This is a genomic window from Pseudomonas sp. NFX15, from assembly GCF_049132105.1.
Lineage (GTDB): Bacteria > Pseudomonadota > Gammaproteobacteria > Pseudomonadales > Pseudomonadaceae > Aquipseudomonas.
Genome location: NZ_JAFMPV010000002.1, coordinates 1 through 57,671, shown reverse-complemented (window position 1 = coordinate 57,671; position 57,671 = coordinate 1). Strand labels below are relative to the sequence as shown.

The 57,671-nt window shown below is 60.6% G+C and carries 49 protein-coding genes and 3 pseudogenes (1 of these 52 running past the window's edge); 25 read left to right on the top strand and 27 right to left on the bottom strand.

Going from position 1 to position 57,671, the window contains the following annotated elements; genetic code table 11:
- Both J1D76_RS02375 and J1D76_RS02370 read right to left on the bottom strand, forming a co-directional pair.
- Positions 1-55 (bottom strand): annotated as a pseudogene (locus J1D76_RS02375) (PAS domain-containing protein); its annotated part reaches 719 nt to the left of the window's first position; the annotation flags it as partial.
- Positions 56-470: 415 nt separating this feature from the next.
- The gene (locus J1D76_RS02370; protein ID WP_421136851.1) at positions 471-1,343 is read right to left on the bottom strand and encodes a LysR family transcriptional regulator; all 873 of its coding nucleotides are present in this window, start codon (positions 1,341-1,343) and stop codon (positions 471-473) included.
- Between the two features lie 99 nt (positions 1,344-1,442).
- Here J1D76_RS02370 and gstA point away from each other — a divergent pair, with 99 nt between their 5' ends.
- Complete coding sequence (gene gstA / locus J1D76_RS02365; RefSeq protein WP_421136850.1) at positions 1,443-2,045, top strand: glutathione transferase GstA; 603 nt, start codon at positions 1,443-1,445, stop codon at positions 2,043-2,045.
- Here gstA and J1D76_RS02360 read toward each other — a convergent pair.
- Positions 2,032-2,139, bottom strand: a pseudogene (locus J1D76_RS02360) (phosphate ABC transporter substrate-binding protein); the annotation flags it as partial. The gene gstA and the pseudogene J1D76_RS02360 sit on opposite strands and share 14 nt — an antisense overlap.
- Positions 2,140-2,278: 139 nt before the next feature.
- A complete protein-coding gene (locus J1D76_RS02355) occupies positions 2,279-3,220 on the bottom strand; it encodes a fatty acid desaturase (protein ID WP_421136849.1) in 942 nt (313 codons plus the stop codon).
- Between the two features lie 329 nt (positions 3,221-3,549).
- Between J1D76_RS02355 and J1D76_RS02350 the strand changes: the two genes are divergently transcribed.
- Complete coding sequence (locus tag J1D76_RS02350) at positions 3,550-3,963, top strand: GNAT family N-acetyltransferase (RefSeq protein ID WP_421136848.1); 414 nt, start codon at positions 3,550-3,552, stop codon at positions 3,961-3,963.
- Positions 3,964-4,080: 117 nt separating this feature from the next.
- On the opposite strand, the gene def is transcribed toward J1D76_RS02350, so the two are convergent.
- From def to J1D76_RS02335, 3 genes are all read right to left on the bottom strand, one after another.
- On the bottom strand, positions 4,081-4,620 hold the full coding sequence (gene def / locus J1D76_RS02345; RefSeq protein ID WP_421136847.1) for a peptide deformylase: 540 nt from the start codon (positions 4,618-4,620) through the stop codon (positions 4,081-4,083).
- 2 nt (positions 4,621-4,622) lie between these two features.
- Positions 4,623-5,579 carry a YihY/virulence factor BrkB family protein gene (locus J1D76_RS02340; RefSeq protein ID WP_421136846.1) on the bottom strand — a complete coding sequence of 319 codons (957 nt, stop codon included), beginning with the start codon at positions 5,577-5,579 and terminating at the stop codon, positions 4,623-4,625.
- Between the two features lie 176 nt (positions 5,580-5,755).
- The gene (locus J1D76_RS02335) at positions 5,756-5,947 is read right to left on the bottom strand and encodes a CsbD family protein (RefSeq protein ID WP_421136845.1); all 192 of its coding nucleotides are present in this window, start codon (positions 5,945-5,947) and stop codon (positions 5,756-5,758) included.
- 203 nt (positions 5,948-6,150) lie between these two features.
- Between J1D76_RS02335 and J1D76_RS02330 the strand changes: the two genes are divergently transcribed.
- Complete coding sequence (locus tag J1D76_RS02330) at positions 6,151-6,528, top strand: hypothetical protein (RefSeq protein WP_421136844.1); 378 nt, start codon at positions 6,151-6,153, stop codon at positions 6,526-6,528.
- A 212-nt stretch (positions 6,529-6,740) separates the two neighbouring features.
- On the opposite strand, the gene fadD1 is transcribed toward J1D76_RS02330, so the two are convergent.
- Both fadD1 and fadD2 read right to left on the bottom strand, forming a co-directional pair.
- Entirely contained in the window at positions 6,741-8,441 is a 1,701-nt protein-coding gene (gene fadD1, locus J1D76_RS02325) for a long-chain-fatty-acid--CoA ligase FadD1 (RefSeq protein WP_421136843.1), read from the bottom strand.
- 390 nt (positions 8,442-8,831) lie between these two features.
- A complete protein-coding gene (gene fadD2, locus J1D76_RS02320; RefSeq protein ID WP_421136842.1) occupies positions 8,832-10,520 on the bottom strand; it encodes a long-chain-fatty-acid--CoA ligase FadD2 in 1,689 nt (562 codons plus the stop codon).
- Positions 10,521-10,759: 239 nt separating this feature from the next.
- On the opposite strand from fadD2, the gene J1D76_RS02315 reads away from it, so the two are divergent.
- Positions 10,760-11,704 (top strand): lysophospholipase, encoded by a 945-nt coding sequence (locus J1D76_RS02315; protein WP_421136841.1) that lies wholly within the window; start codon positions 10,760-10,762, stop codon positions 11,702-11,704.
- A 42-nt stretch (positions 11,705-11,746) separates the two neighbouring features.
- Entirely contained in the window at positions 11,747-12,217 is a 471-nt protein-coding gene (locus tag J1D76_RS02310; RefSeq protein ID WP_421136840.1) for a MaoC family dehydratase, read from the top strand.
- Between the two features lie 123 nt (positions 12,218-12,340).
- Here the strand turns inward: J1D76_RS02310 and J1D76_RS02305 are convergent, their stop codons facing one another.
- Complete coding sequence (locus J1D76_RS02305) at positions 12,341-12,808, bottom strand: ferritin-like domain-containing protein (protein ID WP_421136839.1); 468 nt, start codon at positions 12,806-12,808, stop codon at positions 12,341-12,343.
- 204 nt (positions 12,809-13,012) lie between these two features.
- Here J1D76_RS02305 and J1D76_RS02300 point away from each other — a divergent pair, with 204 nt between their 5' ends.
- Positions 13,013-13,249, top strand: a complete 237-nt coding sequence (locus J1D76_RS02300) for a DUF3820 family protein (protein WP_421136838.1) — start codon at positions 13,013-13,015, stop codon at positions 13,247-13,249.
- 18 nt (positions 13,250-13,267) lie between these two features.
- A complete protein-coding gene (locus J1D76_RS02295; RefSeq protein WP_421136837.1) occupies positions 13,268-14,449 on the top strand; it encodes an aminotransferase class V-fold PLP-dependent enzyme in 1,182 nt (393 codons plus the stop codon).
- A 2-nt stretch (positions 14,450-14,451) separates the two neighbouring features.
- Here the strand turns inward: J1D76_RS02295 and J1D76_RS02290 are convergent, their stop codons facing one another.
- The 4 genes from J1D76_RS02290 to zwf all read right to left on the bottom strand — a co-directional run bounded on the left by J1D76_RS02290 (position 14,452) and on the right by zwf (position 18,255).
- Positions 14,452-15,177 carry an intradiol ring-cleavage dioxygenase gene (locus J1D76_RS02290; protein WP_421136836.1) on the bottom strand — a complete coding sequence of 242 codons (726 nt, stop codon included), beginning with the start codon at positions 15,175-15,177 and terminating at the stop codon, positions 14,452-14,454.
- A 225-nt stretch (positions 15,178-15,402) separates the two neighbouring features.
- Positions 15,403-16,068, bottom strand: a complete 666-nt coding sequence (locus J1D76_RS02285; RefSeq protein ID WP_421136835.1) for a bifunctional 4-hydroxy-2-oxoglutarate aldolase/2-dehydro-3-deoxy-phosphogluconate aldolase — start codon at positions 16,066-16,068, stop codon at positions 15,403-15,405.
- 17 nt (positions 16,069-16,085) lie between these two features.
- Complete coding sequence (gene pgl / locus J1D76_RS02280; protein ID WP_421136834.1) at positions 16,086-16,799, bottom strand: 6-phosphogluconolactonase; 714 nt, start codon at positions 16,797-16,799, stop codon at positions 16,086-16,088.
- Entirely contained in the window at positions 16,786-18,255 is a 1,470-nt protein-coding gene (gene zwf / locus J1D76_RS02275) for a glucose-6-phosphate dehydrogenase (RefSeq protein WP_421136833.1), read from the bottom strand. Before zwf ends, pgl begins: the two co-directional genes overlap by 14 nt.
- 228 nt (positions 18,256-18,483) lie before the next feature.
- Between zwf and J1D76_RS02270 the strand changes: the two genes are divergently transcribed.
- Complete coding sequence (locus J1D76_RS02270) at positions 18,484-19,344, top strand: MurR/RpiR family transcriptional regulator (RefSeq protein ID WP_173668879.1); 861 nt, start codon at positions 18,484-18,486, stop codon at positions 19,342-19,344.
- 117 nt (positions 19,345-19,461) lie between these two features.
- Here the strand turns inward: J1D76_RS02270 and J1D76_RS02265 are convergent, their stop codons facing one another.
- The 11 genes from J1D76_RS02265 to edd form a co-directional block, all read right to left on the bottom strand.
- Positions 19,462-20,316, bottom strand: a complete 855-nt coding sequence (locus J1D76_RS02265) for a D-hexose-6-phosphate mutarotase (protein ID WP_421136832.1) — start codon at positions 20,314-20,316, stop codon at positions 19,462-19,464.
- A gap of 429 nt (positions 20,317-20,745) precedes the next feature.
- The gene (locus tag J1D76_RS02260) at positions 20,746-22,092 is read right to left on the bottom strand and encodes a carbohydrate porin (protein WP_421136831.1); all 1,347 of its coding nucleotides are present in this window, start codon (positions 22,090-22,092) and stop codon (positions 20,746-20,748) included.
- Positions 22,093-22,280: 188 nt separating this feature from the next.
- The gene (locus J1D76_RS02255; protein ID WP_421136830.1) at positions 22,281-23,441 is read right to left on the bottom strand and encodes an ABC transporter ATP-binding protein; all 1,161 of its coding nucleotides are present in this window, start codon (positions 23,439-23,441) and stop codon (positions 22,281-22,283) included.
- Positions 23,442-23,443: 2 nt separating this feature from the next.
- Positions 23,444-24,289 carry a carbohydrate ABC transporter permease gene (locus tag J1D76_RS02250; RefSeq protein WP_421136829.1) on the bottom strand — a complete coding sequence of 282 codons (846 nt, stop codon included), beginning with the start codon at positions 24,287-24,289 and terminating at the stop codon, positions 23,444-23,446.
- Complete coding sequence (locus J1D76_RS02245; RefSeq protein WP_421136828.1) at positions 24,282-25,190, bottom strand: carbohydrate ABC transporter permease; 909 nt, start codon at positions 25,188-25,190, stop codon at positions 24,282-24,284. Before J1D76_RS02245 ends, J1D76_RS02250 begins: the two co-directional genes overlap by 8 nt.
- A 137-nt stretch (positions 25,191-25,327) precedes the next feature.
- Positions 25,328-26,629, bottom strand: coding sequence for an ABC transporter substrate-binding protein (locus J1D76_RS02240; protein ID WP_421136827.1), 1,302 nt, complete (start codon positions 26,627-26,629; stop codon positions 25,328-25,330).
- Between the two features lie 118 nt (positions 26,630-26,747).
- Positions 26,748-28,007: an AGE family epimerase/isomerase gene (locus tag J1D76_RS02235; protein ID WP_421136826.1), complete on the bottom strand. Its 1,260-nt coding sequence runs from the start codon at positions 28,005-28,007 to the stop codon at positions 26,748-26,750.
- Positions 28,008-28,139: 132 nt separating this feature from the next.
- The gene (locus tag J1D76_RS02230; protein ID WP_421136825.1) at positions 28,140-29,609 is read right to left on the bottom strand and encodes an ATP-binding protein; all 1,470 of its coding nucleotides are present in this window, start codon (positions 29,607-29,609) and stop codon (positions 28,140-28,142) included.
- Entirely contained in the window at positions 29,599-30,330 is a 732-nt protein-coding gene (locus J1D76_RS02225; protein WP_421136824.1) for a response regulator, read from the bottom strand. Before J1D76_RS02225 ends, J1D76_RS02230 begins: the two co-directional genes overlap by 11 nt.
- Before the next feature lie 176 nt (positions 30,331-30,506).
- Positions 30,507-31,457: a glucokinase gene (locus J1D76_RS02220; protein ID WP_421136823.1), complete on the bottom strand. Its 951-nt coding sequence runs from the start codon at positions 31,455-31,457 to the stop codon at positions 30,507-30,509.
- Entirely contained in the window at positions 31,454-33,280 is a 1,827-nt protein-coding gene (gene edd, locus J1D76_RS02215; RefSeq protein ID WP_421136822.1) for a phosphogluconate dehydratase, read from the bottom strand. The genes J1D76_RS02220 and edd overlap by 4 nt, the downstream gene beginning before the upstream one ends.
- 220 nt (positions 33,281-33,500) lie before the next feature.
- Here edd and gap point away from each other — a divergent pair, with 220 nt between their 5' ends.
- The 9 genes and pseudogenes from gap to J1D76_RS02170 all read left to right on the top strand — a co-directional run bounded on the left by gap (position 33,501) and on the right by J1D76_RS02170 (position 44,095).
- Positions 33,501-34,502 carry a type I glyceraldehyde-3-phosphate dehydrogenase gene (gene gap, locus J1D76_RS02210; RefSeq protein WP_421136821.1) on the top strand — a complete coding sequence of 334 codons (1,002 nt, stop codon included), beginning with the start codon at positions 33,501-33,503 and terminating at the stop codon, positions 34,500-34,502.
- 171 nt (positions 34,503-34,673) lie between these two features.
- On the top strand, positions 34,674-35,192 hold the full coding sequence (locus tag J1D76_RS02205) for an RNA polymerase sigma factor (protein WP_421136820.1): 519 nt from the start codon (positions 34,674-34,676) through the stop codon (positions 35,190-35,192).
- 119 nt (positions 35,193-35,311) lie between these two features.
- The gene (locus J1D76_RS02200; protein ID WP_421136819.1) at positions 35,312-36,277 is read left to right on the top strand and encodes a FecR family protein; all 966 of its coding nucleotides are present in this window, start codon (positions 35,312-35,314) and stop codon (positions 36,275-36,277) included.
- A 122-nt stretch (positions 36,278-36,399) separates the two neighbouring features.
- The gene (locus J1D76_RS02195) at positions 36,400-38,964 is read left to right on the top strand and encodes a TonB-dependent receptor (RefSeq protein ID WP_421136818.1); all 2,565 of its coding nucleotides are present in this window, start codon (positions 36,400-36,402) and stop codon (positions 38,962-38,964) included.
- A 112-nt stretch (positions 38,965-39,076) separates the two neighbouring features.
- The gene (locus tag J1D76_RS02190) at positions 39,077-39,685 is read left to right on the top strand and encodes a biliverdin-producing heme oxygenase (protein ID WP_421136817.1); all 609 of its coding nucleotides are present in this window, start codon (positions 39,077-39,079) and stop codon (positions 39,683-39,685) included.
- Between the two features lie 161 nt (positions 39,686-39,846).
- The gene (locus tag J1D76_RS02185) at positions 39,847-40,236 is read left to right on the top strand and encodes a YbaN family protein (RefSeq protein WP_421136816.1); all 390 of its coding nucleotides are present in this window, start codon (positions 39,847-39,849) and stop codon (positions 40,234-40,236) included.
- 200 nt (positions 40,237-40,436) lie between these two features.
- Positions 40,437-41,669, top strand: a pseudogene (locus tag J1D76_RS02180) (chemotaxis protein); the annotation flags it as partial.
- Positions 41,670-41,819: 150 nt separating this feature from the next.
- The gene (locus J1D76_RS02175; RefSeq protein ID WP_371918577.1) at positions 41,820-42,575 is read left to right on the top strand and encodes a methyl-accepting chemotaxis protein; all 756 of its coding nucleotides are present in this window, start codon (positions 41,820-41,822) and stop codon (positions 42,573-42,575) included.
- A 170-nt stretch (positions 42,576-42,745) separates the two neighbouring features.
- A complete protein-coding gene (locus J1D76_RS02170) occupies positions 42,746-44,095 on the top strand; it encodes a CoA transferase (protein WP_421136815.1) in 1,350 nt (449 codons plus the stop codon).
- A gap of 113 nt (positions 44,096-44,208) precedes the next feature.
- On the opposite strand, the gene J1D76_RS02165 is transcribed toward J1D76_RS02170, so the two are convergent.
- Both J1D76_RS02165 and arcD (J1D76_RS02160) read right to left on the bottom strand, forming a co-directional pair.
- Positions 44,209-45,072 (bottom strand): DNA-3-methyladenine glycosylase family protein, encoded by an 864-nt coding sequence (locus tag J1D76_RS02165; RefSeq protein WP_421136814.1) that lies wholly within the window; start codon positions 45,070-45,072, stop codon positions 44,209-44,211.
- Positions 45,069-46,496 (bottom strand): arginine-ornithine antiporter, encoded by a 1,428-nt coding sequence (gene arcD / locus J1D76_RS02160; RefSeq protein WP_421136813.1) that lies wholly within the window; start codon positions 46,494-46,496, stop codon positions 45,069-45,071. The genes J1D76_RS02165 and arcD (J1D76_RS02160) overlap by 4 nt, the downstream gene beginning before the upstream one ends.
- 436 nt (positions 46,497-46,932) lie before the next feature.
- Between arcD (J1D76_RS02160) and arcD (J1D76_RS02155) the strand changes: the two genes are divergently transcribed.
- The 8 genes from arcD (J1D76_RS02155) to gcvP all read left to right on the top strand — a co-directional run bounded on the left by arcD (J1D76_RS02155) (position 46,933) and on the right by gcvP (position 57,548).
- Positions 46,933-48,360: an arginine-ornithine antiporter gene (arcD, locus tag J1D76_RS02155; RefSeq protein ID WP_421136812.1), complete on the top strand. Its 1,428-nt coding sequence runs from the start codon at positions 46,933-46,935 to the stop codon at positions 48,358-48,360.
- Positions 48,361-48,393: 33 nt separating this feature from the next.
- Positions 48,394-49,650 (top strand): arginine deiminase, encoded by a 1,257-nt coding sequence (gene arcA, locus J1D76_RS02150; RefSeq protein WP_421136811.1) that lies wholly within the window; start codon positions 48,394-48,396, stop codon positions 49,648-49,650.
- 69 nt (positions 49,651-49,719) lie between these two features.
- Positions 49,720-50,730 (top strand): ornithine carbamoyltransferase, encoded by a 1,011-nt coding sequence (locus J1D76_RS02145; RefSeq protein ID WP_421136810.1) that lies wholly within the window; start codon positions 49,720-49,722, stop codon positions 50,728-50,730.
- Positions 50,731-50,881: 151 nt separating this feature from the next.
- Positions 50,882-51,811, top strand: coding sequence for a carbamate kinase (gene arcC, locus J1D76_RS02140; RefSeq protein WP_421136809.1), 930 nt, complete (start codon positions 50,882-50,884; stop codon positions 51,809-51,811).
- A gap of 12 nt (positions 51,812-51,823) precedes the next feature.
- Complete coding sequence (locus J1D76_RS02135; RefSeq protein ID WP_421136808.1) at positions 51,824-52,186, top strand: DUF5064 family protein; 363 nt, start codon at positions 51,824-51,826, stop codon at positions 52,184-52,186.
- 187 nt (positions 52,187-52,373) lie between these two features.
- Positions 52,374-53,882: a sigma-54-dependent transcriptional regulator gene (locus tag J1D76_RS02130; RefSeq protein ID WP_421136807.1), complete on the top strand. Its 1,509-nt coding sequence runs from the start codon at positions 52,374-52,376 to the stop codon at positions 53,880-53,882.
- A 418-nt stretch (positions 53,883-54,300) separates the two neighbouring features.
- Positions 54,301-54,684: a glycine cleavage system protein GcvH gene (gcvH, locus tag J1D76_RS02125; RefSeq protein ID WP_421136806.1), complete on the top strand. Its 384-nt coding sequence runs from the start codon at positions 54,301-54,303 to the stop codon at positions 54,682-54,684.
- 11 nt (positions 54,685-54,695) lie between these two features.
- On the top strand, positions 54,696-57,548 hold the full coding sequence (gene gcvP / locus J1D76_RS02120) for an aminomethyl-transferring glycine dehydrogenase (protein WP_421136805.1): 2,853 nt from the start codon (positions 54,696-54,698) through the stop codon (positions 57,546-57,548).
- Positions 57,549-57,671: the final 123 nt, after the last annotated feature.

The window sequence follows — 57,671 nt, the reverse complement described above, 5'->3', positions numbered from 1 at the left end:
CACAGCTGAATCGTTCGATTTCCAGCAGGTCAGCCTTGTGATGTAGGTTGAACATGGTTGTATCACCTTAAGCGCGGTTTTTTGATTGATGAAAGTTGCAGGTCTTTCAAATCCACCACTACGTTCCGTGGAACAGGCACACGCACGCCTCCAAAAAGGAGGACTTGTCAGGTGATAAATGATGATCAATCGGAGGGTCCCTATAACGGCACTCTCATCAAGACATCCTTCTCTTGATAGCCCGCACGCAGGCCAGCCCTAACAGATTCACAACAAATTCCATTTAGCGCAAAGCTCCTTGTCATCAAGTGTGGGTGCCTTCGATTGCGCACTCTTTCGCCAAGACATCGACCGCCTCATCACGGCCGACATGGTTAGTTACAACTGATCATAGACAGCAACCTTGGGCTTGCAAGGCCACTAGTCGGCCAGCATTGAGGACAAAAACGGTTCAGCAACTGGTTGGGGGGTTACCGTTCGCCGAGCATGTCCAGCAGCACCTGCACTGCCGCCGACGTTGGTTTGTTCGCCGCGACCACCAAGGCAAACTCGCGCTCGATCCTCGGCAACACCGGCACCACACGCAAACCCTGGCGATTACCCGGCAATGTCATTTCCGGCACCAGGCTCACGCCGATGTTTTCCCGCACCAGGGTGAACGCACTGCTCCATTCACGGACCTCGACGCGCACGTCCCGCAGTTGCAGGCCCGCATCGGCAGCCAGGCTTCGTGCATTGGTCGAACAACCGCCCGTGGCCAATACAAAGGGTTGCGCCGCCAACTCGGCGAGAGACACACCTTCTTCATGGGAGCGCCGCGCCAGCGGGTGGCCGCCGGGCAATACCGCCATCCACGCATCGCGTCCCAAAGGACTGGCCTTGCGCTCGGCAGACGGATTGAGCACCACGCCGACATCCACCAATCCCGCGCCGAGCAGGGTTTCCACTTCGTCATCGCTGACCTCCAGGGCGACCACCTCGATGCCGGGGTAGAGCCGGTTGAACTGACGCAGCAACGGCGGCAGAAAGGTCGCCAGTACCATGGGAAAACTGGCCAGGCGAATCGTCCCGCGTTGAATACCTTTTGCGGCCTCGATGGTGCTGCGAATGGCTTCCAGGGCACCGAGCATGGTCCGCGCCTGATCGATAACCGGCAGGCCGATGGCGGTCGGCAATGTCTGGCGGTTTTCCCGAGTGAACAATTGCACCCCGAGGCTTTCCTCGATCAGCGCCAAGGCCTGGCTGGCGCCTGACTGGGTCATGCCGACCCGTTCGGCGGCGCGGGTGATGTTGCCGGTGTCCGCCACGGCCACCACCATTCGCCAGTGCATCAGGTTCATCATGGCAGTAGCTTTCCTTATGGTAGCTTTCTGAAAGATTAATTTTACCGAGGGTGCCGAGCACTATGACACTGGCGTAAACCCACAACCAGAGCCCGCCCCATGAAGCTGTATTACGCCCCCCAAGCCTGCTCGCTCGCAGCGCATATCGTATTGCGCGAACTGGAACTGCCCTTCCAATTGATCCGTGTCGACAACATCACCAAAACCACCGCCGACGGCGACGACTTTCTCGCCATCAACCCCAAGGGTTACGTCGCTGCCTTGCAACTGGAGAACGGCGAGTTGCTGACCGAGGGGCCGGCGATCCTGCAATACCTGGCGGATCTGCAGCCACAAGCGAAACTGGCCGCAGCCCAGGGGACATTCGAGCGGGTACGGTTGCAGGAGTGCCTGAACTTCCTTTCGACGGAGATTCATGGCGGGCTTGGTTGGCTGTTCAACAGCCGATTCCCGGATGAAGTGAAAACGTTGATCAAGGAGAAGCTGTTCAAGCGTTTTGCGGTGTTGAACCAGACGTTGGAGCGACAAGATTTTTTGATGGCGGGCGGGTTCAGTGTTGCTGATGCGTACTTGTTTACGGTGTTGCGTTGGGCGAGGTTGTTTGAGATTGATTTGAATGGGTGGCCGGCGTTGGCAGGGTTTCAAGCGAGGGTGGATCAGCGGCCGGCGGTGAAGGCGGCGTTGGCCGCCGAATTGGCGTAAGACTGGAGATTATTCGCGCCAGCCAGCGTTCGTTGGCCTGGTGGATGGGTACTGGGGCGGTGTACATCAGCAGTTCGGCGATGCGTGGGGTCATCAAAATGTTCCTGCGTAACGTATTCCTTGTCGGAGCGGGCTTGCCCGCGAAAGGGTCCTGCCTGGCAACATTGATGCAGGATGTGCCAGCCTCTTCGCGGGCAAGCCCGCTCCTAGAGGGTTTGAAGGTTGTCTCTGCCTCAGTGAAACGGATGCCTCGGGCTGTCGATGGCTTTCACGCCATGTCGGCGCCACAACGGCCCATAACCTTGCACCAGAAACCCGCCGCTGCGTGCCAGCCATTGCTCGCGGCGGGCATGGTAGACGCGGGGCAAGTCGTACCAGGGCAGGCTCGGCAAATCATGGTGCACCAGATGAAAATTGAGGTTCAGGAACAACCAGCGCCACGGCCAGGCCGCTTCATTGAGTACGGTACGTTGCTCCGGCGCGGCGTGAGGCCGATGTTCATAGTAGGAGCGAACCATCGCAATCGACAGCGCCGGCACGCTGATCAAAAACAGGTAATGCCAAACCGGTAGCGCACTGAAATTCGACAAGAACCAAAGCATCAACCCGGTCATCAAGCCGTGACTCAACCACATCTGCCAGGCCTGCGGCTCGCCCGCTCTGAGGCGTTGCAGTTCATCATGGGCCAGTGCCAGCAAGGCCAGCGGTGCACCCAGGGCAAAGCGGCCGAGCACGGTTTTATTCAGCCAGTGCAGGCTCTGTTCGAACAGCGAACGGCCCTGCCAATGATCGGCACTCAGGTAACGACTTTCCGGGTCACGACCGGGAATGGTGAGGTCTTCGTCGCGGTGATGCTGCAAATGGCTGTCGCGATACAAGGTGTACGGATACCACACGGCAAACGGCGCATAACCCAGGATTTTGTTCAGGCGCACCCAGCGTGTGGGGTGACCGTGCAACAGTTCGTGCTGCACGGATAACCACAGCACCAGCAGTGGTATCAGTAACAGCGTGCTCCACCACACCCCCAATCGATGACTGTTCAAAACGATGCCAAACCAGCCGCCGTAGACACCGATCAGCAGCAGCCAGGTCGGCCATTCAGTGCGTGCGGTGAAACGTCGGCGCAGGGTGTCGATTTCTTCCCGGTGGGTGTCATCAAAGTAATGAGGCATGGCGTTGCTCAGATCGGGGACCAATCCCCTTCTGTGCAATGGCCTTGGGAAATCCTGCAGATTATTTTTACGACAATCGCTCCCACCTTGCGTGGGAGCGATCGATCAACACGGGCTCAGTGACCGAACACGTCGACCTTCTTGGCCTTCTTGTCCGCGCGTTTTTCAATGGCGGTTTTCGCCGGTTTCTTCTTCGCCGCTTTCTTTGAATCCATACCTTTGGACATGATGCGTACTCCACTCACAGGGATGTGAGATCAGGTATACACCTATCCCGGCGCGTACGTTCTTTTATAATCGCAGGCCTTGCCCATCGACAGCCCAAGACCATGACCGACACCCGATACACCCTGCTCGACGAACCGTTATGGCCGTTGATGAACAAGTTTTACCGCGCTCATCAGTCGTCGATGAAAGCCGTGCGCGACGCGCAACTGTGGGTCGCACGACGCGATGAAATCGTCGCCGCGCTGTGCTTGCGACCGGTGTCCGGCGGGCATTGGCTGACAGGATTGTTTGTCGACCCGGCGTGTCGCGGCCAGGGGATTGCCGCGGGGTTGATCGCTGTCGCGGTGAAGGACTGCGAGCTGCCGGTGTGGTTGTTCTGCCATCCGGACTTGCGCGGGTTTTATGAGCTTCACGGTTTTACGTTCGATCCGCCGATGCCGTACGCAATGGTTGAACGCTTGACTCGGTATGCGCGCAGCAAGCCGATGATTGCGATGGGGCTGGAAGCGAAATAACGACCCTGAAACTGTAGGAGCGAGCCTGCTCGCGATGGCGGCGCATCAGTCGCCAACAATGTTGACTGACAGGGCCTCATCGCGAGCAGGCTCGCTCCTACAGAGGACTGCGAGTGTTCATTCGTCGGCGTTGGGGTCGAGGTCCGGGAACATCACTTCGGTGAAGCCGAACTTGCTGAAGTCGGTAATGCGCGACGGGTACAGGCGGCCGATCAGGTGATCACATTCGTGCTGCACCACCCGCGCATGGAAGCCCGAGGCGATGCGCACAATCGGTTCGCCCTTGGGGTCGACGCCTTCGTAACGAATGTGCTGGTAACGCTGCACCGCGCCACGCAGGCCGGGCACCGACAAACAGCCTTCGAAGCCCTCTTCCAGGACCGGGCTCAGCTGTGTGATCAACGGGTTGATCAGGATCGTCTGCGGCACGGCCTCGGCGTCCGGGTAACGTTCGCTGTGCTCGAAACCGAAGATCACCAATTGCAGGTCGACGCCGATCTGCGGGGCAGCCAGGCCCACGCCACCGACACTTTCCATGGTCTGGAACATGTCATCGATCAGTTGCCATAGCTCAGGGCTGTCGAACATCTCGGCGGACACCGGCGGGGCAATGCGCAGCAGGCGCTCATCGCCCATTTTCAGAATGTCACGGATCATGATCAGGCTTCGTCAGAGGTCGGTTTGAGCGAATGATCGCGGCCCAGTCCCGACACGTGGTGTTTTTCGTCGTGGCCGGGACCGTGCTCACCGGGGACTTTCTCTCCCGGGTCCTTGCCTTCGTTGGACATGTGCTCGATCACTGCATTCATCTCGGCGCCGAGCAGCAGTACCGCAGCAGAAATATAGAAGTACAGCAACAGCACGATGATCGCGCCGATACTGCCATACATGGCGTTGTAGTTGGCGAACTCCTTGACGTACAAACCGAAGCCCAGCGAGGCGATGATCCATACCACCACCGCCAGCACCGAACCTGGCGTGATGAAGCGGAACTGCTGTTTGACGTCGGGCATGACGTAGTATATGCAGGCCACCGCCATCATCAGCAGGATCACGATCACCGGCCAGCGCGCAATGGTCCAAACGGTGACGATGAAATCTTCCAGGCCGACCTGCGAAGCAATCCAGCTCATCACTTGCGGGCCGAGCACCATCAGTGCAGCGGCGATCAACAGCATGCCGGCGATGCCGACGGTGTAGATGATCGACAGTGGGAAGCGTTTCCACACGGGCCGGCCCTCGACCACGTCGTAGGCGGCGTTCATCGCGCTCATCATCAGCCGCACGCCGGCCGAAGCGGTATACAGCGCAATCACGATACCCACCGAGAGCAGGCCACCCTTGGACTGCTGAAGCTGGTCGATCACCGGGTTGACCTGCTCCAACGCCTGGGGCGGCAATACCAGTTCCGATTGCAGGCGCAGCCAGGAGAAGAAGTCGGGCAAATGCAGGAAACCGATCAGGGCGATCAGGAACAGAATGAACGGAAACAGCGAAAACAGCATTTGATAGGCCAGCGCCGAGGCATAGGTCGACATCTCGTCTTCGACGAACTCGGTGACCGTGCGCATCATCACACGGTGCAGGGGCAGGCCTCTCATGTCCGGGAAAATCATTTGCGTCTCCATTCGCCGCATACGGATTTGGGTTGAAGTCGTGGCGACTCAGGGCTGTTTTCTTTGATCAAGGTAGCCCACTTGGCGACTTTGAAACAATTTCAGTGTGCAAGTTCAGGCTGACACAAAAACGGCCATCCGTGGATGGCCGTTTCTGACACTTATCAAAGGCCGGATCAAGCCTTGTCGATACCTTTCTTCAATGCATCCTTGGCCTTGCCGACGGCTTGCTGGGCCTCGCCTTTCTTTTCCTGCACCGCGCCTTCGGCGCGCATTTTGTCATCACCGGTGGCCTTGCCGACGCCTTGCTTGACGTTCCCGGCCGCTTCGTTAGCCATGCCTTTGACTTTATCGCCTGTGCTGCTCATGGTGTCTCTCCTGTGAACATTTTCAATCGATGGAAAAGTCGTTACACAAGGTTGACCGAGGGGGTTTGCAGGGAGTTTCATTTATTTTCAGGCCGACATTTCATCGTCCGGTGCAGGTTGCGCTTTATGTTTGCGGGCCAACCCCCGAGAATGCGCCACACGTTCAGGCCATGGCGCTGAAGATCCAACCCCGTAGGAATGTTATGAAACTCGATAAAAAGCAGGCCATTGCCCGCAGAAACCAGGAACTTGGCGGCGCTGTGCTTGGCATCAACAACTGCCACTTCGCCGAATTGAACCGTAATCGCAACATCTGGTGGTTCGACCTGCCGGTGACGCGCCTGGCCGTGGGTCAGTACGAGTGGATTCACCTGCTGATGCACACGCCGGCCACCGACGAATTGCTGCACCTGAAAGTGCCGACGGTGTTCCTGCGCGAGAAGCTCGAGGGCCTGGTGGTGCGCAACGAAGGCAAGCGCAAGGCGGCATTGAGCCTGGAACTGAGCGCTGACAAGGATTCCTTCCTGCAGGACATGCGCCCGGCGGGTACCAACGTTAATTTTGCGCCGTTTCGCCAGTAATACGCAGAACTCCTGGGGTGAGGGGGCTTGCCCCCGTTCGGCGGCGCAGGCATCGTAAATCAGATGCACATGGTACTTCAGGTATATCTCAGTGACTGGCTTTGGGTCCGCTGCGCAGCCCAACGGGGGCAAGCCCCCTCGCCACAAAAGCCGCCCTGACCACAAAGTCTGCGCCAACAAAAAGCCCCGCATCAGCGGGGCTTTTTGTTGGGTTACGCGACGGCTTTCTTCGCGTTGATCTTCTTCAACTCTTCATCGCGCAACTCACGGCGCAGGATCTTGCCGACATTGGTGGTCGGCAGCGCATCGCGGAACTCCACAGAGCGCGGGACCTTGTAGCCGGTGACGTTGGCGCGCATGTGCTCCATCACCTGTTCCTTGGTCAGGGTTACGCCCGGTTTGGCGACGATGAAAATCTTGATCGCCTCGCCCGACTTCTCATCCGGAATACCGATGGCCGCGCATTGCAGCACACCCGGCAGCGTGGCCAGCACGTCTTCGAGCTCGTTCGGGTACACGTTGAAGCCGGACACCAGGATCATGTCTTTCTTGCGATCGACAATGCGCAGGTAACCGTCTGCCTGGATCAGCGCGATGTCACCGGTTTTCAACCAGCCTTCGCTGTCGAGCATTTCATCGGTCGCTTCCTGACGCTGCCAGTAGCCCTTCATGACTTGCGGGCCTTTCACGCACAGTTCGCCGATTTCGCCCATCGGCTGCTCGACACCGGCGTCATCGATGACTTTGCACAGGGTCGACGGCACCGGAATGCCAATAGTGCCAATCTGGATGTTCTGGATCGGGTTGACCGTCGCCACCGGACTGGTTTCGGTCATGCCGTAGCCTTCGCAGATGGCGCAACCGGTGACCGCTTTCCAGCGTTCGGCGGCGGCCAGTTGCAGGGCCATGCCGCCCGACAGGGTGACCTTCAGCGCCGAGAAATCCAGCCTGCGGAAGCCTTCGTTGTTGCACAGGGCCACGAACAGCGTGTTCAGGCCGACGAAACCGCTGAACTTCCACTTCGACAGTTCCTTGACCATCGCCGGCAGGTCGCGCGGGTTGCTGATCAGGATGTTGTGGTTGCCGATCAGCATCATCGCCATGCAATGAAAGGTGAACGCATAGATGTGATACAGCGGCAGCGGCGTGATCAGGATTTCACAACCTTCATTGAGGTTGGAACCCATCAGTGCCTTGCACTGCAGCATGTTCGCCACCAGGTTGCGATGGGTCAGCATCGCGCCCTTGGCCACGCCGGTGGTGCCGCCGGTGTATTGCAGCACCGCGACATCGCCGCTGGCCGGGTTGGCTTCCGTCACCGGCTGGCCCAGGCCTTTGCTCAGCACGTCGTTGAACTTGACGGCTTTGGGCAAGTGATAGGCCGGCACCATCTTCTTCACGTACTTGATGACGCTGTTGACCAGCAGGCGCTTGAGCGGCGGCAGTAAGTCGGCAACTTCGGTGACGATCACGTGCTTGACGCCGGTTTTCGGCACCACGGTTTGCGCCAGATGCGCCATGTTGGCCAGGCAGACCAGGGCCTTGGCACCGGAGTCGTTGAATTGGTGTTCCATTTCCCGCGCGGTGTACAGCGGGTTGGTATTGACCACGATCAGCCCGGCGCGAATCGCCCCGAAGACGGCAACCGGGTACTGCAAGACGTTGGGCAGTTGCACGGCGATTCGATCGCCGGGCTGCAAGTCGGTATGCTGTTGCAGATAAGCGGCAAAGGCACCGGAGAGTTCATACAACTCACCGTAGGTGAGTGTCTTGCCCAGGTTGCTGAATGCCGGCTTGTTGGCGAAGCGTTGGCAGGATTGCTTCAACACTGCCTGAATATTCGGATACTCGTCTGGATTGATGTCGGCAGCAATCCCAGCTGGGTACTTATCCTTCCAAAAGTCTTCGATCATGGAAGCCCACTCCTCAGCAACGCGAATTCAGCACCGCATTTGATGCGATTATTATTGGTGTTTAGTCATTGGTGAATCTGGCTGACAGAAGGCCGAGAAGTCACAAAAGCGCGCCGAGAGTAGCAGCTTTGCCAAGGGTCGACTAGAGCCAAAAGCGGCCTCTACGGTCACATTTGTGACTCAAGACTGACAAGCGGTCATTTTAGAGCAAAAAACCTATAAAGCCCTGAAGCCCGCGAAAAACGGGGCCTAGATGAATATGTAGGAGCGAGCTTGCTCGCGAAAAACCAAAGACCGCCACTGGGCAGCTGGTTTGCGCGTTATCGTTCACGACCTTCGCGCGCAAGCTCGCTCCTACAGCGACCCGCGCAAAGCGCGGCCATTCACCAATCAAGCGATATCACGCAACTCCCGCCGCAGGATCTTGCCCACCGGTGTCATCGGCAGCGACTCACGCAGCACGATGTGCTTGGGGACTTTATAGGCCGTGAAGTTTTCTTTGCAGTAAGCCTTCAACTCTTCAAGGCTGACCCCGGCCTCACGGGCCACCACGAACAGCTTCACCGCCTCCCCCGATCGCTCGTCGGGCACACCGATGACGGCACAGTTGGCCACTTTTGGGTGCGCCATCATCACGTCTTCGATTTCGTTCGGGTACACGTTGAAGCCCGAGACGATGATCATGTCCTTCTTGCGATCGACGATACGCACAAAACCGTCCGGGTCGATCACCGCAATGTCCCCGGACTTGAACCAGCCCTCGGCATCCAGCACCTCGGCGGTGGCCTCGGGTTTGTGCCAGTAGCCCTTCATGATTTGCGGGCCCTTGATGCACAGTTCGCCGCGTTCCCCCAAGGGTTGTTCGACGCCGTCATCGTTGATGACCTTCAGCGAGGTGCCCGGCACCGGCAAGCCGACCGTGCCCAGCCGCGACTGGTCGCCGTACGGATTGGTGCAGGCCACCGGCGAGGTTTCGGTCAGGCCGTAGCCTTCGGTGATGCGACAACCGGTCAACTGTTCCCAACGCTCCGCGGTGGCCTTGACCAGTGCGGTGCCGCCGGAGTTGGTGAGTTTGAGGCTGGAGAAATCCAGGGTCTTGAAGTCCGGATGATCCATCAGCGCGACGAACAGCGTGTTGAGCCCCAACAGCGCCGAGAACCGCCAGTTCTTCAGCTCCTTGATGAAGCCGCCGATGTCACGCGGGTTGGTGATCAGCACGTTGTGATTGCCCGACACCATCATGCACATGCAATTCGCTGTGAACGCATAGATGTGGTACAGCGGCAGCGGCGCGACCATCACTTCCTGGCCCTCGCGCAACAACGGCTGGCCGTCACTGCCGAACTGTTCAAGGCAGGCACGTACCTGCTGCATATTCGCCACGAGGTTGCCGTGGGTCAGCATCGCACCCTTGGCCAGGCCGGTGGTGCCGCCGGTGTATTGCAGCACGGCAATGTCATCGAGGCCGACCTTCAGCGGCTTGATGCCCAGGCCACGGCCCATGCGCAAGGCGCTCCTGAAGGAGATGGCCTGGGGCAAGGCATAGTCGGGGACCATTTTCTTCACCTTGCTGACCAGGGTGTTGACCAGCCAGCCCTTGGCGGCCGGCATCAAGTCCCCCATCTTCGCTTCGATCAGGTACTGGATGTCGGTGTCGGGCAGCACTTCCTGGACTTTCTGCCCGAACATGTTCAGGTACACCAGCGCCCGGGCACCGGAGTCCTTGAACTGATGACGCATCTCCCGCGCGGTGTACAGCGGGTTGGTGTTGACCACGACCAGCCCGGCGCGCAAGGCGCCGAACACGGCAATCGGGTAATGCAGGACATTGGGCATCTGCACCGCGATGCGATCCCCCGGCACCAGGTCGGTGTGGGCTTGCAGATAACCGGCGAAAGCGGCGCTGTGGCGTTCCAGTTCGGCGTAGGTCAGGGTCACGCCCATGTTGCTGAACGCGGGGCGGTCAGCAAACTTCTTGCAGGAACGCTCGAACACCTCGATCACCGACTTGTAGGCCCCCATGTCGATATCCAGGGGCACGCCGGCCGGGCGTTTGTCATTCCAGAAATCAGGTTGCATTGTTCTTGTCCTCTTTACCTGAATCTATCCGGGGCCGATTTTCTGTCATTTCTCTTTGATCCCTCAAAGGCAGAAAGCGAAAAGCGGAGCTTTACGGACACTAGCAGCTATGGCGATTGAGGCAAATATGCGCAAACCCGTCATTGATCGTGTGAATCTTCCTGCCTCGGCGTGGGCTGATCCGTCGCGGGCAACCGGATGCGCTATACAATGCAACGACCCCGTGCAAAGGAACCGCCATGATCCATGACACTTTCTGGCTGACCACGAGCGACCACAGCCGCCTCTTCGTCAACCAGTGGCTTCCCGAGGGCAACCTCAAGGCGATGATTCTGCTGGCCCACGGCATGGCCGAACACAGCGGTCGTTATGCAGCGCTGGCGCAAAAGTTCTGCGATCAGGGCTATGGGGTCTGCGCGCCGGACCTGCGCGGACATGGCAAAACGGCCGAAAACGGGACACTCGGGCATTTTGCCGACGACGATGGCTGGTGCAAGGTCGTCAGCGACCTCGCCAGTCTCAACCAGCACATCGGCCAGCAATATCCCGGCGTGCCGATCATCCTGCTGGGGCACAGCATGGGCAGCTACATCGCCCAGGCTTATCTGCTGCACCACAGCGCCAGCTTGCACGGGGCTATTCTCAGCGGCTCGAATTTCCAGCCGGTGGCGCTTTATCGCGCGGCGCGGCAAATCGCCCGCTTCGAACGCCTGCGCCAGGGCCGCAAAGGGCGCAGCGCCTTGATCGAGTGGCTGTCGTTCGGCTCGTTCAACAAAAAATTCAAACCGGCACGCACGCGGTTCGACTGGCTCAGCCGCGATCCGGCGCAGGTCGACCTGTACGTCAACGACCCGCTCTGCGGCTTCCGTTGCACCAATCAGCTGTGGATCGATTTACTCGGCGGCTTGCAGCAAATCAGCAAAGCGTCCAATCTCGCGCAGATTGACCCGGGCCTGCCCTTGCTGGTGATGGGCGGTGAATGTGATCCGGTGAGCGAGGGCAAACGTCTCAAGGATCTGGCTGACGCACTGCGCGCGGCCGGCAGCCAGCACTTGCAATTGAGCGTTTACCCGCAGGCGCGGCACGAACTGTTCAACGAGAGCAACCGCGATGAAATCATCGCCGATGTACTGAACTGGATCGCACAGGCCTTGAGCACGCCGCGGCCGCACCGATCCGAATAGTTTTGTTGTGAATTACTTAATTCGTCACAGGAATCGAGACAGATGACCCAGGTTACCAACACCCCTTACGAAGCTCTGGAGGTCGGCCAGACCGCCAGTTTCAGCAAGACGGTAGAAGAGCGCGACATCCAGCTGTTCGCCGCGATGTCAGGCGATCACAACCCGGTTCACCTGGACGCCGAATACGCCGCCAGCACCATGTTCAAGGAACGCATTGCCCACGGCATGTTCAGCGGCGCGTTGATCAGCGCGGCGGTCGCCTGTGAATTGCCTGGGCCGGGCACCATCTACATCGGCCAGCAGATGAGCTTTCAGAAACCGGTGAAGATCGGCGACACCTTGACCGTTCGCCTGGAAATCCTCGAAAAACTGCCGAAATTCCGCGTGCGCATCGCCACCCGCGTGTTCAACCAGCGTGATGAGCTGGTGGTGGACGGCGAGGCGGAAATCATGGCGCCACGCAAGCAGCAGAGCGTGACGCTGACTGAGTTGCCGGCCATCAGCATCGGCTGATCTACGCCGCAAAAAATGTAGGAGCGAACCTGCTCGCGATAGCGCCGGATCAGTCAACATCACTGTTGAATGACAGGCCCTCATCGCGAGCAAGCTCGCTCCTACAGTTGCTTCTACCCGCTGTTACGAACGGGCACGCGCCTGATTACGCAGGGCTTTTACCTGATCGTGATTGCGTTGCACGCCGTGATACTGACGTTCAACCAGGTCACGAATGCCGACCAGGTTGTGCTTGTTGATCTTCTCCATGGCGTCCCGATAAGCCTTGAGCGCATGGTCCTCACCGCGCTCGGCTTCATTGAGCACGGCTTCCTCGCCCTTGCCGGTGAACATCGACTTCACGTCGACCCAACGGCGGTGCAAGTCGCCACTGACACTGGTGGAGGTTTCCGGATCGCCACCCATGGAGCGCACGGCTGACTGCAATTCTGCCGCAGCGGTGCCACAGTCGGCAGCACGCTGGATAAACAGGGTTTTGAGTTCTGGGTGCTTGATGTCTTCAGCGCAAGTCTTGAACCCTTCCTGACCGTCCTTGCTGGTTTCAATCAGGTCGTTGAGTACAGAGATCGCTTCTTTATTCATGTCGGTCATTTTTTCAATTCCTTGCGGTGGATGAAAGGTGTAACAACCATTGCACCGTGCATGCCAGCTAGTAATGACCGACTTAGTCTTTATTTTTCAATAAGTTATGAAATACGAGCAAATCTGTATCCGTTTTATTTGCATGATCTGTCATTTGGCCTGCATGCAGAATGCCTGTATTTTCCAGACTGACCGACTCAAGACGACCGCTCGATGAATCCTGAAAAGCTCGAACTGCTGATCACCCGCGAAATGCCCTTCGGCAAATACAAGGGGCGCATCATTGCCGACCTGCCCGGCCCTTACCTGAACTGGTTTGCCCGCGAAGGTTTTCCCCATGGCGAACTCGGCGGCCTGCTGGCGCTGATGCAAGAAATCGATCACAACGGTTTATCCGACTTGCTCGAACCGCTGCGCGCCAAACACCGCAAGCCTGCCCCGCGCCACTGAATCACTACCGAGTTGCCCATGCCCGACAACACCCGCCGCGCCCGTGATGAAGCTTTCTGGCAAACTTTTGCCGACCGCTACAATACCGAACCTGGACCGATCAACCTGGAGAACGGTTACTTCGGCCGCATGTCGCGCACCGTTATCGAGGAATACCAGCGCAACATCGAACGGGTCAACCGCAGTAATTCGCTGTACGTCCGTCAGCGCTTCGAACAGGGCGACAGCCTGCAGATCCGTGCGCAACTGGCCAGTTTGATTGGCGTGCCCGCCGCCAGCATCGCCCTGACCCGCAACGCATCGGAGGGTTTGCAGTCGCTGATCCGCAACTACAACCGCCTCCAGCCCGGCGACCAGGTGCTGGTGTGCGACCTGGAATACGACACCGTCAAAGGCGCCCTGCGCTGGCTGGCCCGCCATCGTGGTGTCGAAGTGATCGAGATCGAACACGCTCACCCGGCCACCTTCGACAGCCTGCTGAACACTTATCGCGAAGCCTTTGCACGGCATCCGCGGCTCAAGTTGATGGCCCTGACCCACGTCACCCACCGCACGGGCCTGGTGATGCCGGTCCAGGCGATTGCCGCCGCGGCCAAGGAACACGGGATCGACGTCATCCTTGACGGCGCCCATGCCCTGGGCCAGCTCGAGTTCGATCTCAGCGAGCTGGGTATCGCGTTCGCCGGCTACAACCTGCACAAGTGGATCGGCGCGCCGCTGACCCTTGGCTTCATCTACATCGCCCCCGAGCGCCTGGCCGACATCGACCCGGACATGGGCGAGATGCATTACCCGCCCACCGATATTCGCGCTCGCACTTCCTACAGCACGCCCAACATCCCGGCGTTGCTGACCCTGCCACTGGTGCTCGAAGAGCATTGGGCGATGGGCGGGGCCGCGGCCAAAGGTGCGCGGCTCAACTACCTGCGCAACCGTTGGGTGGTCGCGGCGCGCGAACTGCCGGGCATTGAAGTCCTGACCCCGGATGATCCACGCCTGTATTGCGGCATCACGTCCTTGCGCTTTACCCGGCAGGCCGATCAACAGGTCATGGTCGAGCGCTTGCTCAACGAGTACAACCTGTTCACCGTGACCCGCGACGGCGCGGCGTGCGGCCCGTGCGTGCGCATCACGCCGGGGCTGACCACCACGACGGCTGACATGGACCTGCTGGTCAGGGCGTTGACCGAACTGGGCTGAGGTCAGACGGTGTACTTGTCAAAGTCCTCGGGCTTGATCTGCGTCGATGCGGCGAACGTGTCGATGCCGATCGTCATCTGCCCGAAAAAGCCGTCGTCAGCCGAATCCCGCCCCAGCGTATGCACGCTCAGGGTCGAGGCTTCACCGCCCATGGTGGTATAGAAAAAGTCCCGGTCGTTGCTCAGGGCCGGCACGCTTCGACCGCCGTACGCTCGGGTGCAGAGCACCGAGCGCGAGGCCACCTCAGGCAGGTAAAGCTGCCCGACCCAGGCGACATGCCGCTCTTGCTGGTAGTTGTTGCCGGCGGTGATACGCACGGCCACGTGAATGTGCAAGGCACGGCCGGCATAAAAGCCCGGATAGATCGTGGTGAAGCGCACGATCCCCGCCTTGTCGCTGAACTGCCCACCGCGCAGGTAGGTGTCGTCGTCGGTTCGCGGCACGGCGCCGATGTCACCGCTGTCGACCTCGACGTCCGGGTTGATCTTGCTCCAGCCGGAATAAGCCCCCCGTGCATTGCAGTGCCAGATATCCACCAGTGCGTCGGGGACCGGTTCGCCAGTCATCGCATCGACGATGACCAGGCGCAGCACCAGCGGAATGCCGTCGGCGCCTTCGCTGATGTTTCGGCGGATCAGCTTGGGGTTACGGAAATACGGGCCGGCAATTTGCTCGGGGGACAGCAGGTAGACCGGGTTGGCAGGTACATCTGAGGTGTTGGCGTCCATGACGTTCTCTCTTCCATAAGATGAACGCAGGCTAGCACTGGCCGGTTTTCGTTATGCGGTAACTATGTATCGCATGATGTCCTCATTCCTGCAGGAGCAAGCTTGCTCGCGAAAACGGTGTGTCAGGGGTCGAGCCAGGCACTTTCGTGCGGGCAAAAAAAACGGTGCACCGACCAAGCGCACCGTAAAGCCGTAGAACACACAACGAGGTGTAGGGTGTAGCGATCAGTCCAGCAGCGCCAAGGCCTCGGCGGTGCATTCCTGAATACGGGCCCAGTCGCCGTTCTTGATCCACTCCGGATCGAGCATCCAGCTACCGCCCACGCACATGACGTTTTTCAATGCCATGTAGCTCTTGATATTGGCCGGACCCACGCCGCCGGTTGGGCAGAATTTCACTTCGCCGAACGGGCCGCCCAGGGCCTTGATGGCCGCGACGCCGCCGCTGACTTCCGCCGGAAACAGCTTGAAGCGGCGATAGCCCAGGCCATAGCCTTCCATGATGCCCGAGGCATTGCTGATGCCCGGCAGCAGCGGGATCGAGCTGGCGACGCTGGCTTCAAGCAGGTCACGGGTGATGCCTGGCGTGACGATGAACTGCGAGCCTGCCGCTTCTGCCGCCGCCAGCATCTGGCGATCCAGCACCGTGCCGGCACCGGTCACCAGCTCCGGGCGCTGCTCGCGCAGGATCTGGATAGCCTTGAGGCCGAACTGCGAGCGCAGGGTCACTTCCAGGGCCGTCAGGCCACCGGCCGCGAGGGCGTCGGCCAGCGGCAGGACGTCCTGCTCGCGAACGATGGTGATCACCGGCAGGATCCGCGCCTTGGCGCAGAGGCTGTCGATCAGGGCAACTTTATCCGCCATGGAAACGGTCGGGGATAGGTTTGTCATAGCGGCTGTTCCTTGGCTCATGGGCACCAGTAAATCTCTAACGTAGGTTGCAGAAATGCGCGCACCGGCATGGCGGCGACGTCGTTACCGGCCAGTGCGTTACTCAGGGTGGTCAGCTTGGACTGACCGGAAATCGACAGAATCTTGTGTTTGGCCGACGCCAGCAGCGCCCGGCTCATGGTCAGGCGTTGACGCGGTACAGTCGGCGCCATCATTGGCCAGCAACGACGCACGCCATCGACCTGCAACGCCTCGGCCAAGTTCGGGCTGTTGGGGAACAGCGAAGCCGTGTGGCCGTCGTCGCCCATGCCAAGGATCAGCACGTCGATCGCCGGCAGCTCGGACAGCAAACGGTCGGCCTGCTCGGCAGCGTCTTCCAGATTGGCGCTGGCGCTGTACAGGCTGAGGAACTTCGCCTTGGCCGCCGGGCCTTGCAGCAGGTAACGCTTGAGCAGGCCGGCGTTGCTGTCGGCGTGTTCCACCGGCACCCACCGCTCGTCGGCCAGGCTGACCACCACGCTCGACCAATCCAGCGTCTGCTTGGCCAACTGCTGGAAAAACGCCACCGGGCTGCGGCCACCGGACACCACCAGGGTCGCCGTGCCCTGGGCTGCCATCGCGTCTCGCAATTGCTGGGCCACTGCCAATGCCTGGCCTTCAGCCAATTGCACCGGGTTCTTGAACTCAAGGGCCGTTACACCCTGAGGCAGTTTCAATTTAGATATCGCCATACCACGACCTCCCGTCCCGCGTGATCAGAGCAATGGAGCTCATCGGCCCCCAGGACCCGGCCGCGTACGGCTTGGGCGCATCACCGGATTTTTTCCACCCGGCGATCAACTGGTCACACCACTTCCACGCGGCTTCGATTTCATCTTTACGGACAAACAGGTTCTGATTGCCGCGCATCACTTCCAGCAACAACCGTTCGTAGGCATCGGGAATCCGTGCGCTGCTCCAGGTGTCGGAAAAATTCAGCTGCAACGGACCGCTTCGCAGCTGCATGCCCTTGTCCAGGCCTTGGTCTTTCGTCATCACGCGCAAGGAAATGCCTTCGTCCGGCTGCAGGCGGATAATCAGCTTGTTGCTGATTTGCAAGCGCTGCTCGGGAGCGAAAATGTAATGCGACGGTTCCTTGAAGTGGATGACGATCTGCGACAACTTCTGCGGCATGCGCTTGCCAGTACGCAAGTAGAACGGCACGCCAGCCCAGCGCCAGTTGCGGATGTCGGCACGCAGGGCGACGAAGGTTTCGGTGTCGCTCTGGGTGTTGGAATTGGGTTCTTCCAAGTAGCCCGGCACGGCTTTGCCTTCGCTGTAGCCGGCGATGTACTGGCCGCGCACGACTTGGGTGGTCAGGCCTTCCGGGCTGATCGGCGCCAGGGCCTTGAGCACCTTGACCTTCTCGTCGCGGATGCTGTCGGCGGACAGGTCGGCGGGCGGGTCCATGGCGATCAGGCAAAGCAGTTGCAGCAGGTGGTTCTGGATCATGTCGCGCAACTGACCGGCCTTGTCGAAGTAACCCCAACGGCCTTCGATACCGACCTTCTCGGCCACGGTGATTTCCACGTGGGAAATGTAGTTCTGGTTCCACTGGGTCTCGAACAGGCTGTTGGCGAAACGCAGGGCGATCAGGTTTTGTACCGTCTCTTTGCCCAGGTAGTGGTCGATGCGGTAGGTGCGGTTTTCCGGGAAAAACTGCGCCACGGCGTCGTTCACCTTGCGCGAGGATTCCAGGTCCGAACCGATGGGCTTTTCCAGCACCACGCGGGTATTTTCCGCGAGGCCGACCTTGGCCAGGTTCTCGCAGATCGCCCCGTAGACCGCAGCCGGCGTAGCGAAGTAGGCGATGACCCGTTGCGCCGTACCGGCCGATTCAGCCAGGGCCACGTAATCGTCAGGGTTGAGGAAGTCGACGTGCAGGTAGCTCAGGCGCGCCAGGAAACGCTCGACCACGGCGTCATCGAGCTCTTTGGCACCGACATAGCGGCGCAGCTCGGAGGCGATGAACGTCAGGTGTTCCTGCTCGCTGCCCGGCTCACGGGCCAGCGCGATGATCCGCGTGTCCTCGTGCAAGAGGCCTGCGCCGTCAAGTTGATAGAGGGCAGGAAACAGCTTGCGCAAGGCCAGGTCGCCAAGGGCGCCGAACAAGGCAAAGGTGCACGGTTCAACCGTAATCGAGAGCATGATGTTTGTTCTTTTATCAAGTTAAGCTACAAATACCTTTTTTCAAGGCATCACTCAAGGGAAAATGTAGTAATAACTACAACATTTTCGCAAAATACAGATTCCGAGTGGTGGTCGGTCGGAGCCATCAGTAGGATAGGCCACCGTGACGGGCCTCACCAAAGGCCCTTTTTGCATTAGCCGCGCGCTTATCGGTGCCGGTGAATCAAGGATACTTATATGGACCGCGTGCGAAATTTACTGGAGCAAATCCAGAGTCGCCTTGAAGAGCTGAACAAGGCCGAACGCAAAGTCGCCGAGGTGATCCTGCTCAACCCGCAGCAGGCCACCCGCTTCAGCATCGCCGCCCTCGCCCAGGCGGCCTCGGTCAGTGAACCGACGGTCAACCGTTTCTGCCGCTCGTTCGGCGTCAGTGGCTACCCGGAACTCAAGCTTCAGTTGGCTCAGAGCCTGGCCAGTGGCGCGGCGTATGTCAGCCGCGCGGTCGAAGCCGATGACAATCCCGAGGCATATACCAAGAAGATTTTCGGCAGCGCCATCGCCTCTTTGGACAGCGCCTTGCAGGCGCTTGATCCAAACCTGATCAGCCGTGCCGTCGACTTGCTGATCCAGGCCCGGCAAATCCACTTCTTCGGCCTCGGCGCCTCGGCCCCGGTGGCGCTGGATGCGCAGCACAAGTTCTTCCGCTTCAACCTGGCCGTTACCGCCCATGCCGACGTACTGATGCAGCGGATGATTGCCTCGGTGGCCCACACCGGCGAGCTGTTCGTGATCATTTCCTACACCGGCCGCACCCGCGAACTGGTGGAAGTGGCGCGCATCGCCCGGGAAAACGGCGCTTCGGTACTGGGCCTGACCGCCGAGAACTCGCCGCTGGCCAAGGCCAGCACCCTGAGCCTGAACATTCCGCTGCCAGAAGACACCGACATCTACATGCCGATGACGTCGCGGATCATCCAGTTGACCGTGCTGGACGTACTCGCCACCGGCATGACCTTGCGCCGGGGCGTGGATTTCCAGCCGCATTTACGCAAGATCAAAGAGAGCTTGAATGCGAGCCGGTATCCGGTTGGGGATGAGTTCAACTAGATCTCTATTGCCGGATCCGGCCTCTTCGCTGGCAAGCCGGCTCCTACACGGATTGCATCGGACCTGTAGGAGCTGGCTTGCCAGCGAAAGCGTCATCCGCTACACCTCGCCCCTTCGCTACCCCCCCGCCCGCGCCTGCAAACTCAAATGCGCCCGCTCCCCAGGTGCAAGGCACAAGCTGTCGGTACCACCGCTCGCCGCTTCGACACAGACAAATTCATTCACTTCATTCCAGGTCACGCCCAGCAATGGCCGCGCCCCGGGATGCCACACCACTGTGTCGGCCGTATCCCCGGTATCGATGCATAACGCCCGCTGCCAGGCGTGATCATTGAGCTGTAGTTCGCCTTCATGCTGGAATACCCGCTGACAGCCGCCGTCCACCCGTAGCTCGCCTTCCTGCTGACACACCTGTCGGCTCAACTGGTCGTAACCTTGCGCGCCTTCGAGCCCGGACAGCGCTATCTCGCTGACAGCGCCAATACGCCAGTAAGCGTGCAACGCCTGGCTCAACTGGCACGGCAAATCATCCTGATGCTCGGTGCTCAGGCGCAGTTCCATGCGCTCACCCAGGTGCGCCTGCAGGTCCACTTGCCAGTCGCACAACTTCAATTGCCAGTGCAATCGCACGCCATCGTCATCACTCTCGCTGTCGAGCAACTTCCAGTCGAGCAACCGCGCCCAACCATGGGACGGCCAGGCGTTTTCGCTCGGGTGACGGCCATACCACGGCCAGCACACCGGCACGCCACCGCGAATGGCGCCGACCTGCGGCCACTTCGCCGCGCACCACAGCCAGGGTTTCTGGCCCGTGGGCTGGAAGTGCAACAACTGCGCGCCCTGGCGACTGAACACCGCCTGGCACAACGGATGGTCGATCACCAGCACGTCGCGCATCTGATAGCGCTCCCACGCAAACACCGGACGGCCGCGCAAGGATTTGAAGAAGCGTTGTAGCGGATGCTCAAGCATTGACTACGGTCCTGGAAAACATGGGGGTACTAACAGTCACTGAAATTATCTGTGGTAGGGAGCTTGCTTCCGCTGGGGTGCGAAGCGCCCCCAACAGAAGGCCTGCTGCGCAGTCCAGCGGGAGCAAGCTCCCTTGCCACAAAGGCACTAAACCAAGCCCACTGGATTCACCGCAAAAAAAGAGGTTCTTCACGCAATCCCGGGAAACTGTAGGAGCCGGCTTGCTGGCGATGGACTCAAGTGCGCCGCATTTATCCAGTTCACACGCGTTATCGTTAACGACCTTCGCTGGCAAGCCAGCTCCTACAGAAGATCGCGTCCGAGTCGAAAATGAAGTGATCCACACGCCAGTGAAAGAGACAAAAAAAAGCGGACAGCCTTGGCTGTCCGCAAATATGCGCACATGGAGCGAAGCTTATCGCAGACGCGTTAGAACACCGACTGAATTTTCAGGCCGGCCACCAGCGCGTTGTCGACTTCATCCACGCCACCTGGGTGGGTGATGTATTGCAGGTTAGGACGCACGGTCAGCCAGTTGGTGACGTGGAAACCATAGTTGAGCTCGTAGTTGTATTCGGTCTCACGAATCGGCGAGAACACCGGGTCGTTGTAGTCCGTCACACCGTTGGAAGCGTTGACCAGCTCGGCGTTTTTCTTCACGTCGTCGTTGACATGGATACGGGCGAAACCGATGCCCACGTCATCCTTCGGACGCGCGTCGAACGGGCCCTTGTACACAAACATCAGCGACTGGTAGTTGTCGATGAAGTTGGTGTCCTTGTCGTGGAACGTGGCATTGGCCGCAATGTTCAGGCCGCGCGAAGCGTCACCGTTGTGGCTGGTGAGTTGCTGTTGCGCGACGAACCAGTAGCCGTGCTTGCTATCGTGGACACGATACGGGTTGCCGCTGGTCGCAGCGTTCTGGCCGTTGTCGTCTTCGAGGACGTCGTCGGCTGGCGCGGTGCTTTTGTAGTAACCGACACGGTATTCGCCCGGCAGGGTATTGACCTTCGGCGACCAGACCAACTCGACCGGCAGTACAGTACCGGCAGTGCCGCTACCGCTGAGCTTGAAGCCGTTGCCGTGCTCCAGTTGCGACGGGTTCTGGTTGTACGCACCAATCTGAGCGTAGAGCTCGTCATTGATGTTGTACTTCACGCGGATTGCCGCCTGGCTGACCGGCCAGTTGTACCAGATGTTGGTGGCCCAGTTACCCACTTGGGAGCCACAGAACGCCAGGTTCTGGAATTCGCACGGGAAGGTGTTGAAGTCTTCGCCTTCACCGAAGTAACCGGCCTTGACGTCGAGTTTGTTGTCGAAGAACTGGTGCTGAATCCACAACTGGGTCAGACGGACCATGTGGCCGCGACCGTAGACTTCCTGGGAGGAACTCAAGGTGCCAGCACGCGGGTCGCCGATACGGTCGTTGGAGATGTTCTCGCCGTTACGGTTGGTCAGCTGGATCTTGGCCTGGGTGTTATCCCAACCCAGCAGTTTTTGCAGGTCCAGTGCCGCCCCCAGGCCGAACTGGTCGCTGTAGCGTGCAGTCTTGTCATCATTGAAGCCGCCGTGCAGGTTGCCACCGACTTCACCGACGTAGTCCATCTTGATATCGATACCTTGCTCGATCAGCTTGGTACGCTCGCCGCCCCAGTCGCCCGTCATCCACTTGGAGTCGGAGCTGAACGCTTCTGCGGCCATGGCATTGCCGGCCAGAACCAGTGCTGCCGCTGCTGACACTTGGCAGATCAACCGGGCCTTGTTCTTCATCTTCATCCCTACATCCTCGTTTTATTGTTATTAACTTTTGCTTTCCAACGCGGTTACATCAGTTGCGACGGATACCAATCTATCCGCCGCGTGTCCCCTCTGTGGACCGAGCCTGTGACAGGTCTGAGGGGTACTTCGCCCCCAACGGAGGCAAGCCCCCTCGCCACAAAGGCTCGTTCCTACAGTTTTGTTCTTCAGCGGCCCTTGAATTGGGCGACATTCGCACCGTGCGATTCAGTTTTCAGCACGCTTGCAACACCCAAACGCTCCCCGGTCTTGGCATCGAACAGCAGCACTTTCGACGGATCGAATTGCAGGGTCAGGGTCTCGCCCACGGCCGGAGCAACGTCCGGCGCCAGGCGGCAGCAGACCTTGGTGTCGTTGAGGTTGACGAACACCAGTGTGTCAGGACCGGTTGGCTCGGTGACTTGCACTTCAGCCTTGATGCTCGGCAAACCATTACCCTCGCCGCTCGCCAGCACGATCTGTTCAGGACGCAGGCCGAGGATCACTTCGCGATCCTCAAGACCGGCGTCCTGCATGCTCATCGGCAGCTCGCAACGGGCCTGGCCGCTGTCGAGCAGTGCCAGCAGGCGACCGTCCTTGCGCTGCAAACGCAGCGGGATGAAGTTCATCGGCGGCGAGCCGATGAAGCTCGCCACGAACAGGTTGGCCGGGTCGTTGTAGATCTCTTTCGGCGTGCCGAACTGCTGGATGATCCCGTCCTTCATTACCGCCACCTTGTCGCCCAGGGTCATCGCTTCGATCTGGTCGTGGGTCACGTAGACCGTGGTGGTTTTCAGGCGCTGGTGCATCAGTTTCATTTCAGTGCGCATCTCGACCCGCAGCTTGGCGTCGAGGTTGGACAGCGGTTCGTCGAACAGGTAGATCTTCGGCCGCCGCGCCAGCGCACGGCCCATCGCTACACGCTGTTGCTGGCCACCAGAGAGCTGGCCCGGCTTGCGATTGAGCAAGTGTTCGATTTGCAGCAACTTGGCCACGCGAGCGACTTCCTCGTCGATCGCCGACTGGCTCATCTTGCGGATCTTCAGACCGAATTCGATGTTCTCGCGCACGCTCATGGTCGGGTACAGCGCGTAGGACTGGAACACCATGGCGATGTCACGATCCTTGGGGCTCATGCCGCTGACGTCCTGGTCGCCGATCATGATCGCGCCGCCGGTGATGGTCTCCAGGCCGGCGATGCAGTTCATCAGGGTCGACTTGCCGCAGCCCGAGGGGCCGACGAGGATCAGGAACTCACCGTCCTTGATCGACAGTTCGATGTTCTTCAGGGTGTCCGGCAGGCCGGCACCGTAGGTCTTGTTGACGTTGCGAAGTTCGAGCGTTGCCATGATTACCCCTTGACTGCGCCGGCCGTCAGCCCGCGCACGAAATACTTGCCTGCGACCACATAGACCAGCAGGGTCGGCAGCCCGGCGATCATCGCCGCTGCCATGTCCACGTTGTATTCCTTGGCCCCGGTGCTGGTGTTGACCAGGTTGTTCAGCGCCACCGTGATCGGTTGCGAATCACCGCTGGAGAACACCACGCCGAACAGGAAGTCATTCCAGATCTGGGTGAATTGCCAGATCAGGCAAACCATGATGATCGGGGTCGACATCGGCAGGATGATCCGCCGGAAAATGGTGAAGAAGCCTGCGCCGTCGAGGCGTGCAGCCTTCACCAGTGCATCCGGAATGCTCACGTAGTAGTTACGGAAGAACAGCGTGGTGAACGCCAGGCCGTAGACCACGTGAATGAACACCAGGCCGGTGGTGGTGCTCGCCAGACCCATCTTGCCGAGGGTGAACGAGGCCGGCAGCAGCACGGTCTGGAACGGCAGGAAGCAGCCGAACAGCAGCAGGCCGAAGAACAACTGCGAACCGCGAAAACGCCACATCGACAACACGTAGCCGTTCAATGCACCGATGGCGGTGGAGATCAACACAGCCGGAACGGTGATCTTGATCGAGTTCCAGAAGTAGCCGTCAACGGTGGCCCAGGCCTTGATCCAGCCGATGCCGGTGACCACGGTCGGCCAGCTCAGCAGGTTGCCGGTGCTGATGTCTTCCGGGGTCTTGAAGCTGGTCAACAGCATGACCACCAGCGGGATCAGGTAAAGCAGGACAGCGAGGATCAGCACCGCGTAGATCGCGATGCGGCTCAGGCTGACGGGCGGTTTGGCAGCGAGACTAGTCATGACGCTTGGTCCTCAGCTCGGAGTACAGGTAAGGCACGATGATCGCGAGAATCGCACCGAGCATCAGAATCGCACTGGCCGAGCCCATGCCCATCTGGCCGCGACTGAAGGTGAAGGAGTACATGAACATCGCTGGCAGGTCGGAGGAATAACCCGGGCCACCGGCGGTCATCGCCGCCACCAGGTCGAAGCTCTTGATGGCGATGTGCGCCAGGATCATCACGGCACTGAAGAACACCGGACGCAGGCTTGGCAGCACCACTTTCCAGTAGATCGTCGGCATGCTCGCGCCGTCGATCTGCGCGGCGCGGATGATCGATTGGTCAACGCCACGCAGGCCGGCCAGGAACATCGCCATGATGAAGCCCGAGGCTTGCCACACGGCCGCAATCACCAGGCAATACACCACGCGATCGGGGTCGATCAGCCAGTCCAGGCGGAAGCCTTCCCAGCCCCAGTCGCGCAACAATTTGTCCAGGCCCATGCCCGGGTTGAGCAGCCATTTCCAGGCGGTACCGGTGACGATCATCGAGAGCGCCATCGGGTACAGGTAAATGGTGCGGATAAAACCTTCACGACGGATGCGCTGGTCGAGGAACACTGCCAGCAGTACGCCGAGGACCAGGGTGATGCCGATGAACATGCCGCCGAACAGCGCCAGGTTCTTGCTCGCCACCCACCAGCGGTCGTTGTCGAACAGGCGCGCGTATTGCGCCAAGCCCGCCCACTTGTAATTGGGCAGGAAGGTCGAGGTGGTGAACGACAGAACGAACGTCCACAGGATGTAGCCATAGAAGCCCACCAGAACGATGAACATGCTCGGCGCCAGCACCAGCTTTGGGAGCCAGCGCTGCAATGCATCGAACGGCGAGGCCTTGCTGAACACAGCAACAGAACTCATGGGGAAATCCAGAATAAAGATGACAGGGCATTCCCTTGTAGGAGTGAGCCTGCTCGCGATTGTGGTGTGTCAGTTGATGAATCTGTTACCTGACAAACTGCTATCGCGAGCAGGCTCACTCCTACAGGGGCCAAGGATTACTTGGCCGACTGAATCGCTGCGCCGAGTTTCTTGGCGGCATCGGCCGGGTCGGCTTTTGGGTCGTTGATGTAGTTGGTCACTACGTCAAAGAACGCGCCCTGGACGGCCAGCGTGGTCGCCATGTTGTGCGCCATGCTCGGCTGCAAGCCACCGGATTTGGCGTCTGCCAGGAAGTCCTTGGCCGCAGTCTGGGCGCACGAGTCGAAACCGTACTTGCCCATGTCAGCCAGCATGTCGTTACGCACCGGGATAGAACCCTTGTTGATGCTGAAGACCTTTTGGAAGTTCTCACCCAGCACGACTTTGGCGATGTCCTGCTGACCGGCAGCGGTGCCTTTGTCTTTCTGCTTGAACACCGCCAGCGAGTCGATGTTGTAGGTGAACGCCTTGTCGGTGCCCGGGAACGCTACGCACTCGTAGTCCTTGCCGGCGACTTTCTTGGCAGCGGTCCATTCGGACTTGGCCCAGTCACCCATGATCTGCATGCCGGCCTTGCCATTGATGACCTTGGCCGCTTCCAGGTTCCAGTCCTGACCCTTGCCGTCGGCATCCATGTAGGTCGCGACTTTCTTCAGCTCGGTCAGCGCCTTGACCATTTCCGGGCCGGTCAGCGCGCTGTTGTCCAAGTCAACCAGGGCTTTCTTGTAACCATCGACACCCATGACCGACAGCACCACGGCTTCGAACACGGTGCTGTCCTGCCAAGGCTGGCCACCGTGGGCGAGCGGGATGAAGCCTGCCGCCTTGAGCTTGTCGCCGGCGGCGTAGAATTCTTCGAGGGTGGTCGGGTTCTTGGTGATGCCGGCTTTCTTGAAGACTTCCGGGTTGATCCACAGCCAGTTCACGCGGTGAATGTTCACCGGCACAGCGACGTAGTCACCGTCGTACTTCACGGTATCGGAGACTTTCTTGTCGAGCAGGCTGTCCCACTTCTCTTCTTTGGCAACGTCCTTCAGGACGTCGGTGTCGAGCAGGCCGGTCGACGCCCATTCCTGGATGTCCGGACCCTTGATCTGGGCCACGCCTGGCGGGTTACCGGCTACGGCACGGCTTTTGAGCACGGTCATGGCCGTTGCACCGCCACCACCGGCGACGGCGCCGTCTTTCCAGGTGAAACCGTCCTTTTCAACTTGGGCCTTGAGTACATCAACGGCAGCCTTTTCACCGCCAGACGTCCACCAATGCACAACTTCCACCGAACCTTTGGATTCGGCAGCGCAAACACTGAGCGGCAAGATAGCGAGCGGGAACAGGGAGGCGACAGAAATGACAGTAGCGAGGCGAGAAATCGCATTCATCTGAGATGTACCTTTCTTGTTGTTATGCATGCAAGTCTGGTGCTTGCGCTGCACAGGAGTTTAAACAGGACGTCTCCCCCCGCAGGTAACGAAGGGATGCCCGAATGTCACCACATGGTTACACAGGAGTGCTCTGGAACCGCTGCGCTAGCGCAGTGGCCATACTGGGTGACAAGGGTAGACGAGGAACGAGCACCGCCTGCCAGGCGTGATACAGATCCGGTTTGCCCGGCCAGATATCGGCACTCGGGCGGTTCAGCGGGTCGAGTTCGTGATGCCAGCTGCCGTCTTCGCGGTCAATGAAATGACTGTCACAAAATTCCCAGAACAGTCGGTACCAGTGTTCGTACTGCGCTTCACCGGTTCGCTTGAGCAGCGCACTGGCGGCGGCACTGGCTTCGCAATGGGTCCAGTGCAGGCGATGACGGACCACCGCTTTATTGTCCCAGTCGAGGGTGTAGACAATGCCCGGTGCGCCATCGATGTTCCAACCGTGCAGGCAGTTGTGCTCGAAGAGTTTTTGCGCGTCGGTGACCAGCCAGCCCGGTGTGAGCATCCCGGCCTTCACTCGCGATGCCTCGAGTTGCAACAGCAGCCGCGCCCATTCGAAACCATGGCCCGGCGTGGTGCCGTAGGGGCGAAAGCCGTCCGCCGGATTGTCACGGTTGTAGTCGCGCAGGGGATGCCAGGCGCGGTCGAAATGCTCGATCACCCGGTAGCCGTTGGCAGCGGCATGATGGTGAATCACTCGCTCGACAATGCGCTGCGCACGGCTCAGCCATCGGTTGTCATCGGTGACATCGGCCAGGGCGAGGAAGGCTTCGGTGGCGTGCATGTTGCTGTTGGCGCCCCGGTACGCCTCCTCCTCACTCCAGTCGCGGCTGAAGAACTCGCGCATGGCGCCTTCTTCTTCGCTCCAGAAATACGTATCGATGATGTCGATGGCGTCATCGAGCAAGGCCTGTGCGCCGGGACGCTGCGCCACCACCGCCGAACTCGCGGCCAGCGCGACGAAGGCATGCAGGTAGGCGTTCTTGCCGGTATTGCCGTCGCGGTGTTCGGCGGTCGCGAACCAGCCGCCATGCAGCGCATCGCGCAACGGCCCGCGCAGCGCGGCAATGCCGTGATCGACCAGCTCGACAAACCCCGGCAAGCCCTGGATGTGGGCCATGGCGAAGCTGTGGGTCATGCGGGCGGTGTTCATGGTCTGGGCTTGGGCATCCGCCGGAAGCTGACCTTTTTCATCGAGGTTGCCAAAGCCCTCAGGCAACTTCGACGCTTTGGCAAACGCCAGCAACCGCAAGCCTTCGGCGGCGAGCCATTGCTGATGGGCAGGTGCGTTCAGCCAACTGCTGAAGGCCGGTTGGAAGGTGTCCATGGCGTACCTTTTTTGTTGTTATGACTGCGGGGCAGCATAAACAACGGACGCAGGCGGGCTTGTAACGAAGGGGAGGACTTATGTCACTGGCTTGTGACATTCCCGAAGCAATTGATTTCCTGTGGCGAGGTGTCAGTCCTGCGAGCGGGGTAGTTGCAGGGTCACGCGCAGCCCGCCCTCACGCAGATTCTGCAAGCTGACCTCACCACCGTGACTATGGGCAATGTTGCGGGCAATCCCCAGCCCCAAGCCATAACCCTGCTGCTGCCCGGCCAAACGAAAGTGCGGTTCGAACACCTGCTCCAGCCGCTGTTCCGGCACGCCCGGCCCTTCGTCATCGACATGCAGGATGAATGCACTGTCATCGTCATCGATATGCAGGTGGGCGTTCTGACCGTACTTCAGGGCGTTGTCGATCAGGTTGCCGATGCAGCGCTTGAGCGCCAGCGGCTTGCCGGGATACGCCGCCAGCGCCCGCCCCTGCTGGGTCACGCGACCGTTGCCGTTGGGCGCCAGGTACGGCTCCACCAGGCAATCGAGCACATGATTGAGGTCCACCGGTTCGATGTTCTCGTGAATGTCGGTGTCCTTCACGCATTGCAACGCACCCTTGACCAACAATTCCAGCTCATCCAGGTCGCGGCCGAACTTGGCTTGCAGCGTTTCATCTTCCAGCAACTCGACGCGCAACCGCAGCCGGGTGATCGGCGTGCGCAAGTCATGGGAGATCGCGCTGAACAACTGGCTGCGCTCGGTCAGGTAACGGCTGATGCGCTCGCGCATGGTGTTGAACGCACGCCCCACTTCGACCACTTCGCTGCCGCCGCCTTCGGCCACCGGCTCGACGTCGGCTCCCAGCGACAGATCCCGCGCCGCCCGCGCCAGGCGCTTGAGCGGGCGACTTTGCCAGTGCACCAGCAGGCCAATGAACAACAACAGGAAACCGCTGGTGAGCACGATGAACCACACTTGCTGCGCCGGCAGGCCTTGCTCTTCAAGACTGGTGTAGGGCTCAGGCAACAGCGAGGCGATGTACAGCCATTCGCCCGGCGCCATCTGGATCTGGGTGACCAGCACCGGTGGATTCACCGGCTCAAGTGTCAGTGCGTAATGCGCCCAGGAGCGAGGCAACTCGTCGAGTTTCAGGCCGGCGTTGAAAATCCGCAGGTCTTCGGGGCTGACGAAGGTCACCGAGATATCGGCGTCATGCCCAAGGGATTGGCGCAGCACCTCGTCCACGGCCTTGAGCACGGCCGCTTTGCGCGGGGTGATGGGCAACACTTCCATGCCCAGCGGCTTGTCGTTGAGCGTCACCACGAACCGGGTGCCGCCCATGCTGCGCAACTGATCGAGCACCAAGGGCCGAAACGCCACCGGCAACGAGCGAAAATAACTGACACTGGCGGTCATCGAATGGGCCAGGCTGCGGGCGCTGGTGACCAGGCCTTCAAGCTGCGTGGCCCGCAGTTGCGATACCCAGATCACGCTGGACAGGGTCTGCGCGAACAACACCGCAAGCAGCGTCAGCAGCAACATCCGTCCGAGCAGTGAGTGCGGCATGGGCACCTTGGCCACGAGTTTGCGGATGATCTCAGTGGCCATTGCTGGCAACCACATTGGCTGCCAGTTGATAGCCGCTGCCACGCACGGTGCGTATCAATCGTGGCGGTTTTTCGGTGTCGCGCAGGCGCTGGCGCAAGCGGCTGACCGCCATGTCGACGATGCGGTCGAGAGGCATCAGTTCGCGGCCACGGGTGGCGTTGCCGATGGTGTCGCGGTCGAGGATTTCCTGCGGATGATCGAGGAACAGCTTCAGCAGCGCGAAATCGGCGCCCGACAGAATCACCTCTTCGCCGTCGATGTGGAACAGCCGGTGGCTGACCATGTCCAGGCGCCAGTCATCGAACGCCAGCACCTCACCGCCGTTACGCTCCTGGCCAAATTGCGCGCGGCGCAACAAGGCCTTGATCCGCGCCTGCAACTCCCGTGGGCTGAATGGCTTGCCGAGATAATCGTCAGCACCCAGCTCCAGGCCTATGACGCGGTCGGCTTCGTCGGAACTGGCGGTGAGCATGATGATCGGCACCTGCGCCTGGCGTGGGTGCTGGCGAATCCAACGGCACAGGCTGAAGCCATCCTCGTCGGGCAGCATCACGTCAAGGATCACCAGGTCAGCCGGCGCGTCGTTCAGGGCCTGGCGAAAACCGGCGCCGTCGGGCGTGGTACGCACCTGGAACCCGGCGCGGGTCAGGTAGGTGTCCAGCAACTCGCGTATCTCTTGATCGTCATCGACCAACAAAATCGACTTGTTGACTGAGCTCACGGGGCGGCGTCCTTGATATTGGAATTGGGGCGGATTATGCCTGATGAACCTTGGTAATTTGTTGCCTGTACTGGCCTCTTCGCTGGCAAGCCAGCTCCTACAGGGTTATGTGCACATTCCGGGAATGCCGGTGATCCTGTAGGAGCTGGCTTGCCAGCGATGAAGGCGACTCGGTCTCAAGCCTGTTCGAGCGCTACTCCTGCTCCAACAAGACCGGAATACGGCGCCGTCACCAGCCACACCGGAATCCCCTTGAAGTAATCGCTCATGCAACCCTTGTCGGCGAAGCACCTGGCGAAACCGCTCTCAAGGAAGAAATCGGCAAAGCGTGGGATTACACCGCCGACGATGTACACGCCACCGCGCCCACCGGTGGTCAGCACGTTGTTGCCCGCCACACGACCGAGCCAGCAGCAGAACTGCTCCAGCACTTCCACGGCAATCGGGTCGCCTGCCAGCCCGGCGGCGGTGATGGCTTCCGGGGTGTCGAGCACTGGCGTATGCCCGTCCACCGCACAGATCGCCCGATACACGCGCGGCAAACCGCCACCGCTCAATGCGGTTTCAGCACTGACGTGACCGATTTCATTGGAGATGTGCTGCCACAATTGGGTTTCACGCGGGCTGCTCAAAGGCAGGTCGACATGACCGCCCTCCCCCGGCAACGCGGCAAAACGGCCCTCGCCCAGATCAAGCAAGGTGCCGACGCCCAGGCCCGTGCCCGGGCCAATTACCACTGCCGGGCGCAACGGCTCCGGCGTGCCGTCGCAGACCACGCGGAATTCGCCCGGCTGCAAACGGGTCATGCCCAGGGCCATGGCCGAAAAGTCGTTGACCAACAGCAACTGCTCGACCTGCAACGCCCGGCAAAAGCCTTTGCGGCTCAGGCGCCAGTGGTTGTTGGTGAACTTGAATTCGTCGCCGCTCACCGGGCCGGCCACCGACAGGCACACCGAGCCGATTGAACCCGGCGCGAGGCCGAGCCCGTTCAGGTACAGACTGATGGCTTCTTCCGGGCTGGCGTGATCCGCCGTTGCCAGCACCTGGACCGATTCCAGTTGCTGGTTTTTCCACAACGCGAAACGTGCGTTGGTCCCACCGATGTCACCGACCAAAGCCAGTTTCAATTAAGCGTCTCCAGGGCAGAAGTGAAGGCGCTGGCGCCCTGCTCCGCCGAGCTGAAGGCCATGCGCATGAAACCAAACAGTTCGCGACCGGTGCCGATGTTGTTGCCCAACAAACCCTTGGCCGGCGTGCGCGCTGCGAATTCTTCGGCGTCCACCTTAAGTTCCAGGGTGCCTGTGACGCCATCGACGCGGATGATATCGCCCTCTTGCACCCGCGCCAAAGCGCCACCGACATAGGCTTCGGGGCTGACATGTATCGCCGCCGGGATTTTCCCCGACGCGCCGGACATGCGCCCGTCGGTCACCAGTGCCACTTTAAAGCCGCGATCCTGCAACACGCCGAGGAACGGCGTCATCTTGTGCAACTCCGGCATGCCGTTGGAGCGCGGGCCCTGGAAGCGCATCACCGCGACGAAATCTTTCTCCAGCAGACCGGCCTTGAACGCATCGGCCAGGTCCTGCTGATCCTGGAACACCATGGCGGGTGCTTCGACGATCTGGTTTTCCAGCGCGACGGCGGAGACTTTCATTACCCCGCGACCGAGGTTGCCTTCCATCACCCGCAGGCCACCTTCGGCCGAGAATGCACGGGCAACCGGGCGCAGGATGCTTTCATCGAGGCTGTCGGTCACGCCCTCACGCCACACCAATTGGCCGTTATCGAGGAACGGTTCCTGGGTGTAGCGGCTCAAGCCGTGGCCCATCACAGTGTTGACGTTCTCGTGGAGCAGCCCGGCTTCCAGCAGTTCGCGGATCAGGAACGACATGCCACCCGCCGCCTGAAAGTGGTTAATGTCGGCCTTGCCGTTCGGGTAGACGTGGCTCAGGGTCGGCACCACTTCCGAGAGGTCCGCCATGTCCTGCCAGGTCAATTGAATGCCCGCCGACATGGCGATGGCCGGCATGTGCAAGGTGTGATTAGTCGAGCCGCCGGTGGCGTTCAGCGCGACAATCGAGTTGACCAGCGAACGCTCGTCGACGATTTCGCCGATCGGCATGAAGTGGCTGTTCTGCTTGGTCAGGCGGGTGACCTGATGCGCGGCTTCACGGGTCAGGGCTTCACGCAACGGCGTGTTTGGGTTGACGAAAGACGCGCCCGGCAAGTGCAGGCCCATGACTTCCATCAGCAACTGGTTGGTGTTGGCGGTGCCGTAGAAAGTACAGGTGCCGGGGCTGTGGTAGGAATTCATTTCCGACTCCAGCAGCTCCTCGCGGGTCGCCTTGCCTTCGGCATAGCGTTGGCGCACGTCGGCTTTCTGCTTGTTGGAAATGCCCGAGACCATCGGCCCGCCCGGCACGAAAATCATCGGCAGGTGACCGAAGCGCAGCGCGCCCATCATCAGGCCCGGCACGATCTTGTCGCAGATGCCGAGCATCAACGCGCCGTCGAACATGTTGTGGGACAGCGCCACGGCCGTGGACAGCGCGATCACTTCGCGGCTCGGCAGGCTCAGCTCCATGCCCGGCTCGCCCTGGGTCACGCCATCGCACATGGCCGGGGTGCCACCGGCGAACTGGCCGACGGAACCGATTTCGCGCAGGGCCTTCTTGATCTGTTCGGGGAAGACTTCGTATGGCTGGTGCGCCGAGAGCATGTCGTTATAGGACGAAACAATCGCGATGTTCGCGGCGTTCATCATCCGCAGGCTGTGCTTGTCGTCGCTGCCGCAACCGGCTACGCCATGGGCGAAGTTGGCGCATTGCAGCTTACCGCGCATCGGACCGTCGCTGGCCGCACCGCGAATCAATGCAAGGTAGGCCTCACGCGTGGCGCGGCTGCGGGCGATAAGCCGTTCAGTGACCTCAAGGACGCGGGGATGCATGTGTAGAACTCCAGGCTAACGGATGTGGCGACCTGATTGTCTATGCTGATCGAAGGCCGGTGTCGATGGGATGACAGACGGTTTTCTTGATCGGTTGGACCAGTTGATTCAGGTCACTCGTTGTAGATTGAACAAAATATTGCCATCAAAAAGGCTTGTTTTCTATTTTTTTGCGAATAATCTTGTAATTCCAACAACAAAACGACGGTAGCGCAGATAAATGACTCTTCGAATCGCAATCAATGGTTTTGGCCGCATCGGCCGTAACGTCCTGCGCGCACTCTATACCCAGGGCTACCGTCAGGATCTGCAGATTGTCGCCATCAACGATTTGGGCGACAGCGCGATCAATGCTCATCTGCTCAAGTACGACACCGTTCACGGCACGTTCGACGCCGATGTACAGCACGACCAGGAAAGCCTGACCGTCAACGGCGATCGTATTTCGGTCAGCGCGATTCGCAACCCGGTCGACCTGCCTTGGGCCGCGGAAAAAATTGATGTGGTGTTCGAATGCACCGGTCTGTTCACCGACCGGGCCAAAGCCGCCGCGCATATTACGGCCGGCGCACGCAAAGTGATCATCTCGGCCCCGGCCAAAGGCGCCGATGCCACCGTCGTTTATGGGGTTAACCACGATATTCTGCGCCAGTCGCACCAGATCATCTCCAACGCGTCATGCACCACCAACTGCCTGGCCCCGGTGGCCCAGGTGCTGCACCGCGAGTTGGGCATCGAAAGCGGCCTGATGACCACCATTCACGCCTACACCAACGACCAGAACCTGACCGACGTCTACCACACCGACCCGTACCGCGCCCGCTCGGCCACGCAGAACATGATCCCGAGCAAGACCGGCGCCGCCGAAGCCGTCGGCCTGGTGCTGCCGGAACTGGCAGGCAAGTTGACCGGCATGGCGGTGCGCGTGCCGGTGATCAACGTGTCGCTGGTGGACCTGACCGTACAGCTCAAACGCGAAGCGTCGGCCGATGAAGTCAACGCGCTGATGAAAGAAGCCAGCCAGCATTCGAAAATCCTGGGGTACAACACCCTGCCGCTGGTCTCCAGCGACTTCAACCACAATCCGCTGTCGTCGATCTTCGATGCCAACCACACCAAGTCCAGCGGCAAGTTGCTCAAGGTATTGGCGTGGTATGACAACGAGTGGGGTTTCTCCAACCGCATGCTCGATAACTGCCTGGCGCTGTGCAACGCCGAATAATCCCTATTCTGTAGTGGCTGGCTTGCCAGCGAAGGCGCCCTCGAAAACGCATTCGCTGGCAAGCCAGCTCTTTCAGTTTTTTGCGCTTTACACTGTGCTGACAATTCAAGACTTGACCACTCGCACGGATGATAAGCATTATCATTCGCTCGAAATGGATCAGGTTCTCCCGTGAGTCAGTCGCGCTTCAATGATGTTTTCCTCACCCAGCGCACGTCCCTGCTGCGCACGCTGGAACGGATGGTCAACAACCACAGCACCGCCGAAGACCTGTTGCAGGAAACCTACCTGCGGGTGACCCGTGCGCTGAGCGAACGGGCCATCGACCATCTCGAACCCTTTGTCTTCCAGACGGCGCGCAACCTGGCGCTCGACCATTTGCGCGCGCGGCGCATCCACTCGCGCACTATGGTCGACGACGTACCGCAGGAAGTGGTGCACAGCATCGCCGCCCCCACCAGCAGCGCCGAAGACGCCGCCCACGCCGAACAATTGCTGGAGCGCCTGAACGTGAGCCTCAGTGAACTCAGCGACCGCCAGCAGCGGATTTTCATCCTCAGCCGCCTGCACGGACACAGCTACCAGGAAATCGCCGACGAGTTGAACGTGTCCCTCAGCACCGTGCAGAAAGAATTGAAACTGATCATGTCGATCTGCATCGGCGTCGCCGATCGCTTGAACGCCAACTGAGCTTCAACCCTTACACCTGCCAGCAGCGACTGCACCGATCCGCGGGCTTTGCTACCCTTGGCCGACTTTTACGCTTCACCAAAAAAACAGCCGTGCACAGACACTGCCGAGGAAACACCGTGACGGACAATCACCGCTCCCCTGAGCCCTCACCGGCGCAAGCCGCCGCTAGCGCGATGGACCAGGCCCTGGACTGGCTGATCGTGCTCGGCAGTCACGACGAGGAGCAGAGCCGCCAGTTCCAGGCCTGGCTCGACACCGACCCGTTGAACGCCCAGGCATTCGCCAAGGCCCAGGCGATCTGGGATGGCCCACAAGTGGCGCAATGCGCGCAAAGCCTGGCGGCCCGCCCGGCGAAAGTCACGATCCTCGCCCGGCTGCGTCCGCACTGGAAACCATTGGCCACCGCCGCCGTGCTAATCCTCGGCCTGTTCAACTTCAGCAATTTGCCGATGCGCCTGCAGGCCGATCACCTGACCGTGGTCGGCGAGCGTCAGCGCCTGCAACTGGAGGACGGCTCCAGGGTCCTGCTCAATACCAATTCGGCGTTTTCCAGCACCATCAACGATCAACAACGGGTGGCGCGCCTGTACCAGGGCGAAGCTTTTTTTGAGGTCCAGGCCAACCGCGGCCAGCCGCTGGAAATCGACGCCGGCCCGGTCACAGCCAGCGTGCGCGATACCGCGTTTGCCGTGCGTTACCTCGATGGCGTGGCGCAGGTTCGGGTGCAGCGTGGGGATGTCGACCTGCGGGCTACCCGCGATGATGCACGGGTGCGCTTGTCCGCCGGGGAAAGTATTCGCATCGGCCCCAACGGTTTCGACCGCCCGGCCAAGCTGGATGCCGCCACCGACCTGGCATGGGTCCAGGGTCGACTGGTGTTTGAAAACTGCCCGCTGAACCAGGTGCTGGCAGAACTTCGCCGTTATTACCCGGGCTGGATCATCAATAACAACGAACAGTTGGCCGATGTCACTGTCACCGGCAACTATCGCCTCGATCAGCCGCTGGACGTGGTTCGCTCGCTAGCCCACATCACCTCGGCCAGACTCCGGGAATTCCCGGCGCTGGTGATCCTGAACTAAATGAGAATTATTTTTACTCGATAGCCAAACTCCGTACGTCTCGTTATAGCCAATGCAATTGATTCGCATCTCACCTTGCCAATCAGCACCTATAAAGATTCGTGCGACACGGAGCGCTATCGATGTCCTCTCGCCTTACCCGCCAAGCTTCTTCCCCTTCCCGCGTGCTGTCACTGCTGACAGCCGCCATCCTGACCGCCGGCAGTGCACCGCTGATGGCCGCCACTGCCACCGAGCAGCAGACCCGCAAAATGGGCGACTACGCGTTCGCCATTCCCCAGCAATCCCTGGTGTCGGCACTCAATGCCTTCAGCGCCGTGACGGGCTGGCAGGTCGGCGTATCGTCGCAGCTGGCGCAAGGTGTTGCTTCGCCGGGCGTTCGTGGTTCGCTGTCGCCGGAGAAAGCCCTGGATCGCCTGTTGGTGGGGACCAACCTGAGCTACCGCAAACTGGGCAACAACAACATCGTGCTGGAAAAGCGCAGTGCCGGCAGCGCGCTCAATCTGGATCAGGTGACCATCAGCGCCACCCGCAATGAGCAGAGTGTCAGCAGCGTGCCGAGTACGGTTTCGGTCTATACGCGTGAAGACATGGACCGCAACAACGTCAACACCATCAAGGAACTGGTGCGCTACGAACCCGGTGTTTCGGTAGGCGGCGCCGGCCAGCGCGCCGGTATCACCGGCTACAACATTCGCGGTATCGACGGCGACCGCGTGCTGACCCAGGTCGATGGCGTGCAGATACCCGACGGGTTCTTCAACGGCCCGTACGCCCAGACCAACCGCAACTATGTCGACCCGGAAATCGTCAAGCGCGTGGAAATCCTCCGCGGCCCGGCTTCTGTGCTGTACGGCAGCAACGCCATTGGCGGCGCGGTCAGCTACTTCACGCTGGACGCAGACGACATCATCAAGCCCGGTAAGGATGTTGGCGCACGCCTGAAGACCGGCTACAGCTCCGCCGACGAAAGCTGGCTGACGTCCGGCACCGTGGCCGGTCGCACCGGCGAGTTCGATGGCTTGTTGCACTTCAGCCAGCGCAACGGCCATGAAACAGACGCCTACGGCGAAACCGGCGGTACCGGTTTGAACCGCACCGAGGCCAACCCCGAGGACGTTCGCACCACCAGCGTGCTGGCGAAACTGGGCTGGGATTACGCCGACGACGCGCGCCTGGGGCTGACCTACGAGCATTACAAGGATGACAGCGACACCAATCAACTGAGCGCGGTGGGTGGCCCGTTCAATGCCGGGCGCGGTTTCGGCTTCTACAAGTCCCGCACCGGTAACGACACCATCACCCGTGAACGCTTTGGCCTGGAACACAATTTCGGCCTGGACAGCGCACTGGCCGACAACATCAAGTGGTCGCTGAACTATCAGATCGCCAAGACCGACCAGAGCACCGAGGAAATCTACGCGCCGTCGCGGACCGTGCTGCGTAACCGCGACACCCACTACAAGGATCGCCAATGGGTGTTCGACGCCCAGGCTGACAAGTCGTTTGCCATCGCCGACACCGATCACCTCGTCACCTATGGCACCACCATCAAACAGGACAAAATCACCGGCCTGCGCACCGGTACCGGCACTTGCTTGACCGTGGCCGGCGCCTGCCGTGTGATTGGCGCCCCGAGCGCTACTGACACACTGACACCCGCCAGTGACTTCCCGGACCCGACCGTCAACAGCTATGCCCTGTTCGCCCAGGACCAGATCAGTTGGGGCAATTGGACCTTCCTGCCCGGCGCTCGCTACGACTACACCCAGCTCAAGCCGCACATCACCGAAGAATTCCTGGCCACCGCCGACCAGAGTCGCAACGGCACGGTAAGCGACGAGACCAAGACCTGGCATCGCCTGTCGCCGAAGTTCGGCACCACTTACCGCTTCGATGACCACTACACCTGGTATGGCCAATACGCCGAAGGCTTCCGCACGCCGACCGCCAAGGCGTTGTACGGACGCTTCGAAAACATTGCCGGCGGCTATCAGGTCGCGCCCAATCCGGACCTCGAACCGGAAAAGAGCAAAAGCTACGAGACCGGTTTGCGTGGCAACTTCGAGCAGGGTTCGTTTGACGTCGCCGTGTTCTACAACAAGTACCGCGATTTCATCGACGAGAACGCCATCACCCCGGGCTACACCGAGACCACGTTCCAGAGCAACAACATCAAGCACGCCACCATCAAGGGCGCCGAGGTCAAGGGTCGCCTCAACCTCGATGCCTTCGGTGCGCCGCAAGGCCTCTACACCCAGGGTTCGGTGGCGTATGCCTACGGCCGCAACGACGACAGCGGCGAGCCGCTCAATACCGTCAACCCGCTGACCGGCGTGTTCGGCCTCGGTTACGACCAGGACAACTACGGTGGTTTGCTGAGCTGGACGCTGGTGAAGAAAAAGGATCGCGTCGACAGCACCAGCTTCAAAACCCCGGACGGCACCAGCACCCAGTTCAAGACCCCAGGTTTCGGCATTCTCGACCTGAGCGCGTTCTACAAAGTGACCGACGACGTGACCGTCAGCGGCGGCGTCTACAACCTCACCGACAAGAAGTACTGGCTGTGGGATGACGTGCGCGGCTACGACAGCGTCGGCGAAGCCTCGGTCACCCAGCCGGCCAACCTCGATCGCCTGACCCAGCCGGGTCGCAACTTCGCGGTCAACCTGATCTGGGACATCTGATCCGGACATCCTCGGCGAGCCGTTGTGAAACTGCTCGCCAAGGATTTTTTACTGTCAGGCGTCGGCTGATTCGTCTCGTTAGCAAGCGCCTCTACTTCCCCAAGGATTTGCCATGAATACCCAGGACACCGCTCAACGCCCCCACCTGCGTTCGCAACGTTTGAACCAGATCACCCACGAGCCGCACAGCAAACTCGATGCACGGGTCAAAGCGCACGCACCGTTCGAAACCCAGGCCAATTTCGCTCGTTTCGTGGTCGCGCAGTACCTGTTCCAGTCCGAACTGGTCTCGCTGTACAACGATGCCGAACTGACGGCCATCGTCGCGGATCTGCCAGAGCGTTGCCGTGCCGAGGCGGCCAAGGCCGATCTCGCGGACCTGGACACCGACGTACCGCCACCCGTTGCCGGTGCACTGAAGCACCCGACCAAGGCCGAAGCCCTGGGCTGGATCTTCGTCTCCGAAGGCTCGAAGCTCGGCGCTGCATTCCTGATCAAACGCGCTGTCGGCCTGGGCCTGAGCGAAACCTTCGGCGCCCGCCACCTCGGCGAACCGGCCGGCGGCCGCGCTGAAGGCTGGAAGCGCTTCGTCAAATCCCTGGACGGCCTGGCATTCAGCGACCAGGAAGAAGCCGACGTGGAGAAAGGCGCGATTGACGCGTTCAACCGCTTTACCGTGCTGCTGGAGCAGGCTTATTTGACAACTGCTGAACCGGCCTGAGCCACCTGATCCCTGTGGGAGCGGGCTTGCCCGCGATGGCGGCTTCGCATCCAATAGAGATGTTGAATTGAACATTGCTATCGCGAGCAAGCTTGCTTCTACAAGGGACCGAGCAACCTCGCTAGTTCCCGATCAAGCCAGAACGTCTTCCTCCCGAGCCCATGCCCACCTCCTCAAAACTCTTGCGCTTCCTCTTCGGCCTGCTGGCCTACGTCAGCCTGGGCATCGGCCTGATCGCGATTGTCATACCTGGCTTGCCCACCACCGAGTTCATCCTGCTGGCCGCCTGGGCCGCGACCAAAAGCTCACCGCGCCTGAGTGCCTGGCTGGAAAACCACCGGTTGTTCGGCCCGATCCTGCAGAACTGGCGCAACGGCAAGATCATCGCGCGCCGGGCAAAAGTCAGCGCCACCGTCAGCATGCTTTTTTGTGCCGGTCTGATGCTGGTGATGCTCGATCACGGCTGGCCGATCTATCTGGCAATTGCTGGCATGGGGCTGGGCAACCTGTGGATCTGGTCGCGTCCGGAATCCATGCCAGAACCCTCCTGAACAATTCCGCCATTTTTTCTCGTTTTAAAATGCTTTTCGGCACATTTTTCTGCGCAAACGTTCAACCACTACCGTTCGTCGGGTTGCCCCTCATGTAACCTCGTCGCCACGCCGATGTGCATAGATCGGCGCTAAATGGATTTAGCGAGTGCGCCCCGGCGGCCCACAGCCAACACTTCATCCATTCGCGAGCTCGCCCTATGTTCGACTCACTGTCCATTCGCCTGAAAATCGTCTTGCTGTCCGGTCTGTGCCTGCTGGGTGTAGTCGCCTTGATAGTGGGCATGAACATCTACCAGACCAATCAGAACGATGACCTGGTCAATGACTCCAGCAGCCGGATGCTCACCGCCAGCGTGCAGGACCTGCTCCAGGCCAAGGCCGCCGAGCAAGCGGTGCGGGTGCAGAAGACGTTCGGTGAAACCCTGACGGTGGTGACCGCACTGGCCGACCAGATCAAGGACATGCGCACCATGGCCGCCAAGCGCTCGCTGGAGCCGGGCGCGCTGCGTGAAGAGTTGAACCTGAGCCTGAAAACCGCCTTCGAGCGCAACAGCAAAGTGCTGGGCGTCTGGCTGGCCTTCGAACCCAACGGCCTGGACGGCAAGGACAGCGAATTCGTCAACGATGCCGCCCGCCAGTCCAACGAGGCCGGACGTTTCGCCACTTATTTCAGCCGTGCCGGTGGTGAAACGCTGAACACGATCATGGTCGAAGAGGACATGACCAAGACCACCCTGAACCTCAGCGGCACACCGTACAACGTCTGGTACACCTGCCCGCGGGACAGCAAGCGCACCTGCCTGCTCGACCCGTACGCCGACACCGTCGGCAACAAGGAAGTGTTGATGACCACCATTTCCGTGCCGCTGGTGGTGGATGGCAAATCCATCGGCGTGGTCGGTGTCGACATCGCCCTCGACGCGTTGCAAGCGGCGGCCGTCGATTCCCAGCGTGAACTGTTCAACAGCGCCGGGCACATGCTGATCGTTTCCGGCACCGGTGTGCTGGGTGCCTTCAGTGTCGACGCGGCCAAGGTCGGCAAGAACATCGCCGAGACCCTGGGCGCTGACGGCAAGGACATCTTGCAACTGCTCGGCAATGGCGCACCGAAGATTCTCCAGCAAGGCGACCTGATCCGTGCGGTGTACCCGGTCAGCCCGATTGCCGACGCCAAGCCCTGGGCCGTGGTGATCGACCTGCCCAGGCAAGTGCTGCTGGCCGACTCGGTGAAGCTGCACAAAGTGCTCAACGAGGCCCAGCAAAGCGGCACGATCAACGCCGTGGTGATGGCCGTGATCGCCGGTGTAATCGGCTTGCTGCTGATCTGGCTGACCGCCTCCGGCGTGACCCGTCCGATCAACAGCGTGGCGCAAATGCTCAAGGCGATTGCCAGTGGCGACGGCGACCTGACCCAACGCCTGCAGTACAGCAAGAAAGATGAACTGGGCGAACTGGTGAGCTGGTTCAACCGCTTCCTCGACAAGCTGCAACCGACCATCGCGCAGATCAAGCAAAGCATCACCGACGCCCGTGGCACCGCCGATCAGTCGTCCGAGATTGCCCGCCAGACCAGCGAAGGCATGCAGGTGCAGTTCCGCGAAATCGACCAGGTCGCCACCGCCTCCAACGAGATGAGCGCCACCGCCCACGACGTTGCCAACAGCGCTTCGAACGCGGCCAACGCCGCCAAGGGTGCCGACCAGTCGGCCCGCGACGGCATGCAGATCATCGAACGCAGCACACGCGACATCAATCAGTTGGCCGATGAGGTCAGCAAGGCTGTCACCGAAGTCGAAGCCCTGGCGGTCAACAGCGAGCAGATCGGTTCGGTGCTGGAGGTGATCCGCAGCATCGCCGAGCAAACCAACCTGCTGGCGCTCAACGCGGCAATTGAAGCCGCCCGTGCCGGCGAAAGCGGTCGCGGCTTTGCGGTGGTGGCGGACGAAGTCCGCAACCTGGCCAAGCGCACCCAGGATTCGGTGGAAGAAATTCGCCTGGTGATCGAACGCATCCAGTCCGGCACCCGCGGCGTAGTCGCCACCATGCACTCGAGCCAGACCCAGGCCCACAGCAATGCCGGGCAGATCCAGCAAGCGGTACAGGCGCTGGGCAAAATCAGCGACGCCGTGACGGTGATCAGCGACATGAACCTGCAAATCGCCAGTGCCGCCGAACAGCAAAGCGCCGTGGCCGAAGAGGTCAATCGCAACGTCTCGGCGATTCGCACCGTCACCGAAACCCTGACGGGCCAAGCCACTGAGTCGGCGCAAATCAGCAGCCAGCTCAACTCGCTGACCACCCACCAGATGAAGTTGATGGACCAGTTCCGTGTTTGAAAAATAGCCCCATCCCCTGTAGGAGCGAGCTTGCTCGCGAAGACGCCAGCCCATGCAACATCAATGTGGCTGACACACCGTCTTCGCGAGCAGGCTCGCTCCCACAAGGTTTCACATGATCCGGGCATGTTTTGAACTAAGATCGGGCTCTCGTTCTGGAGGGCCCTTCGATGACTGAACTGCTCACGTCCATTCAAGCCGCACTCGGTTTGCCCCACACCCCGATTCCCTTCACGTCCAGTGGCGCCCTGCCCTCGGCATTTGCCGTCACGGACCTGGCCTGCGCCAGCATCGCCGCTGCCGGCCAGGCAACCAGCGAATTGCTGCACCAGCAAACCGGTCGCGTGCCCAACCTCGAAGTCGACCGCCGCCTGGCGTCATTCTGGTTCGCCACCTCGATTCGCCCGACAGGCTGGAGCGTTCCACCGCTGTGGGATGCAGTGGCCGGCGACTACGCTACCCGTGATGGCTGGATTCGCCTGCACACCAACGCGCCCCATCACCGTGCCGCTGCCGAACGCGTGCTCGGTGCCTGCGCCGACCGCGCTGCGATGGCCAGTAAAGTGACGCGATGGGCGAACAGCGAACTGGAGCAAGCTGTGGTCGCCGCCGGTGGTTGTGCCGCCGAAATGCGCACCTGGGAAGAATGGCAGGTCCATCCTCAAGGCCTGGCGGTCAACGCCGAACCCTTGATTCAATTCGCCCACCCACAAGGGCAGAACGGCAAACCGTGGACAGGTTCAGTCGCTCGACCACTGGCCGGCATCAAGGTGCTGGACCTGACGCGGGTATTGGCGGGGCCCATCGCCAGTCGCTTTTTGGCAGGCCTGGGTGCCGATGTGTTGCGCATCGACCCGCCCACCTGGAACGAGCCAGGGGTGGTGCCGGAAGTCACATTGGGAAAACGCTGCGCACGTCTTGATCTGAAGGATAAGTCCGACCGGGCCGTTTTCGAAGGCCTGCTCAAGGAGGCCGACATTCTGCTCCACGGCTATCGCGCCGATGCACTGGAGCGGCTTGGCCTGGGCATGAATCAGCGCCAGCAACTGAACCCCGGGCTGATCGATGTGAGCCTCAACGCTTATGGCTGGAGCGGCCCCTGGCAAAACCGTCGGGGCTTCGACAGCCTGGTGCAGATGAGCTGTGGCATTGCCGAAGCGGGCATGCAGTGGAGGCAGGCGGACAAGCCCACGCCGTTGCCGGTGCAGGCCCTCGATCACGCCACCGGGTATTTGATGGCGGCCAGTGCGATCAGGTTGTTGGCGCAGCGGTTGAACGACGGCACGGGGGGCTCGGCGCGGTTGTCGCTGGCGCGTACGGCGAGGTTGTTGATCGAGCAAGGAGCCGGCCCGGATGAACCGTTGCGCGCCGAAGACCAAAACGATCAGGGGGTACAGGTTGAGCAAACCCCCTGGGGGCCGGCGCATCGGTTGCACGCACCGCTGAAGATCACGGGAACGCCTTTGCAATGGGCCTTGCCGGCTACTGAATTAGGTTCCCATCGCGCGCAGTGGTGGTGAGTTTTAGATAGCCTTCGCTGGCAAGCCAGCTCCTACAGGTATTCGCTGAACCACTGTAGGCGCTGGCTTGCCAGCGAAGACGTCCGAACGGCCAACGCCGCATCCGGATCAGCTCAATCAGAACGACTCAACGACGTCCACAGCAACTGCGCCGCATACCCCCGATAAGGTCGCCACGCGTCAGCCCGCGCCAACAATTGCTTCGCCGTCACCGGCCCGCCCTCCAGCGCTGCCAACGCATTGATCAAGCCGACATCACCATTGGGAAAGCCATCCATCTCGCGCAATTGCCGCAAGGCGATGTACTGGGCCGTCCAGTCGCCAATCCCGTGCAAGGCCAGCAACCGCGCGACCCCGCCCTCCCGGCCCGACTCGAATAACCGCGGATCGTCGAGTAACGCCTGGGCCACACCCGACAATGTCCGGCCGCGACTTTTCGGCATCCCCAGCGCGGCCAGGTCTGCCCCCGCCAGTACGTCGGCCGTGGGGAACACATGGCTCAACCCCGATAACGGTTGCGCCAACGGTGCGCCATATTCCGCCACCAGCTTCCCCGCCAATTTGATCGCCGCCACCACCGTGATCTGCTGCCCCAGCACCGCCCGAATCGCCAGTTCCAGACCGTCCCAGGCACCCGGTATGCGCAAGCCCGGGCGCTCGGCAATCAGTCGTGCCATCAGCGGATCCAGCGCCAGGTGTCGATGCGTCGCGCTCAGGTCGGCATCCAGGTCGAACATCCGCCGCACCCGGGCGACGATTTCTGGTACCGCGCCCGGGTCTGGAAATTCCACGGTCAACTCAAGGGCATTCGAGGACGCCGGCTGGATCGAGAACCAGCCGTGCACACCGTGCAAACCAATGCTGCGGGCATACACGCCGTCACTCACCGTCTCGAGCCCGGTAATCGCCCGCGCCGACAGAAAACCGAGCATCGCCGGCCAGTCATAGGGCGGCTCATACGCCAACAATAGATTCACAGGCTCAGCAACCCACTGTACAAACCATAGGCCGCCAGCCCCGCGCCGCCGAGGACGCCGGTGAAAATGCCCTTCTCGATGACCGTAAACAGCGGCATGCTCTGCTCACGGCGCGCCTTGGCAAACAGGATCACCCCCGGCGCGTACAACAACGCCGACAGCAACAGGTATTTCAAGCCACCGGCGTATAGCAACCAGACCGAGTAGCTCAAGGCGATGACGCCAATGAGCAAATCCTTGCTGCGCTCGCCCGGCACTTGTTGGTAAGTGTCGCCGCGCAGGCACAACAACACCGCATAGGCCGCCGACCATAGGTACGGTACCAGGATCATCGACGACGCAAGGTAGATCAGGCTGGTGTAGGTCCCGGCGGAAAACAGCGTGATCAGCAGGAACAGCTGGATCATCGAGTTGGTCAACCACATCGCATTGACCGGCACATGATTGGCGTTTTCCCGGGTCAGGAAGGCCGGCATGGTCTTGTCCTTGGCCGTGGCGAAGAGGATTTCTGCACACAGCAACGCCCAGGACAGCAACGCGCCGAGCAACGAGATCGCCAGCCCGGCGCTGATCAGCCACGCGCCCCAAGGGCCGACAATGTGCTCAAGCACCGCCGCCAGTGAAGGGTTCTGCAACTTGGCCAGCTCCGGCTGGGTCATGATCCCCAGTGACAGCACGTTCACCAGCACCAACAGCGCGAGCACACCAATAAAGCCGATGACCGTTGCCCGACCCACGTCGGAGCGTTTCTCCGCACGCGCCGAATAAACGCTGGCGCCTTCGATGCCGATGAACACGAACACGGTGACCAGCATCATGTGCCGCACCTGGTCCATCACGCTGCCGAACTTAGGGTTGTTCTGCCCCCAGATATCGAGGGTAAAGATGTCGGCCTTGAAGGCCACGGCGGCAATCACGATGAACATGATCAGCGGCACGATCTTGGCGACGGTGGTTATCTGGTTGATGAACGCCGCCTCCTTGATCCCGCGCATCACCACAAAATGCACGGTCCAGAGCAGCACCGACGCGCAGGCAATGGCAACCGGCGTGTTGCCTTCGCCGAACACCGGGAAAAAATAGCCGAGGGTGCTGAACAATAAGATGAAGTAGCCGACATTGCCCAGCCACGCGCTGATCCAGTAGCCCCAGGCCGACGAAAACCCCATGTAGTTGCCGAACCCGGCCTTGGCGTAGGCGTACACCCCGGAATTCAGTTCCGGCTTGCGATTGGCCAGGGTCTGGAACACGAACGCCAGGGTCAGCATGCCCACCGCGGTAATCGCCCAACCAATCAGGATGGCACCCGCGTCGGCTTGCATTGCCATGTTCTGTGGCAGGGAGAAAATCCCGCCGCCGATCATCGACCCCACCACCAGGGCGATCAATGCGTTCAGGCGAAGCTTTTGCGGGGCTGGCGTCATGGGTGTGTCTCCGTTGCGGGGCGGCCTGTGCCGCCAGATCGTAACAAATCGGCGGTTAACTAAAACAATGAAGCGTAATTACGTTTAATGGAGAGCGCCAATCAAAGTCTTAACTTGCATAAATCGGCTTTTTTGGCGCCGTTATAATCATTAGCTTTATAGCTTTTTTTGATACATCCATCCTGTACAAAAAAGGCAAGGATAAAACTTGCAGATTTTGGATAAGGAACTAGCGTCATAATTCGAAACAAAAATAGATAGTTGCAATAACTGTCGACAGAAGGCTCTAGAACAAGCATTACAGGAAGTTACCGGGCAAATGATGGCACTGCGCCAAGCGTTTCCTGAACGCCATCATTTACTGATCTAAGTCAGTTGATGGAATAGCCAACAGAATTAATCTGTGGCCTCTCTTCTCCTGCATTGGAGTCATGCAATGTCTGAAGCTCCCGGAAAACTAAAACTCGGCGCACTGGTGGCACTGGTCGTCGGTTCGATGATTGGGGGCGGGATCTTTTCCCTCCCGCAAAACATGGCTGCCAGTGCCGATGTCGGCGCCATCCTGATCGGTTGGGCAATCACCGCCGTCGGCATGCTTACGCTGGCGTTCGTGTTCCAGACCCTGGCCAACCGCAAGCCCGACCTCGACGGCGGGGTCTACGCCTATGCCAAGGCCGGCTTCGGCGACTACATGGGTTTCTCGTCCGCCTGGGGGTACTGGATCAGTGCCTGGCTGGGCAACGTCGGCTACTTCGTCTTGCTGTTCAGCACCCTGGGTTACTTCTTTCCGATTTTCGGTGAAGGCAATACCGTTGCCGCCGTGATCGGCGCCTCGGTGCTGCTCTGGGCCGTGCACTTCCTGGTGCTGCGCGGGATCAAGGAAGCGGCGTTCATCAACCTGGTGACCACCGTCGCCAAGATCGTGCCGCTGGTGCTGTTCATGCTGATCGCGTTGTTCGCTTTCAAGCTGGACATCTTCACCGCCGACATCTGGGGCCTGAAAAATCCCGACCTGGGCAGCGTGATGGACCAGGTGCGCAAAATGATGCTGGTCACCGTGTGGGTGTTCATCGGCATCGAAGGCGCGAGCATCTTTTCGGCCCGGGCGGAAAAACGCAGCGACGTGGGCAAGGCCACCGTCATCGGCTTCGTCACCGTGCTGCTGTTCCTGGTGCTGGTCAACGTGTTGTCACTGGGGATCATGACCCAACCGGAACTGGCCAAGCTGCAGAACCCGTCGATGGCCGCCGTGCTCGAACACGTGGTCGGTCACTGGGGCGCGATACTGATCAGCGTTGGCCTGATCATCTCCCTGCTTGGTGCATTGCTGTCGTGGGTGCTGCTGTGTGCGGAGATCATGTTCGCCGCCGCCAAGGACCACACCATGCCGGCCTTCCTGCGCAAGGAGAACGCCAACCATGTCCCGGTCAACGCCCTGTGGCTGACCAACGCCATGGTGCAGATTTTCCTGGTCATCACCTTGTTCTCGGCCAGCACGTACCTGTCGCTGATCTACCTCGCCACCTCGATGATCCTCGTGCCCTACCTGTGGTCGGCGGCCTATGCCCTGCTGCTGGCCGCGCGCGGTGAAACCTACGAGGGCTCGGCCGCCGGCCGGCAAAAAGATCTCATCATCGGCGCCGTGGCCCTGATCTACGCGATCTGGCTGCTGTACGCCGGCGGCATCAAGTACCTGCTGCTCTCGGCACTGCTCTATGCCCCCGGCGTGATCCTGTTTGCGAAGGCTAAGCTTGAAATCAACAAACCGGTTTTCACCAACGTCGAGAAGCTGATTTTCGCCGCAGTGGTCGTGGGTGCCGTGGTGGCGGCCTACGGTCTCTACGACGGCTTCCTGACCCTGTAATGCAATCGTTTTGTCCCCTGGAGGTTCACTGTAATGACCACGGAAAAAGTTAAGTACGGCGTCCATTCCGAAGCCGGAAAACTGCGCAAAGTCATGGTTTGTTCCCCAGGCCTGGCCCACCAGCGACTGACCCCGAACAACTGCGACGAACTGCTGTTCGATGACGTGTTGTGGGTGGCCCAGGCCAAGCGCGACCACTTTGACTTCGTCACCAAGATGCGTGAACGCAACATCGATGTGCTGGAAATGCACAACCTGCTGACCGACATCGTCGCCATCCCCGAAGCCCTGGACTGGATTCTGGAACGCAAGATCACCGCCAACTCGGTAGGCCTGGGCCTGATCAACGAAACCGCCTCGTGGCTGCGCAGCCTGGAGCCGCGCAAGATCGCGGAGTTCCTGATCGGCGGCGTATCGGGCGACGACTTGCCGAGCAGCTTCGGTGGCAAGGCCATCGAGATGTTCCGCGATTTCCTCGGCAACACCAGCTTCATTCTGCCGCCCCTGCCCAACACCCAATTCACCCGCGACACCACCTGCTGGATCTACGGCGGCGTCACCCTCAACCCGATGTACTGGCCGGCACGCCGTCAGGAAACCCTGCTGGCCAGTGCCATCTACAAGTTCCACCCCGAGTTCACCAACGCCGACTTCCAGATCTGGTACGGCGACCCGGACAAGGATCACGGCAACGCCACCCTTGAAGGCGGCGATGTGATGCCGATCGGCAATGGTGTGGTGTTGATCGGCATGGGCGAACGGACGTCGCGCCAGGCCATCGCCCTGTTGGCGGTGAACCTGTTCAAGAACAAGGCGGTAGAGAAAGTGATCGTCGCCGGCCTGCCGAAATCCCGCGCAGCGATGCACCTGGACACCGTGTTCAGCTTCTGCGACCGCGACCTGGTCACGATTTTCCCGGAAGTGGTGAACCAGATCGTGGCCTTCACCCTGCGTCCCGATGAGAGCAAACCGGAAGGCATCGACATCCGTCGCGAAGACACCAACTTCCTCGACACCGTGGCCCAGGCGCTCAACCTCAAGGCCCTGCGCGTGGTCGAGACTGGCGGCAACAGCTTCGCCGCCGAGCGCGAGCAATGGGACGACGGCAACAACGTGGTGGCCGTGGAACCGGGCGTGGTCATCGGCTACGACCGCAACACCTACACCAATACCCTGCTGCGCAAGGCCGGGGTGGAAGTCATCACCATCAGCGCCGGCGAACTCGGCCGGGGACGAGGCGGCGGCCATTGCATGACCTGCCCGATCATCCGCGACCCAATCGACTACTAACCTGTTAGCCCTGGCCTGCACTTACCCAGCGCAGGCCAGGGGGATAACCGACACTTAAGGAGATCCAAAATGGCGTTCAATATTCATAACCGCAATCTGCTGAGCCTGGAACACCACACGCCTCGCGAGTTGCGCTACCTGCTCGACCTGTCCCGCGACCTGAAACGTGCCAAGTACACCGGCACCGAACAGCAGCACCTGAAAGGCAACAACATCGCGCTGATCTTCGAAAAAACCTCGACCCGCACCCGTTGCGCATTCGAAGTCGCGGCCTACGATCAGGGCGCCAACGTCACCTACATCGACCCGAACTCCTCGCAGATCGGCCACAAGGAAAGCATGAAGGACACCGCCCGCGTGCTCGGGCGCATGTACGACGCCATCGAGTACCGTGGCTTCAAGCAGGAAATCGTCGAGGAACTGGCCAAGTTCGCCGGCGTGCCGGTGTTCAACGGCCTGACCGACGAATACCACCCGACGCAAATGATCGCCGACGTGCTGACCATGCGCGAACACGCCGACAAGCCAATCCATGAAATCAGCTACGCCTACCTGGGCGACGCGCGCAACAACATGGGCAACTCGCTGCTGCTGATCGGCGCCAAGCTCGGCATGGACGTGCGCATCTGCGCGCCGAAAGCCCTGTGGCCATTGGACGACCTGGTGGCCCGCTGCAAAAAATACGGCGAAGAAAGCGGCGCACGCATCACCCTCACCGAAGACCCGAAAGCGGCGGTCAAGGGCGTCGACTTCATTCACACCGACGTCTGGGTGTCGATGGGCGAACCGGTCGAAGCCTGGGCCGAGCGCATCCAGCAATTGCTGCCGTACCAGGTCAACGCCGAACTGATGAAAGCCTCCGGCAACCCGCGCACCAAGTTCATGCACTGCTTGCCGGCGTTCCACAACAGCGACACCAAGATCGGCAAGCAGATCGCCGAGCAGTACCCGCACCTGAAAAACGGCATCGAAGTGACCGATGACGTGTTCGAGTCGCCGGCCTGCATCGCCTTCGAGCAAGCGGAAAACCGCATGCACACCATCAAGGCGATCCTGGTGTCGACGCTGGCGGATCTTTAAGACCGGCACCGATCCCTGTAGGAGTGAGCCTGCTCGCGATGGCGGTCTGACATTCAACAGGAATGTCGACTGACACCTCGCTTTCGCGAGCAGGCTCGCTCCTACAAGGGACCGGGTCGTTGCCTTTCCTCTGTTTAGAAGGACTAGCACCATGCGCATCGTCGTAGCTCTTGGCGGTAACGCCCTGCTCCGCCGCGGTGAACCGATGACCGCTGACAACCAGCGCGCCAACATCCGGATCGCCACCGAACAGATCGCCAAGATTCACCCCGGCAACCAACTGGTCATCGCCCACGGCAATGGCCCCCAGGTCGGCCTGCTGTCCTTGCAGGCGGCGGCCTACACTTCCGTCACACCTTACCCGCTGGACGTACTCGGCGCTGAAACCGAAGGCATGATCGGCTACATCATCGAACAGGAACTGGGCAATCTGCTGGACTTCGAAGTGCCCTTCGCCACCCTGTTGACCCAGGTCGAAGTCGACGCCAACGACCCGGCCTTCAACAACCCGACCAAACCCATCGGCCCGGTCTACAGCAAGGCCGATGCAGAAAAACTCGCGGCCGAAAAAGGTTGGGCCATTGCCCCGGACGGCGACAAATACCGCCGCGTGGTCGCCAGCCCGAAACCCAAGCGCATCTTCGAGATTCGCCCGATCAAATGGCTGCTGGAAAAAAGCGCCATCGTGATCTGCGCTGGCGGTGGCGGCATCCCGACTATGTACACCTCGCCCGGCAAGCTTGAAGGCGTCGAAGCGGTGATCGACAAAGACCTGTGCTCGGCGCTGCTGGCCGAACAGCTGGAAGCCGACTTGCTGGTGATCGCCACCGACGTCAACGCCGCGTTCATCGACTTCGGCAAACCCACGCAAAAAGCCATCGCCCAGGCTCACCCCGACGCAATGGAAACGCTCGGCTTTGCCGCCGGCTCCATGGGACCGAAGGTGCAGGCAGCCTGCGAATTCGCACGCCATACTGGGAAAGTGGCGGTGATCGGCTCGCTCGCCGACATCGAAGCAATCGTCCAGGGCACGGCCGGTACGCGCATCAGCACGGCGACCGCCGGCATTACTTACTTGTAGAGAGAGGCCTTTATGGCAACGTTTGATCCAGGTCACTTGCACATCGAGCGCCATGCGCTGAACAAGGATGATGTGAGCTACAACATCCATCTCGACTATGAAGTCAGCAAGAACCCCAAAGGGGAAAAAGGCATTCAGTTCACCCTGCATGGCAGCATTCAGGGCAAGGACCTGAAGGAGCCGTTCTTCCTGCCCAAGGAGGAAGCCTACAACTTCGCCAGCAATGTGACGAAAATTGCCGAGAAATACGGCATTCCCAAGGAAAAAATCGCCATCGGTTCGTCCCACGAACATTACGACATGATGTTCGAAGACATCCGCACGCAACTGGACATGAAGTCCGGCGACCCGATCGATCTCGAGAAATTCGAATAACCCCTATCCCTTGTAGGAGCTGGCTTGCCAGCGATGAACGATAACCCGGTATTACTGACATACCGCACCGTCCGAATCGCCAGCAAGCCGGCTCCTACAGGTGCTGTACCTGACTGCGGATTTCACCTCTACCCCTTCACCAAGGCATACTTGCCACCCTCCGCACTGCAGACCTCAAAACCGCCCCATGCGTATCCACGTCAGCTTCATCGACCGCGTCGGTATCACCCAGGAAGTCCTGGCCCTGCTCGGCGGGCGCAATCTGAACCTGGATGCGGTGGAAATGGTCCCGCCCAACGTTTACATCGATGCGCCGACCCTGAGCCCGCAAGTGCTCGAGGAACTGCGCGATGCCCTGTTCAGCGTGCGTGGCGTGCAAGCGGTGACGGTGGTCGACATCTTGCCCGGCCAGCGCCGGCACTTGCAGCTCGACGCCTTGCTGGCCGCCATGACCGACCCGGTGCTGGCGCTGGACAGCGACGGCAAGGTGCTGCTGGCCAACCCGGCGCTGATTGCCCTCTACGGCCGTGAGCCGGCCGGTGAAAGCATTGCCGAATTATTTGCCGACCCGGCCTTGCTCGACGCCCTGCTGGAAAACGGCTTCCGCCTGCCGCTGCGGGAAATCACCGTCAACGGCCAAACTCTGTTGCTCGACGCCACGCCCATCACCGACGCCGGCGCGCTACTGACCTTGTACCAACCCAACCGCATCGGCGAACGCCTGTCGGCATTGCACCACGATCACGCCGAAGGTTTCGATGCGTTGCTCGGCGAATCCCCGGTCATCCGCACCCTCAAGGTCCGCGCGCAACGGGTGGCGGCCCTTGATGCGCCGCTGCTGATCCAGGGCGAAACCGGCACCGGCAAGGAGCTGGTGGCCCGCGCCTGCCACGCCATCAGTGCCCGCCACAGCTCGCCGTTCCTGGCGCTGAACTGCGCAGCACTGCCGGAAAACCTCGCCGAAAGCGAACTGTTCGGCTACGCCCCCGGTGCCTTCACCGGCGCGCAACGCGGTGGCAAACCGGGGCTGATGGAACTGGCCAACCAGGGCACGGTGTTTCTCGATGAAATCGGCGAGATGTCACCGTATTTGCAGGCCAAGTTGCTGCGTTTCCTCAATGACGGCAGCTTCCGCCGGGTCGGCGGTGATCGTGAGGTCAAGGTCAACGTGCGGATCCTCAGCGCGACCCACCGTGACCTGGAAAAAATGGTCAGTGAAGGCCTGTTTCGTGAGGACTTGTTCTATCGACTCAACGTGCTCAACGTCGAAGTGCCACCGCTGCGTGAACGTGGCCAGGACATCCTGCTGCTGGCCCGTTACTTCATGCAGCAGGCCTGCGCGCAGATCCAGCGGCCGATCTGTCGCCTGGCGCCGGGCACTTACCCGGCGCTGCTGGGCAACCGCTGGCCGGGCAACGTGCGACAGTTGCAGAACGTGATCTTCCGCGCCGCCGCCATTTGCGAAAGCAGCCTGGTGGACATCGGCGACCTCGACATCGCCGGCACCTCAGTGGCGCGCCAGAGCGACCACGAGGTCGACAGCCTCGAGCAAGCCATGGACGAATTCGAGAAAACCCTGCTGGAAAAACTCTACGTCAGCTACCCCTCGACCCGCCAACTGGCGACCCGCCTGCAAACCTCCCACACCGCGATTGCCCACCGGTTGCGCAAGTACGGCATTCCCAACAAGCCCTGACGGACACCACACACCTGTAGGAGCTGGCTTGCCAGCGAAGGGTCCCTCTCACCCGACTTAAATCTGTGGGTGTGACGAACATCGCCTTCGCTGGCAAGCCAGCTCCTATCGGTGCAGGTGCGTTCAAAAACGACCCCCACCTGTACTGAAAGCGCTACAGCGGAACGATATCGCTACACCCCTCTGCGATCACGGCTGCGCAAGGCTTTGATCCACCTCGGCTTTTATCCTCGACATATGCCGTATCGATTTCGCTACAGCGAACTCGTTTCTGCGCTTATCTAAAACAACTAACTATATGATTAATAACGATAAAAACAACATTGGCCGTGTTCTTGCTATGTAGTCCTCCATAACCGGGCATCGCCCCAGCATTCAATCGCGTCCACCAGACGAGTCTGGCCCCTTAGGAGTTCCCATGAGCGAGTTGCGTTTTACTGAAGATCACGAATGGCTGCGTACCGAAACTGACGGCAGCGTCACCGTCGGCATCACCGCTTTCGCCCAGAACGCCCTGGGCGACGTGGTCTTCGTTCAACTGCCTGAGCTGCAGTCCTACGACAAAGGCGCCGAAGCCGCCACCGTGGAATCGGTAAAAGCCGCCAGCGGCGTGTACATGCCGCTGGACGGTAAAGTGCTGGAAGTGAACCCGGCGCTCGACAGCAGTCCGGAACTGGTCAACGAAGATCCGCTGGGCGAAGGCTGGTTCTTCCGCTTCCAGCCAAGCGACGCCGCCGCTGTCGCCCAACTGCTGGACCAGGACGCCTACGACCGCCTGATCAAAGCCCAAGCCGAAGCCTGAGGAGCACTGACATGACTCAAGTCCATTTGACCACTGCCAACGAATTCATCGCCCGTCACATCGGCCCGCGCGCCGGTGACGAGCAGGCCATGCTCAACAGCCTCGGTTTCGACTCCCTGGAAGCCCTGAGCGCCAGCGTGATTCCCGACAGCATCAAGGGCACCAGCGTGCTCGGCCTGGAAGACGGCCTGAGCGAAGCCGATGCCCTGGCCCTGATCAAGTCCATCGCGACTAAAAACCAGCTGTTCAAGACCTTCATCGGCCAGGGTTACTACGGCACCCACACGCCGTCGCCGATCCTGCGCAACCTGCTGGAAAACCCGGCCTGGTACACCGCCTACACCCCGTACCAGCCAGAAATTTCCCAGGGCCGTCTCGAAGCGCTGCTCAACTTCCAGACCCTGATCAGCGACCTCACCGGCCTGCCGATTGCCAACGCTTCCCTGCTCGACGAAGCCACCGCCGCTGCCGAAGCCATGACCTTCTGCAAACGCCTGAGCAAGAACAAAGGCAGCCACGCCTTCTTCGCTTCCGTGCATTGCCACCCGCAGACCCTCGACGTACTGCGCACCCGTGCCGAGCCTTTGGGCATCGACGTGGTAGTGGGTGACGAGCGCGAACTGAGCGACGTGACGCCGTTCTTCGGCGCGCTGCTGCAGTACCCGGCGAGCAACGGTGACGTGTTCGACTACCGCGAGCTGACCGAACGCTTCCACGCCGCCAACGCTCTAGTTGCCGTGGCTGCCGACCTGCTGGCCCTGACCGTGCTGAGCGCACCGGGCGAATTCGGAGCCGACGTGGCCATCGGCAGCGCACAACGCTTCGGCGTGCCGCTGGGCTTCGGTGGCCCGCACGCGGCGTACTTCTCCACCAAGGACGCGTTCAAGCGCGACATGCCGGGCCGTCTGGTCGGTGTCTCCGTGGACCGTTTCGGCAACCCGGCCCTGCGCCTGGCCATGCAGACCCGCGAGCAACACATCCGTCGCGAGAAAGCCACGTCGAACATCTGCACCGCGCAAGTGCTGCTGGCCAACATCGCCAGCATGTATGCCGTGTACCACGGCCCGAAAGGCCTGACGCAGATCGCCAATCGCGTGCATCACCTGACCGCGATCCTGGCCAAAGGCTTGAGCGCCTTGGGCCTGAACGTCGAGCAAGCGAGCTTCTTCGACACCCTGACCGTCAAGACCGGCGCGCAAACCGCCGCCCTGCACGACAAGGCACACGCCCAGCGCATCAACCTGCGCGTGGTCGATGGCGAGCGTCTGGGCCTGTCCCTGGACGAAACCACCACCCAGGCCGACGTTGAAGCCCTGTGGAGCCTGCTGTCCGACGGCAAGGCCCTGCCGGACTTTGCCGCCCTCGCCGCCTCGGTCACCAGCACCATCCCGGCCGCGCTGGTACGCCAGTCGCCGATCCTCAGCCACCCGGTGTTCAACCGCTATCACTCGGAAACCGAGCTGATGCGCTACCTGCGCAAACTGGCGGACAAAGACCTGGCGCTGGACCGCACCATGATCCCGCTGGGGTCGTGCACCATGAAACTCAACGCCGCCAGCGAAATGATCCCAGTGACCTGGGCCGAATTCGGCGCCCTGCACCCGTTCGCCCCGGCCGAGCAAAGCGCCGGCTACCAGCAACTAACCGATGAACTGGAAGCGATGCTCTGCGCCGCCACCGGTTATGACTCGGTGTCGCTGCAACCGAACGCCGGTTCCCAGGGTGAATACGCCGGGCTGCTGGCAATCCGTGCCTATCACCAGAGCCGTGGCGAAGACCGTCGCGACATCTGCCTGATCCCGTCGTCGGCCCACGGTACGAACCCGGCCACCGCCCAGATGGCTGGCATGCGCGTGGTCGTGACCGCCTGCGATGCCCGTGGCAACGTCGACATCGAAGACTTGCGCGCCAAGGCCATCGAGCACCGCGAACACCTCGCTGCGCTGATGATCACTTACCCGTCGACCCACGGCGTGTTCGAAGAAGGCATCCGCGAAATCTGCGGCATCGTTCATGACAACGGTGGCCAGGTGTACATCGACGGCGCCAACATGAACGCGATGGTCGGCCTCTGCGCCCCGGGCAAGTTCGGCGGCGACGTGTCGCACCTGAACCTGCACAAGACCTTCTGCATTCCACACGGTGGTGGCGGCCCGGGCGTAGGCCCGATCGGTGTGAAATCGCACCTGGCGCCATTCCTGCCGGGCCACGCGCAGATGGAGCGCAAGGAAGGCGCCGTTTGCGCGGCACCGTTCGGCAGCGCAAGCATTCTGCCGATCACCTGGATGTACATTCGCATGATGGGCGGCGCAGGTTTGAAGCGTGCATCGCAGCTGGCGATCCTCAATGCCAACTACATCTCCCGTCGCCTCGAAGAGCACTACCCGGTGCTGTACACCGGCAGCAACGGCCTGGTGGCACACGAGTGCATCCTCGACCTGCGTCCATTGAAAGACAGCAGCGGCATCAGCGTCGATGACGTTGCCAAGCGCCTGATCGACTTCGGTTTCCACGCGCCGACCATGTCGTTCCCCGTGGCCGGCACGTTGATGATCGAGCCGACCGAAAGTGAATCCAAGGAAGAACTGGACCGCTTCTGCGACGCCATGATCCGCATCCGCGAAGAAATCCGCGCGGTGGAAAACGGCACCCTGGACAAGGACGACAACCCGCTGAAAAACGCGCCGCACACCGCCAAGGAGCTGGTGGGCGAATGGTCGCACCCGTACAGCCGTGAGCAAGCGGTCTATCCGGTTGCGTCGCTGATCGAAGGCAAGTACTGGCCGCCGGTCGGTCGCGTCGACAACGTGTTCGGCGACCGCAACCTGGTCTGCGCCTGCCCGTCGATCGAAAGCTACGCTTAAACGAATGAGGGGGCGGTTGATCCGCCCCCGATTTCCAGAACACCACAAAATCCTGTAGGAGCTGGCTTGCCAGCGAAGGCGTCCTGTCTGACCCATCGCCTTCGCTGGCAAGCCAGCTCCTAC

Excerpts from the sequence above, each read along its gene's own strand:
- arcC (WP_421136809.1), top strand. The coding sequence starts at position 50,882 with ATGCGCATCGTCGTAGCTCTTGGCGGTAACGCCCTGCTCCGCCGCGGT.
- gstA (WP_421136850.1), top strand. The coding sequence starts at position 1,443 with ATGAAGCTGTATTACGCCCCCCAAGCCTGCTCGCTCGCAGCGCATATC.
- J1D76_RS02310 (WP_421136840.1), top strand. The coding sequence starts at position 11,747 with ATGACCCAGGTTACCAACACCCCTTACGAAGCTCTGGAGGTCGGCCAG.
- J1D76_RS02335 (WP_421136845.1), bottom strand. The coding sequence starts at position 5,947 with ATGAGCAGCACAGGCGATAAAGTCAAAGGCATGGCTAACGAAGCGGCC.
- J1D76_RS02295 (WP_421136837.1), top strand. The coding sequence starts at position 13,268 with ATGCCCGACAACACCCGCCGCGCCCGTGATGAAGCTTTCTGGCAAACT.
- J1D76_RS02145 (WP_421136810.1), top strand. The coding sequence starts at position 49,720 with ATGGCGTTCAATATTCATAACCGCAATCTGCTGAGCCTGGAACACCAC.
- J1D76_RS02255 (WP_421136830.1), bottom strand. The coding sequence starts at position 23,441 with ATGGCAACGCTCGAACTTCGCAACGTCAACAAGACCTACGGTGCCGGC.
- zwf (WP_421136833.1), bottom strand. The coding sequence starts at position 18,255 with ATGCTCTCGATTACGGTTGAACCGTGCACCTTTGCCTTGTTCGGCGCC.
- arcA (WP_421136811.1), top strand. The coding sequence starts at position 48,394 with ATGACCACGGAAAAAGTTAAGTACGGCGTCCATTCCGAAGCCGGAAAA.
- J1D76_RS02290 (WP_421136836.1), bottom strand. The coding sequence starts at position 15,177 with ATGGACGCCAACACCTCAGATGTACCTGCCAACCCGGTCTACCTGCTG.
- J1D76_RS02230 (WP_421136825.1), bottom strand. The coding sequence starts at position 29,609 with ATGGCCACTGAGATCATCCGCAAACTCGTGGCCAAGGTGCCCATGCCG.
- J1D76_RS02265 (WP_421136832.1), bottom strand. The coding sequence starts at position 20,316 with ATGCTTGAGCATCCGCTACAACGCTTCTTCAAATCCTTGCGCGGCCGT.
- J1D76_RS02285 (WP_421136835.1), bottom strand. The coding sequence starts at position 16,068 with ATGACAAACCTATCCCCGACCGTTTCCATGGCGGATAAAGTTGCCCTG.
- fadD1 (WP_421136843.1), bottom strand. The coding sequence starts at position 8,441 with ATGATCGAAGACTTTTGGAAGGATAAGTACCCAGCTGGGATTGCTGCC.
- J1D76_RS02130 (WP_421136807.1), top strand. The coding sequence starts at position 52,374 with ATGCGTATCCACGTCAGCTTCATCGACCGCGTCGGTATCACCCAGGAA.
- J1D76_RS02250 (WP_421136829.1), bottom strand. The coding sequence starts at position 24,289 with ATGACTAGTCTCGCTGCCAAACCGCCCGTCAGCCTGAGCCGCATCGCG.
- arcD (WP_421136812.1), top strand. The coding sequence starts at position 46,933 with ATGTCTGAAGCTCCCGGAAAACTAAAACTCGGCGCACTGGTGGCACTG.
- J1D76_RS02260 (WP_421136831.1), bottom strand. The coding sequence starts at position 22,092 with ATGAAGATGAAGAACAAGGCCCGGTTGATCTGCCAAGTGTCAGCAGCG.
- J1D76_RS02315 (WP_421136841.1), top strand. The coding sequence starts at position 10,760 with ATGATCCATGACACTTTCTGGCTGACCACGAGCGACCACAGCCGCCTC.
- J1D76_RS02245 (WP_421136828.1), bottom strand. The coding sequence starts at position 25,190 with ATGAGTTCTGTTGCTGTGTTCAGCAAGGCCTCGCCGTTCGATGCATTG.
- J1D76_RS02240 (WP_421136827.1), bottom strand. The coding sequence starts at position 26,629 with ATGAATGCGATTTCTCGCCTCGCTACTGTCATTTCTGTCGCCTCCCTG.
- J1D76_RS02195 (WP_421136818.1), top strand. The coding sequence starts at position 36,400 with ATGTCCTCTCGCCTTACCCGCCAAGCTTCTTCCCCTTCCCGCGTGCTG.
- gcvP (WP_421136805.1), top strand. The coding sequence starts at position 54,696 with ATGACTCAAGTCCATTTGACCACTGCCAACGAATTCATCGCCCGTCAC.
- J1D76_RS02305 (WP_421136839.1), bottom strand. The coding sequence starts at position 12,808 with ATGACCGACATGAATAAAGAAGCGATCTCTGTACTCAACGACCTGATT.
- J1D76_RS02300 (WP_421136838.1), top strand. The coding sequence starts at position 13,013 with ATGAATCCTGAAAAGCTCGAACTGCTGATCACCCGCGAAATGCCCTTC.
- J1D76_RS02355 (WP_421136849.1), bottom strand. The coding sequence starts at position 3,220 with ATGCCTCATTACTTTGATGACACCCACCGGGAAGAAATCGACACCCTG.
- def (WP_421136847.1), bottom strand. The coding sequence starts at position 4,620 with ATGATCCGTGACATTCTGAAAATGGGCGATGAGCGCCTGCTGCGCATT.
- J1D76_RS02175 (WP_371918577.1), top strand. The coding sequence starts at position 41,820 with ATGCAGGTGCAGTTCCGCGAAATCGACCAGGTCGCCACCGCCTCCAAC.
- J1D76_RS02235 (WP_421136826.1), bottom strand. The coding sequence starts at position 28,007 with ATGGACACCTTCCAACCGGCCTTCAGCAGTTGGCTGAACGCACCTGCC.
- J1D76_RS02190 (WP_421136817.1), top strand. The coding sequence starts at position 39,077 with ATGAATACCCAGGACACCGCTCAACGCCCCCACCTGCGTTCGCAACGT.
- gcvH (WP_421136806.1), top strand. The coding sequence starts at position 54,301 with ATGAGCGAGTTGCGTTTTACTGAAGATCACGAATGGCTGCGTACCGAA.
- pgl (WP_421136834.1), bottom strand. The coding sequence starts at position 16,799 with ATGGCGATATCTAAATTGAAACTGCCTCAGGGTGTAACGGCCCTTGAG.
- J1D76_RS02340 (WP_421136846.1), bottom strand. The coding sequence starts at position 5,579 with ATGATTTTCCCGGACATGAGAGGCCTGCCCCTGCACCGTGTGATGATG.
- edd (WP_421136822.1), bottom strand. The coding sequence starts at position 33,280 with ATGCATCCCCGCGTCCTTGAGGTCACTGAACGGCTTATCGCCCGCAGC.
- J1D76_RS02330 (WP_421136844.1), top strand. The coding sequence starts at position 6,151 with ATGAAACTCGATAAAAAGCAGGCCATTGCCCGCAGAAACCAGGAACTT.
- gap (WP_421136821.1), top strand. The coding sequence starts at position 33,501 with ATGACTCTTCGAATCGCAATCAATGGTTTTGGCCGCATCGGCCGTAAC.
- J1D76_RS02370 (WP_421136851.1), bottom strand. The coding sequence starts at position 1,343 with ATGATGAACCTGATGCACTGGCGAATGGTGGTGGCCGTGGCGGACACC.
- fadD2 (WP_421136842.1), bottom strand. The coding sequence starts at position 10,520 with ATGCAACCTGATTTCTGGAATGACAAACGCCCGGCCGGCGTGCCCCTG.
- J1D76_RS02170 (WP_421136815.1), top strand. The coding sequence starts at position 42,746 with ATGACTGAACTGCTCACGTCCATTCAAGCCGCACTCGGTTTGCCCCAC.
- J1D76_RS02185 (WP_421136816.1), top strand. The coding sequence starts at position 39,847 with ATGCCCACCTCCTCAAAACTCTTGCGCTTCCTCTTCGGCCTGCTGGCC.
- arcD (WP_421136813.1), bottom strand. The coding sequence starts at position 46,496 with ATGACGCCAGCCCCGCAAAAGCTTCGCCTGAACGCATTGATCGCCCTG.
- J1D76_RS02135 (WP_421136808.1), top strand. The coding sequence starts at position 51,824 with ATGGCAACGTTTGATCCAGGTCACTTGCACATCGAGCGCCATGCGCTG.
- J1D76_RS02350 (WP_421136848.1), top strand. The coding sequence starts at position 3,550 with ATGACCGACACCCGATACACCCTGCTCGACGAACCGTTATGGCCGTTG.